The organism is Aquirufa sp. (assembly GCF_964796385.1).
This window is the reverse complement of sequence record NZ_CBAUBA010000005.1, coordinates 57,672-101,377: the sequence shown is the minus strand read 5'-3', so window position 1 is coordinate 101,377 and position 43,706 is coordinate 57,672. Positions and strand designations below refer to the sequence as shown.

Below are 43,706 nucleotides of genomic sequence, written 5' to 3'. Positions count from 1 at the left end.
TGCTCCACGAATAATGTGATAACGCACACCCGGTAAGTCTTTTACACGACCACCACGAATCAATACGATCGAGTGCTCTTGCAAGTTGTGACCCTCACCTGGAATGTAGGCATTCACCTCTTTTTGGTTTGTCAAACGTACACGCGCTACTTTACGCATCGCTGAGTTTGGTTTCTTTGGAGTCGTCGTGTATACACGAGTACAAACCCCTCTTCTTTGTGGACAAGAATCCAAAGCAGGTGACTTAGATTTCCAAGTCATTTGCTCACGTCCCTTGCGCACTAATTGCTGAATAGTTGGCATTTTAGCGTAATTACCTGTTTAAGTATAAAATCATTTAATCCCTCTCATGCGTTTAAACTCAATTAGATGGAGTTATCCCACACTTATGGGGGTGCAAAGTTAACAATTAGTAATAGAAAACAAAACGGGATTGTAGAAAATTATTTCAAAAAACCGCGTATCCCCATTTCTAATCCACGCAATTCGGCCAAACCACGCAGTCGGCCAATCGCCGTGTAGCCTGGATTCGTCTTTTTGGTCGCTTGCAAATCATCCAACATGCGGTGTCCATGATCTGGCCGGAATGGTAGTCGACAATCTTTTCTCCCTTCAGCGATACGTTTGTCCTGCTCCTTGATCAAACCCTTCATCACCCCAAACATATCCACATCCCCATCCAAATGGTCTGCCTCATGAAAATTGCCAAATTCATCACTTCGCGTCGCACGCAAATGAATAAAATTAAAACGATGTCCTAATCGCTCAACCATCCCCACTAAATCGTTGTCTTTTCTGACGCCATAACTTCCTGTGCAAAAACACAAGCCATTGGCATTACTTTCGTACGCATGCAGCAATTGTACCGCATCACTTTCGGTACTCACTACACGTGGCAATCCCAAAATCGGATAGGGTGGATCATCTGGGTGAATCGACAACATCACCCCAGCCTCCTCTGCAGCTGGCGTAATTTCCCGAATGAAATCATAGAGATTCGCGCGCAATTCCTTCTCTCCTACGTTTGCATAGGTATCTAAGGCTTCTTGGAAAGACTTCAATGTAAAGCTTTCTTCAGAACCCGGAAGGCCGGCGATGATATTACGAATTAATTTATCTTGCTGTTCTTGTGTAGCTGACGCTAACCATTTTTCAGCGCGGGTGATTTGCTCCGATGTATAATGTTGCTCTGCTCCGGGGCGCCTTAATAAGAACAATTCGAAGGCACAAAATTCTGCTGCATCAAAACGCAAGCCCGTACTTCCATCCGGGAAACGGAAATCTAAATCGGTCCGAGTCCAATCCAAAATGGGCATGAAATTATAGCAAACGAGGTCTAAACCTGCTTTGCCAACATTCCTGATCGATGTCTTGTAGTTTTCAATATATTGCTGGTAGTTACCTGAACGAGTTTTGATATCCTCATGCACGGGGATACTTTCAATCACAGACCACGTTAATCCCGCGGCTTCAATGATCGCTTTTCGCTCCAAAATATCTTTCAATTCCCAAATCTGTCCATTGGGAATTTGATGCAATGCACTCACAATACCTGTTGCCCCTGCTTGGCGCACATCAAATAATTTAACGGGATCATTCTGTCCAAACCACCGCCATGTTTGTTCTAAAGCCATATTACATTTGTTAGGTTGACAGGGTGCCGCTTCCCGCTGCCGGGGTCGAAGACCCCGGCAGCGGGAAATAAAACTGGCCAACTGCTACGCTGCCGTGGTCTTTGACCACCGGCAGCGTAGAGCTTGACCCTCTCTTCTTTTTTAATATTACGTTTAAAAGCTCATTTTAATTAAAAATTACTTGATAATTAAAATCAAGTTACTGATTATAAAAAAACCTTGCCTGGATACCGGACAAGGTTTCTGTAATCAAGCATTTATATACTTCCAAAACAATCTGCTGGAAGAGGTGCAAAATTAGGTGTTTTTTTACAAACTCAAAAACTATACCCTGTTTTGGTGCGCAGGTCGCAACAAATCAGTAACCGTTTTCACCGGATTAAATGTTTCCAACGGAACCTCCACAAACACCGTATTCCAGTAGGCCATCGCACCATTCCACAAACCTGGCAATTCTTGCGCCTTCAATCCGCGACCATCTTTGGTTTTCTCCGTTATAAATCCAGTAGCCATATCACGAAATGCCAATAAATCTAAGCCACGCGGCGCGCAAACCAAATCTACCGGATTAAAATGCGTCGATCCAGCAAACAGTTCTTTTTGGCCTAGATTATTCATATCTACTTGAGCAGATTCAACCAATTGTAAGGATAAATTTCCCATTTCATCCGGGCACCAAAAAGGACCGCCACCCGGCTCTCCCGTATTCTTTACAACACCACAAACACGCGTAGGCCGAGCTAAAACAGACAAAAGCAAATCAACTTGATCCGCCAAAAACAACTGTTCAAAATCAGGAGATGGCACATAGCCCAAATAAGTCCCCATAAAAACAAGCGCCTCCGAAATTAATTCTTCCGAAGGATTCGCACGCAACTGACTCCCAAACGATTCTGTTTTAGCTAATATGGAGACCAATAATCCACCCAATGCCTTCTTATATAAAATCGTCGAATCTTTGAGCGCATCAGGAACGACATTATCAATATTCTTAATAAAAATCACATCCGCTTGCAAATCATTTAAATTCTCCAATAAAGCCCCATGTCCCGCTGGACGAAATAATAGCGATCCATCCGACTCACGAAACAAGGAATTATCCATATTCACCGCAACCGTATCCGTACTTGGCTTTTGTTCCGAAAAACTCAACTCATATCGAATACCAAAATGTGCCTCCCAAACCGGTATCAAACGGGCCGCCAAGGCCTCAAAACGAGAACGATGTTCCGGGGAAACGGTAAAGTGTAAACGTGCCAACTCCCCATTTGATGCATACAATGCCGCCTCCACTAAGTGCTCCTCAAAAGGCGTTCGCGCACCCGATCCATAGGCATGAAATTCCAATAAACCTTTGGGTAAAACTCCATATTCAAGCCCTTGGGAAGCCAATAAACGTGTTAAAACCTCCGTTTCGCCATCACTCGAGGCAATCAATTTTTCCAAGGCTGAATAAAATGCAAAATTCTGAATTTGCTCAAAAAACAAACGAGATTCCTTATTGGACTCGCCTGACGTCAAATGCTCAAATAATGACTTGAACATACGCGTCGCAGCACCCGATGCTGGTACCATTTTTAACATCGAAAGCGCGGAACTCTCTTGTTCAAACAAACTGACAAAATCAGCTAATTCCACCTCGGAAAAGCGAATTATGCCATCACCCACCGTTGCCGACTTCTCTAAAGCCATCCATGGAAACCCATTTACAAAATATCCAACTTGTTGGCCTATTTCCTCCTCACTGATCCCCCTTACCCTCAATTGGCCTAAATCCTGCTCATTCAACATGCTACATTTATTTATATCGATTATAAAAATAAGCTTTGGCATAAATTCTACCGCATATTTCTTCAGTTTATTTTTAAAATAAAATCAAGCGGTCTCGATACACACTTTTTTTGGTATTTTTGAACGAACAAATGGCAGATATTCAGCACATATTAGCAAACTATTGGGGCCATAGCACCTTTCGACCACTCCAACAGGAGATTATCGAATCCGTACTTAAGCAACAAGATACCCTTGCCCTACTTCCTACCGGTGGAGGAAAATCAATTTGTTTTCAAGTGCCCGCCATGGCACAAGATGGGATTTGCATCGTTATTTCGCCCTTAATTGCCTTAATGCAAGATCAAGTAGATCAATTGACCCAACGAGGCATTCCGGCCGTTGCTGTTTTTTCAGGTATGTCAAATCGGCAAATTGATATCCTACTAGACAATTGCATTTACGGAGCAATCAAGTTTCTATACGTTTCCCCTGAACGCCTTAAAACAGACTTGTTTATAGCCCGTGCCAAACAAATGCAAATCAATCTGCTCGTAATCGATGAAGCACATTGCATCTCACAATGGGGGTACGACTTCCGGCCAGCCTATTTAGAGATTATCAATTTCAAACAATTACTCCCAGAATCTACCCCTTGTATTGCCTTGACGGCCTCGGCTAATCAAGAAGTCCAACAAGACATACTGGATAAATTACACCTCAAAAACCCCAAAGTATTTCAAAAAAGCTTTCACAGGCCCAACTTATCCTACTCCTGTTTATGGGTTGAGGACAAAGAACCCCAACTATTCAAAATGCTAAAGAAAGTGGGCGGCTCTTCCATCGTCTATGCGCGTAACCGACGAAAAACACAGGAAATCGTCGCTTACCTGCAAAAACAAGGGATGAAAGCGGATTACTACCATGCTGGCTTGAGTCCAGACCAACGAACCAGCCGACAAAAAGCATGGATCACGAATCAAATTCAATGCATCGTGGCAACCAATGCCTTTGGGATGGGGATCGATAAATCAGATGTTCGCTTGGTCGTGCATGTGGATCTGCCAGATTCAATAGAGGCCTATTATCAAGAAGCTGGTCGGGCAGGAAGAGATGAGCAAAAAGCCTATGCCGTGGCCATGGTGGAGGAAAATGATCTTATTGAGCTGCAGAAAAACTGGGAAAAATCTTTTCCAAGCGCCGAAGTTCTTCGTAAAACCTACCAAGCAATGAGCAACTTTTTGCAAATCGCAGCCGGTAGTGGCGAACTAAGCACCTATGATTTTGACTGGACTGAAATGGCCCGAAGATTCCAGTTACCAACGTCGGAGACGTTTTATGCGCTAAAAACACTTGAATCTGAAGGTCTATTCCTCATGAGTGATGCTTTTCAAAACCCATCAAAAATCAAGATCCACGTAAACGCGACCGAACTTTATGACTTCCAAATTCGAAATGAAAAATTTGAATCCTTCTTGAAGTTTTTATTGAGGCAGTTTGGCGGGAATTTATACACGCAATTCGTATCTATTTCAGAAGCTTCACTTAGTATCCAACTAAAAGTTCCTGTCGAGGAAATCGAACGCTACTTAAACCTATTGGCCAAATTCGAAATCATCGAATACGAAAAACAAAATGGGTTACCCAAACTCACCTTACTCACACCACGCGCAAACATCGATAATCTGCCTATTTCCTGGTCCGAGTACCTACAAAAAAAAGAGCGCAGTAAATCAAAAATCGATGCCGTTGAATCCTACGTTCGTGATCAAAAAACCTGTCGGACACGTAAGATAAGCGCGTATTTTGGCGAGCAATTACTAATCAATTGTGGCGTGTGCGATATATGTATTCAACGTAAAAAAGAACAAAATGGTCGCGCATACCCAGAAGGGATGGAAGCAGAACAAAAATTAATTCTCAATTACCTGAAAAATGGGCCGATGACCCTAGAGGATTTGACTAACTGCCTCCGCCCACTCACGCGAACAGAGGCAGCTAAAGTCATTCAATTTTGCTTAGAAGCTGGTCAGATTAATTATACCTCAGCAGACACCGTTGGCTTAGCTTCCTCCTGAAAAACGAATTTAACAGGCTTTTTCACCTGCTCAGCTAAAAGTGCAAGAGATAAAACCTCCGTCGCATGTTCCACATAATGGAACCGAAGATCCGAAATGTAATGAGGCTCAATCTCCTCCACATCCTTGCGGTTCTTTACACACATAATGATCTCCTTAATTCCAGCGCGCTTAGCAGCCAATATCTTCTCCTTAATACCACCCACAGGTAATACTTTTCCACGTAACGTAATTTCACCCGTCATGGCCAAATTCGATTTAACACGACGCTGTGTTAATGCCGAAGCAATAGCAGTCAGCATCGTTATTCCTGCCGAAGGACCATCTTTAGGAACCGCACCTGCAGGTACGTGAATGTGTAAATTATATTGATCAAAGATTCGGTAATCAATTTCATAATCATCCGCATGCGCCTTCAAGAAACTTAAGGCGGCAACTGCCGACTCCTTCATTACATCACCTAGCTGGCCCGATAATGTCAACTGACCTTTGCCTTTATTTAGAAGCGTTTCGATAAACAAAATATCACCACCAACAGGCGTCCAAGCTAATCCAGTAACAACACCAGCATACTCATTATTCTCGTATGAATCATTTTCAAATACCTCTTGACCTAACATCCGTACGATATCAGCCGGTACAACTTTGGCAGGATACGATTCTCCAACGGCAATTGATTTTGTGATTTTACGCACAACTCGGCCGATCACTTGCTCCAATTTACGAACACCGGACTCGCGTGTGTACCCCTCAATAATTTTTTGAATAGCCTGATCCGAAAAACTAAAACTAGCTTTCTCTAAACCATGCTCCAGCTTTTGCTTTGGAATCAAATGCTTTTTCGCAATCTGCACCTTCTCCTCTATCGTATATCCACTCACCTCAATGATTTCCATCCGATCACGTAAAGCCGGATGAATCGTATCTAAATTATTCGCAGTTGCAATGAACATCACACGCGACAAATCATATTCAACCTCTAAGTAATTGTCTAAAAAGCTATTGTTTTGTTCCGGATCCAGCACCTCTAAAAGAGCAGATTGGGGATCACCGCGATGATCTCCACCTACCTTGTCAATCTCATCCAAAATAAAAACTGGATTAGAAGATCCCGCCTTTTTAATGTTTTGAATCACTTTTCCTGGCATCGCACCAATGTACGTCTTACGATGTCCACGTATTTCAGATTCATCATGCAAACCACCTAAAGCCATGCGGACATATTTGCGTCCAAGTGCTTTGGCAACTGAACGAACCAAGGAAGTCTTACCCACACCTGGAGGGCCATAAAGGCACAAAATGGGGGCTTTCATATCACCCTTCATTTTCAAAACTGCCAAGTATTCAATAATACGCTCTTTAACTTTTTCTAAGCCAAAATGATCCGCATCCAATACCTTTTTTGCTTTAATCAAATCAAAATTATCTTTCGAATATTCTGACCAAGGCAAGTCTACCAAAAGCTCCACATAATTCATGAGCATGGGGTATTCTGGGGACATGGAATTGGTACGCTGCAATTTGGCAAGTTCCTTATGAAAGAAATCATTGACCTCTTTTGTCCACTTTTTCTTAGCTGCCTTCGCCCGCAATCCATCCAGTTCTTGCTCCGGACTTTCTACACCTAACTCTTCCTGTAATACCTTGATTTGTTGGCGTATGTAATAATCCCGCTGTTGCTGATCAATATCACTTGAAGCCTTGCTCTGAATTTCCCGCTTTAATTCAAGTAACTGAATGTCCGTAAGCATGTGACCCAGTAACCTTGTCGCTTGGCCTATCCCATCTAATGTTTCCAGAAGAGCCTGCTTTTCAATTAACTCAGCATTAATATTAGAGGAGAGGAAATGTACCAAATACGAATTGGACTCAATATTGTCGAGCGCAATTTGAGCTTCACGCGGAATCTCAGGGTTAAGGTTTAAGATCTTAGTTGCATTTTCCTTTAAAGTTGATATCAAGGCTTTGTTTTCCTTGTTTAATTTTTTGGGAAAAGTATCTTCAATATAGGCTACTTTGGCAATTAAATTAGGCTCAGTTTTAATGTAATTTTTTACCTCAAAACGCTTGCGACCTTGGACAATAATAGTCGTATTTCCACCTGGCAAAACAAACATTTTAATGATGTGACCCACCGTTCCAATTTTGTATAAATCATCTGGCTGAGGTTCTTCCTTGGAATTATTTGCTTGCACTAAAACTCCGATGGTCCGATCTCCTTTATAAGCTTTCTTAACTAAACGCACAGATTTTTGTCGGCTTACCGTAATCGGAATCACCATCCCTGGAAACAAAACAATGTTGCGAATGGGAAGTATCGGTAATTCCTCTGACAAAACGCCCATTTTGTCATCCTGCCCCATCCCCTCTGATCCGATCGGAATCAATTCTATATTCTCAAAATCAGACATGTCTGATACGCGCAAATGCTTAAAAAGGTCGTTTGAATTATTCATACACACTATTTATAAATTCCCCGTCGATTTAATTCCCGAAGTGGGACTCTAATTATCAATTTTCATGCCACATGACCATTTGGCAGACATTCACCTATTCAAGCCGTTGAACCCATTCGTTTTTACGGAACAAATAACTTCGTTTTTGGGCATTTCGTACTACTTGTAATAGATTTGTTTGATCAGGGAATGAGTCGGCCAACAAGCTATTTTTAATAAAAACACCGGATAGTTCTTGGTCAGATGGAATTTCGAGATAAACCCAGATCATATCGTCAACTGGCTCCCAGCCAATCCATCGGTAAGGGGTAGTTCTTTTTTGATTAACCTGAATGCCAAAATAATTTCGGACGTATTTCTCTAAAATAGGATCGACTTGCGGGTTTTTTTGAAATGAAAATGGGGATCCGGTAAATTGACTCATACCTAAAGTTAAATCATCTTCAAAAAGCCGAATGCTGATTTCCCATATTTTATCTTTTGCATTATAGATGCAATCACCCACACTAGAATGGAATGGATGCAACGAACGCCCAAAAATGGGCGTCGTCATCATCATCAAAAGAATTAATACAGTTCTCAATATCAGAAAAATGCTTTAAAAATATCATTGCCAAATGTATAAGCCATTAAGGCTAACAAAATTAACATTCCTACTTGTTGGGCCTTTTCTAATACCTTTTCAGATGCTGGTTTCCCCGTAACCATTTCAAACAATAAGAAAATAGCATGGCCTCCGTCTAATGCTGGGATAGGAAGGATATTCATGAAGGCCAAAGCCATGGATAATAAACCTGTCAACATCCAAAAGCGATTCCAATCCCAAACACCGCCAAACATCTGTGCAATTCCAATGGGACCGCTCAACGCCTTCGAAGCAGAAACATCGCCTGTTGCAATTTTCTTAAAACCACGCACATTATCCGAGATGACAGAAAAAGCACGTCCCGTTCCGATACCCATGGCCTCTCCGAAACTATAATCATCGTGTTTCATTTGGAGCAACAACTCAGGTGTAAATCCAATTTGACCAGTTTTAGCGACAACCATCTCTAAGGTATCCGCTTTCCCTTGGCGTAAAATACCTAAGCGAATTGGTTTTCCTGCCTCTTTCGAAATCGCATCCTTTGCTTCATGATAAAAATGAATCGGCGTTTGATTAACGGAGGTAATGTAATCCCCCTCTTTTAATCCCGCTGAAAAAGCCGGCAACATCTCCCCTGCAGATCCACCAAACATGGACGGCTCTTCAGGTGCCGCAACCGCTGCCACTTTAAATGCAGATATTGGCTCAATGAATCCAGCTTTTTTATCACTTAATTTCTCAATAAAATCAGATGGGATTTTAACCTCAAGTGTCTGATCACCCCGCAAGACGGTATAAGAAGAATTATCTCCCAACAACACATCCGATGTACGCAAGTCGGCAAGCGACTTAAAATCCGCACCGTTTACTTTCACGATCCTATCGCCGGTTTGAAGACCAATTTCCTTGCCCAACTCCAGCGCAACAATCCCGTTTTTATTTAATTCATCCTTTGAAATATAATTATTTCCATTTGAATACGTCAAACAAACAAAAATGACCACACCTGTAATGACATTGATAATCACACCGCCCAACATAACAATCAATCGCTGCCAAGCTGGTTTCGCGCGAAATTCCCACGGTTCAGGCTCTTTAGCTAAATTGGCCGCATCCTGAGTTTCGTCTATCATACCAGCAATCGAGACATATCCTCCCAGCGGAAACCAACCGAGACCATATTCGGTATCCCCAACCTTCTTTTTAAACAAAGCAAAATTTAAGACCGTTGGGATTGGAAAAAGAAAATCAAAAAACAGATAAAATTTTTCTACCCGCATTTTGAACCATTTTGCCGTAATAAAATGGCCAAATTCATGTAATGTTACCAAAATCGACAGTCCTAAAATCAACTGCCCTGCCATAATCAAACCTTCCATACCTAGTGCTTTAATTTAGTAACCCACTCCTGGGCCATTATTCGTGTAATTTTATCTGTATTAATGTAATCCTCTAAACTTGGAGAGGGCAAAAAAGTTCCCTGATCCATGCAAGTTGCCAACAAATCTGACATCTGCAAAAATCCAATTTGATCTTTCAGGAAAGCATCAACGGCCACTTCATTGGCAGCATTTAAAACACAGGGCATATTTCCTCCTTTTTCTAACGCTTGAAAGGCAAGTCCTAAATTCCGAAATGTTTCCACATCCGGCTGTTCAAACGTCAAGGAAGCAAAGTCCTTAAAATCAAATCGTGGAAAATCTGCACGCATCCGATTGGGGTAACCCAACGCAAATTGGATGGGTAATTTCATATCGGGTAATCCCAATTGCGCCTTGATCGAGCCATCCTCAAATTGAACCAACGAATGAACTATGGATTGTGGATGTACTACCACATCGATTTGGGAGGCTTGCACATCAAACAACCAAGCAGCTTCTATCACCTCCAAGCCCTTGTTCATGAGACTAGCAGAGTCAATGGTAATCTTCGCCCCCATGGTCCAATTGGGGTGTTTCAATGCTTGCGCACGCGTCACCTGTTCTAAATCTCCACGCTTCTTTCCTCGGAATGGACCACCAGAAGCAGTCAATATTACCTTTTCAATCGGATTATGCGACTCCCCCATCAGACATTGAAAAATGGCTGAATGTTCCGAATCTACGGGCAAAATAGGCACGCCCATTTCACGCGCTAATGGCATAATTAGTGCCCCTGCAACAACCAACGTTTCTTTATTTGCTAAGGCTATTGGCTTACCTGCTTTGATTGCCTTCACGGTAGGAAGTAAACCAACATATCCTACTAAAGCAGTCAAAACAACATCGACATGATCATAGCAAACAACCTCTTCCAATGCTTCTGCTCCTACTAGAACTTCAATATCTGTTCCTGAAAGTGCATTTTTGACGAAGGCATATTTTGCCTCATCACCAATCACCACGTGACTAGGATGAAATTTTTTGGCTTGTTCGACTAATAAATCCACGTTTGATTGCGCTGTTAATACAGAAACCGCAAAGGCATCTGAATGCTGCTGAATAACCGCTAATGCTTGCGTTCCGATAGATCCTGTCGACCCTAAAATGGCGATCCGTTTTATCATAGCATGGCTTTAATTTGTTGAACAAATGTTACCCAAACTTGCGGATAAGTCAGTGTCATGAAAACAATACCATATAGCGCTCCGTATAAATGAGCTGAATGATTTACATAATCGCGTCCTCGCTTATCCATTTCGATCGAATACCAACTGAACAATCCTGCATAGATAAATCCGGGAATACCTAAGAGGCCAAAGAGATAAATCTTCTCGGTAGGAAAGAATAAAATTCCGGCAAAAATGACTGCCGAAACTGCTCCTGAAGCTCCTAGAGAATTAAAATATGGATTTTTTTGCTGCTTGAAATAAGTAGGTAAATCGGCTGCAACGATAGCCGATAAATAAAATGGCACGAACATGGCCACCCCATATCCAGGAAATATCATGTTAAAAATGTACTCTAATTGACCCCCAAAAAAATAAAACGAGAACAGGTTAAAAAACAAATGGGTAAAATCGGCATGGATAAAACCGGAAGTAATAAAACGCCAATATTCATGCTTTTTGGAAATCCGATATGGATTCATGGTCATTGCGCTCATCCAGCTAGACTTTTGCATAGCTAAGACGGAGATCGCCACGGTAATTCCCATGATTAATAAACTAATTGACATTGATTGATCCATAACATAAAAAGCTCCGCAAGGAAGCTTTGACAAGACTACAAAACTACACTAAACTTCCCGATCAACCAACCCGGCCATAAACTTGCTTAAGGCAGATTTTTTATCCGGTTCGATGGCTAGTAACTCAACGGCTTCAAATGCTTGATCAAAATATGCATTGATTTTGGCCTCCGTTTCTTCCCGAATACCTAAATCCGTGTACAGTTGAGTCACCGCGCGCACTTTATCTTGAGGATTTGGATTTGACTTAGTAACCCAATTCGTGAGTTCAGTTAATTGATCTCCTTTGGCAGTTTCAAAAGCGCGTATCAACAAATAGGTTTTTTTATTTGCTAGTATATCTCCACCCACTTGCTTACCAAATTTCTCAGGGTCACCATAAACATCTAGTAAATCATCTTTCAATTGAAAGCCTAATCCTACTGCTTCTCCAATCGCGTACAAGGCCTGGGAAATTGGCCTATCCATTTCTGCCAAAATTGCCCCCATCTCCATGGATAACCCGATTAAAACCGAAGTCTTTAATCGGATCATTTCAATATATTCTTCCACGCTAACTTCTGTTCGCGTCTCGAAATTCATGTCCATTTGTTGGCCCTCACAAACCTCCGCAGCTGTCCGATTAAAACGCGTCAATAAATACTGATAGGCAGTTAAACTTAGATGATCGCATTGATTCAGATATTGATACGCATTGACGAGCATGACATCCCCCGAGAGAATTGCGATGTTGTCATTCCATTTTTCATGGACGGTTGGCTTGCCTCTACGAAGAGGTGCTTTGTCCATAATATCGTCGTGCATCAGGGTGAAATTGTGGAAAATTTCAATGGATAGCGCAGAAGGAACAACTTTTTCCCAATCAGATTTAAATAAGGAATAGCTTAACAAACAAAGAACGGGGCGAATGCGCTTCCCGCCCAATTGCATCAGGTAATGAATTGGATCATACAATTCTTTGGGCTCCTTACCCATTTGTTGGCGACTAATCTCTGCCTCCAAGGCAGGTAAAAATGCGTGTGTCATATTATCTATCTACTTCGCCCATGACTAAATCCATGGAACCGATGATGGCTACTAAATCTGCCAAATAGGCCCCTTTGGCCAAATCTGGAATTACGGAAAGGTGGTGAAATGAACAGGCGCGCACTTTCACTCGGGCGGGAATGTCTGATTTCCCATCGGCCCGAATAAAGAATCCGAGTTCTCCTTTCGGATTTTCAGCCCTTACATAAATATCTTGTGCGGCTGGTCGTATTTTTTTCGGAACAAATTCCTGCGGATTAAACGCTGGTGTACGCTTATATTCGCCAGTTAGCGCTTCCAAACATTGCTCAATAATTCGAATGGATTCAATGCATTCAAGTACGCGCACATGATTTCTATCCCAGCAATCACCCGTTTGACCGTGTAAACCTGCCCCGACAGGAATATCAAATTGCAATTCAGGATAAACGGAATATCCGTCCACACGCCGTAAATCAAATGCCAAACCTGAACCGCGTAACACCGGCCCTGTGCAGCCTGCATTAATGGCTAGATTTAGGGGTAAAACACCTACATTGGCTGTACGCTTAATGAAAATACTATTACCTTCCACGATTTGTTGGACTTCACGAATCGTATTTTTTAACACGGGAATTAACTCCGCAGTACGCACTTCAAAGCCTACGGGCAAATCATAAAACAATCCACCAACCCAAACGTAATTATATAACATTCTGGCACCGGAAAGCCATTCCAATAAGCGTTGGATATGTTCCCGATCCCGCATGAGCCATAAAAATGGTGTGTATGCGCCAATATCTAACCCATAAGTCCCAACAGCGACAAAATGTGAAGCGATGCGATTTAATTCTGCGACTAAAACACGAATGTATTCAATACGTTTGGGTAGCGTCCCTGTGATACATAACATCTTCTCGATACTCATCACGTAGGCGTGTTCTGAGTTCATGGAGGCCATGTAATCGAGACGATCTACATAGGGAATGATCTGATTATACGGAAGTGATTGGGCATGCTTCTCAAAACATCTATGTAAATACCCTAAGTGAGGAACAACGTCAACAATGAGTTCTCCATCGGATATGACTTCTAAACGTAATACGCCGTGGGTTGACGGATGCTGAGGCCCGATCGAAATAATCATCTCCTCGGCTTTCAGGTTGGCCAAATCATATTGATTAGGATCTGAAAGCTGAAAATTATCCGGACGGAAATCGTATTGAATTGAATTCATTAAACAAAAATGAAGAAACTAAAGGAGAAATAAAAGCCTCATTGGTGTATTTGAGAGGCCTATGCCTAAACCCATGAAAATTTATCAGGTTTTTACTATATATTTTCATCAAAGCCTTTGGCGAAAAAAATAATTCTTCTACCTTTGCAGTCCGTTTCGAATAGGGGCGTAACCAAATTACAATTATGGCAAAGAAAGGAAATCGTATTCAAGTAATCTTAGAATGCACGGAGCACAAAGAGTCGGGGCTACCTGGGATGTCACGTTACATCACGACGAAGAATCGTAAAAATACAACTGCTCGTATTGAGTTAAGAAAATATAACTCTGTATTGAAGAAAGTTACTCTACACAAAGAAATTAAATAGGTTTAATACCCAGGAATTATGGCAAAGAAAGTAGTTGCAACACTAAAGAAAGAAGGAGGCGTTAAGTACGCTAAAATCATCAAAGCGGTTAAAAACCCTACGACAGGCGCGTATACCTTCAAAGAAGAAATCATTCTTCAAGATGAAGTAAATGCAGCGTTGAAAAACTAGTTTTTCGTCTGCACATTTTTAGCTAGAATATTTGAAGTCCCTTCATCGGGGACTTTTTTTTATTACCTTCACCTCATAAAATACGCACAAGCGGATGGGATTATTTGATTTTTTCAAGAAGAAGCCGGCTCCTGAGGAGCAAGCGGACCTCGAGCAGGCCTTGGATAAGGGTTTGGAAAAGACCAAGGAAGGCTTGATTTCAAAGATGGGCCGTGCGGTTTTGGGGAAATCCAAAGTTGACGATTCCGTCTTAGATGAGCTAGAAGAAATTCTATTAACATCGGATGTTGGCGTAGCCACCACACTAAAAATCATTGAGCGGATTGAGCGTCGCGTGGAACGCGATAAATTTGTTTCTACAGAGGAATTAGATCAAGTATTACGTGAGGAGGTTGCGGCGTTGTTGGACGAGAACAAATCATACGACATCGAAAATGCTTTTGCAGAACCTACCCAAAAACCCTATGTGATCATGGTGGTGGGTGTTAATGGAGTTGGAAAAACGACCACCATTGGAAAATTAGCCTCGCAGTTTCATCAGAATGGATTAAAGGTTGTTCTAGGAGCTGCTGATACATTTCGTGCAGCAGCGGTGGACCAATTAAAACTTTGGGGCGAGCGCGTGGGTATCCCAGTTATTGATCATGGAATGAATACAGATCCAGCAGCGGTGGCTTATGATGCGGTAAAACAAGCTGTGGATATGCAAGCGGACATCGTCATCATTGATACGGCTGGCAGATTGCATACCAAGGTCAATTTGATGACTGAACTAGGGAAAATCAAACGTGTGATTCAGAAATTTATTCCTGAAGCGCCGCATGAAGTATTACTCGTGCTGGATGGATCTACGGGCCAAAACGCCTTTATTCAGGCGCAAGAATTCACGAAAGTAACCGAAATCACGGCACTCGCAATAACCAAATTAGACGGAACTGCGAAGGGTGGAGTTGTGATTGGAATTTCGGATCAATTCAAAATTCCGGTAAAATACATTGGGGTTGGTGAAAAAGTCTCCGACTTGCAAGTGTTTAATAAGACCGCTTTTGTCGATTCGCTTTTCGCCAAAAAATAATTACTTTTTCTGTTCTTTCGCCCACGTATCTTTTAAAGAAACGGTTCGATTAAATACTAAATGATCGGGACTTGAGTCTTTATCAAGGCAGAAATATCCTTTGCGAATAAACTGAACAGCTTCTTCAATTTTTGCTTGTTTTAAGCTCGGCTCTACATAAACGTGCTTGACCACATTTAGTGATTCAGGATTAATGAATTTAGTAAAATCATCCCCTAATTCACCAGCATCCTCCACGATAAGCAAACGATCAAACAACCGAATTTCTGCTTGGATTGCATGCTGAATCGATACCCAATGAATAGTTCCTTTCACATGAATACCTGATGTATCTTTTCCTGACTTAGACTCGGGAATATAGGTTGCATGAATTTCCTTGACAAAGCCATCGGAGTTCAATTCGAATTGATCACACGTAATAATATAAGCCCCTTTTAGTCGAACTTGTAGGCCAGGCCCCAATCGGAAAAACTTTTTTGGAGGATCTACCATAAAATCATCCCGCTCGATATAGAGTTCTTTGGTAAATGGAACGACACGTTTACCTGTTTCAGGATCTTCTGGATTATTTTCAATCATCAAATCTTCGACTTGACCATCTGGATAGTTTGTAATAATTAATTTCACGGGATCCATGACAGCCATGACGCGGTCAGCCGTTTTATTTAAGTCCTCACGGATACAGAATTCCAATAAGCTAATGTCAATTAGATTATCACGTTTCGCAACACCGATTCGATCGCAGAAATTGCGGATAGAGGCAGCCGTGTAGCCTCGGCGGCGCAATCCTGAAATAGTAGGCATGCGTGGATCGTCCCAACCGCTAACTAATTTCTCATTGACAATTTGTAATAACTTGCGTTTACTCATCACAGTATGTGATAAATTCAAGCGCGCAAATTCGTATTGATGAGTCGGGAAAATTTCTAATTTATTGATAAACCAATCATAAAGTGGACGATGCACATCAAACTCTAGCGTACAAATTGAGTGGGTAATCCCTTCCATCGAGTCACTTTGACCGTGGGCAAAATCGTACATGGGATATATGCACCATTGATTGCCGGTCCGGTGATGAGGAACATGTCGAATTCGATACATTAATGGGTCGCGCATGTGCATGTTTGGATGCGCCATGTCAATTTTGGCCCGCAACACCTTTGCCCCGTCTGGATATTCGCCATTGCGCATAGCTTTAAACAACGCTAAATTTTCATCTACAGAACGGTCGCGAAATGGGCTGTTCGTTCCAGCTGTTGTGGGCGTACCTTTTAGAGCAGCAATTTCTTCTGCAGAGGAGTCGTCCACATAGGCCAACGATTTTTCAATGAGGTTAATGGCAAATTGGTAGATTTGCTCGAAATAATTCGAGGCATATAATTCATTTGCCCATTGAAACCCTAGCCAAGAAACATCGTGTTTGATGGACTCCACATATTCAGTTTCCTCAGTCATTGGATTGGTATCATCGAAACGCAAATTCGTACGACCGCCAAAACGTTGCGCCAGACCAAAATTTAAACAAATACTTTTTGCATGGCCAATATGTAAGTACCCATTAGGCTCAGGTGGGAATCGAGTGAAAATGCCATCAGGATATTTACCAGCTGCTAGATCATCTTGAACAATCTCTTCTAAAAAATTCAACGACTTCGAATGCAACTCTTCCATTTAATCAATGATTGTTAAAACTTAAATACTACTTCAACTATTTTGTATCCCTTGAATTTGGAATCAAGCTTCAAATTTAAACAATATTTCATGAATGCCGACAGTCAATTCTGATAATTCCGTAGATCAAAAAAATGGACAAAAAGTGACCTAACGATAAATTTCTTCTTTTAATCAGAAAAAAATTTTTAACTTGTGACTTGGAAAATTAGAAGTAAAAAAAATCCAAATCATCTACTCAATTATTTCTTACGATAATGACTAAATCTTTTAAAATCAACCTCATTGCAGCCCTTGTTTTATTAACTAGCGCAGTTGCATTTGGACAGCAAGCAAAAATCGACGGTAAAATAGGCTCAATAATTATTGCCGGAGTTGACGGCTATGCGAGTAAATTTGTTGCCACAGGTTGCCCTAGCCCATATACGTATGATTGGCGTTCCGAAAATAAATTCGGCACAACAGAAATGGATGCTCCAGGCGATTGGGATGAGTATTATGCATCAGGTTCAGGTGCCGATGGCAGACTTAATGTTCAAACCGTTGTATTAAATAAATTTGGACGAGATGCCAAAGAACCTTATAATTATTTTGTCCGTTGCAAAAGCCCTAATGGTAGCTATGGTACATATACACGAGTGACAATTGCCGTAATGATTCCTCGTATAAGTGATTACAAGCCAACTATTTCTGTACAGCGATTAGAGTGCTCGGATGCAGATGATACCAATACAGGTACTACGCGTTTGCGCGCGGATGGTTGTTTTGGAGAAACCCGTTGGGTTACGCCAAATGGAACTGTTTGGAATGCAGGAGATGAATTTTTAACACTTAGTGGTAATAATTTTCAAGAAGGGACTTACTCAGCAGAATGTACATTTAATAATGTTGCAGGCCTTGAAGGTTCATATTCCCAAAAAGGGTTTAGATTTGGCTTAAGACGCGCGATTGGTGCTCCAAATGTATCAATCTCGGCAATTGGACCACCAGATGCTTCCACAAAAGAGGTTTGTAAAGGTGAAACGGTTGTTATAAACTCAAGTTATGACATCAATAAATATCGTCCGTATGTCAACGCAGTTTGGTTAATGGAGGAAGCTGAATCTAAAGGTTTATACGGCGCAGCAGCGCGTGGTGCTACTGGTACGGAAACGGAAACTTTAACAGCGAAATTAATTGCCGATAATAGCCGTGGTAAATATTTCATTCGATTGACTCCAAAAGATGCAGAATGCCCTACAAAAACGTCAAACGAAATCATGTTGTGGTATATTAAATTACCTAAACCAGCGATCGTTGGAAATTCTAAATATTGCTTGGATGCAACAACTACTCTAGTAGTTAAAGATTCAGCATTCGTTTTAAATCAAGGTTATTTGTATAATCCGGCTGATGCAGCTAAGAGTAAGCCTACGAGACCAGAGAAATTCAACTGGTTCGTAAATGGTGTGGCGGCTCCTAATTATGGAACGAAACCTACATTTGTGATTGGTAGCAATGTATCAGTATCCGTGAATTATGTTTCAAACTACGGTTGTACGTCAGATCTATCTGATTCAGTAGCGGTAACAAATTATGAGCGTCCGGTTAAGCCAACAATTAAAGCATTAACAGCTACAGGTTTCTGCGAAGACAAACCAATTCAAGCGAAGTTAGAATCATCTGACCTCCCTAATGGCCAATTGACTAAATATTTGTGGAGTAATGCATTGATTACGAAGATTGTTGACATTACAAAAGCTGGTTTCTACACAGTTCGTACGATCGATACTTTAGGATGCTTTTCATTGCCATCAGATACTACAGAGATCAAAGTATTTAAACTTCCTGCTGCACCGACTGTTGCAGTAGAGAATGGTTTATCTCCTATCTTCTGCCAACGGTCAGATGCAGACTTCAATGTATTCAATGCCGTTAACTTAGTTGCCACCACCAATTTTACAACAAACTGGTTCATTAATAAAGGAACAAACACCGTTTCTACAGGTAAGGTATATACAGGTGTTAGAACGAGTGGATCTTATTCCGCCAAAGTAACTGACGGCAATGGCTGTATTTCTCTTTTCTCTAGTGAGATTAAAGTGATTGTTCAAGAAAATCCAGTTTCGCCTACCGCATCCATCGTTAAAGAAGGAGTTTATACCTTGAAGGCATTAAACTTCTTAGCTTCAGACGGTGCAGGAAAAGGTGGAGATTACGAGTGGAAATTTGGTACTACGTTACTTACTCCAAAATCGTTTATCACCAAAGTTAAAACTGCAGGAGACTATACGGTTAGAAGAAGATATGCATACGTTATCGAAGGAACTCCTTTGAATTGCTTCACGAAAACGGTTAGCTATAGTTATGCTGTTGATCCTGAATTCTCAGGTGTTGCAATTTATCCAAATCCCGCAACAGCAGGTAACATAGATATCCAAATCCTTGAGGATTGGTCAAATGCTGATGTAACCATCTTCGACATGGTTGGTCGTTCTGTGTTCTCAGGTAAATTAGAAAACACTCTAGGAACCAATAAATTAAATGTTTCTGGCCTAGCAAACGGAATTTATATTTTGCAAATCAAAGCAGCAGGCGATAAATCGTTTGTTGGCAAGATTATTGTAAGCAAATAAATAAACCCTATTAATCTAAAGCCGCTCTTAGAAAAGAGCGGCTATTTTTATGATGAAAAAATACGTTCTAATTTGCTATATAGGTATAGTAAGCCAAAGCTTTGGCCAATGGATACCCATTGATATACCAACCAAATCGTCGTTTAGAGCCTTAAAGGTATTGGGTGAAGAGATATGGGCTGGCGGTACACAAGGCACATTTGGTCATTCTTCAGATGCTGGAAAGACCTGGAAATTCATACAAATTCCGGGTGCAGAGAAACTTGACTTCCGAGATCTCGTTATTCTTAACAAACGGGAAGTATTACTCATGAGCGCGGGACTATCTGAAGAAGGGAAAGCCAGTATATGGCGTACACAAGATGCAGGCGAGAATTGGAAAATAATATTTGAAAAGAAGGAACCTGGGTATTTCTTTGATTGTATTCAATGGGATTACAACAAAAAAGAAGGCTGGCTATTAGCTGATCCAGTCCAACAAAAATTAACCCTTTTTCATTTTAAAGGCGAAAATTTCACTCCTGTCAATGTAGAAAAAGCCCCCATGCTACAAGCAAATGAAGCATTCTTTGCCGCTAGTGGATCAAGTTTAATTATTCAAAAAGACAATTTACTGCTTGTTGGCGGAGGTGCCCCATTAGCGCGTATTTACCAAAAAAAAGACTTAAACTCTGATTGGAGATTTATTGAAACTTCAGTAAAAACAGGTGAGGCAAAAGGCTACTTTTCCATTGGGACAAAAGACCTAAAAAACTATTGGGCAGTAGGAGGAGATTACCGGAAATTAAATGAAAATAATATCCCTATTTTGACTAGTAAGGACAGGGGTGATAGTTGGCAAGTGTTAACCAACACCCCCAACTTCTACATGGAAAAAGTAATTTGGGCAAAGCCTTATTGGCTAGTAAGCGGACCAAGTCAAAGTGCCGCCTATCATGAGAAAAAGAAACAATGGAAAAACTTAGGCCCTAGCTCCTATCACAATATCATACAAGTAGGAAAAGAAATCTATGGAATCGGAGCGAAAGGCCAATTAGGAAAAATCAGCCTTTCGTCGATTGATGTACTATTTCTTACGGAAAAATAAAGAGATGGGAGTCCCATCTAGTTGGAAATTTTTTCGCATTTGATTTTCCATGTACCGTTCATAACTTTCTTTAATATACTGAGGTAGATTGCAGAAGAAAATGAACGTTGGGTAAGGTGTTGAAACCTGCGTACAATATTTAATCTTAATGTATTTCCCTTTCCAAGCTGGCGGAGGATAGTTTTGAATCACTTCGAGCATTACATCGTTCAACTTTGAAGTTGAAATTTTTTGCGAACGATTTTCATACACCTGAAGCATCATTTCCAAAACTTGGAAGATACGCTTCTTCTCCATCACCGATGTAAATATCACAGGCATATAATTCAATGGAGCCATCCGTTCTTTGATAGCCTTTTCAAGTGCGTTTGCCGTATTGGTATCTTTAGCAACTAAATCCCACTTGTTCACCATCAATACAATGCCTTTCTTAGCTTTATCGGCCATACTGACAATATTCATATCCTGAGCCTCTAAACCCGTTAACGGGTCAATCGTTGTCGCATCAATCAATATGATAGCAATATCACACTCCTCTAATGCCTTAATCGAACGAAGCACGGAATAGTACTCAATATTATCATCAATACGCGCCTTCCGACGAATACCTGCGGTGTCAGTAATGATAAAATCTTTTCCGTATAGCGTGTAGCGGTTTTGAATTGCATCGCGCGTCGTACCAGCTATATCCGTCACAATCGAACGATCACGCCCAAGCAACGCATTTAAAAAGGATGATTTCCCTACATTCGGGCGTCCAAGAATAGCAACACGCGGCACACCAGCTTCAGGATTTTCAATTCCTTCGTCTTTAAAATGTGAGATCATTACATCCAACATATCACCCGTACCACTTCCGCTTTCAGCAGCAATTGGGAAAGGATCTCCTAAACCTAACTCATAAAATTCAGCTGATGCCATGGCTTTTTCATGCGTATCTGCCTTATTTGCAACAAGAATTACGGGTTTTTTTGATCGGCGTAATACTTTGGCAAAATCTTTATCTAAATCAGTTAACCCCGTTTGGCAATCTACGACGAACAATAATACAGCAGATTCTTCAATTGCCAATTCCACTTGTTCACGAATGGCTCCTTCAAAAATATCTTCGGAACCATGAACGTATCCACCGGTATCGATAACGGAAAAGAATTTTCCGGTCCATTGGCCATAACCATAATGTCGATCGCGCGTAACGCCCGACATATTATCCATGATCGCTTTTTTCTGTTCAATTAAACGATTGAACAACGTTGATTTTCCCACATTGGGACGGCCTACAATGGCTACAATATTTGACATTTGTCTTAAAAATTAATCAGGTGAATACCCGAATGATCGCAATTTATCTGCTTTTGCACGCCAATCTGGCTCAACCTTCACAAATTGCTCTAAAAATACTTTCTTACCAAAAAACGTTTCTAAGTCGGCCCGTGCTTGAATCCCAACCTTCTTAATACTTTCCCCTTTATGCCCAATAATAATAGCACGCTGAGAAACACGTTCCACATAAATCTCCGTCGAAATACGTAAAATAGTAGGCTCCTCTTTGAAAGAAGTAACCACGACTTCACAGGAATACGGAATTTCCTTTTTGTAATTCATTAAAATCTTTTCTCTAATAATCTCAGCAGCAAAAAAACGCTCTGGCTTATCTGTCAATTCATCCTTATCAAAAAATGGTGGATGAACCGGTAAATTATCAACAATATGTTTAAAAATCTGATCCAAATGTACCCCTTCCTGAGCTGAAATAGGCAAAATAGCCCGACTCGGGAAAATATCTTGCCAATAATCCAAACATTCCCGAAGGCGCTCTTCAGTTACTAAATCAATTTTGTTAATCAACACCACAATAGGCGTTTCCGTATGATCCTTCCAATTTGTCAGAAACTCAAGGTCTTCATACGTGTCGAAAACATCAGTCACATAAAGTACGACATCAGCATCCTCCAACGAATTCTTTACAAAAGCCATCATGGACTTATGCAATTCATATTTAGGTAGGAGTACACCAGGCGTATCTGAATAGATGATTTGGTATTCATCCTCATTATGTACACCATTAAGCATACCTAAAATACGGTGACGCGTTGTTTGGGCTTTCGAACTCACAATCGAAAGTCGTTCACCAACAAGCGCATTCATCAACGTACTCTTCCCAACATTGGGTTTCCCAATGATACTTATAAAACCTGCTTTATGCTGATGGGCCATATTAAAACAACGATGCCCGATAGGGAAATAATTGATTATTTTAGCAAAGATACTTGTTTTTCCCGTAAAAACCCCGCATATTTGCACTCCAATTACACCGCGGGGTGGAGCAGTTGGTAGCTCGTTGGGCTCATAACCCAAAGGTCGTCAGTTCGAGTCTGGCCCCCGCTACAGAGAAAAAAAGGTCTTCATTCGAAGGCCTTTTTTAGTTTCTTTCTAACCACTGCTAATCCTATGTTTGTTACTTATGCACTTTATTCTGTGAAATTCGATATACTATATATTGGGTTTACCCGAGATTTAATCAGTAGATTCCACTCCCATAATTCATTGGCAAATAGTGGATTTACTGTGAAATATAGACCGTGGAAAGTGATTTATGTAGATTTTTTTGAAACGAAAACAGCGGCTATGCATAGAGAAAAAGAATTAAAATCAAATAGAGGTAGAATGTTTCTACGTGAATTAATCAAATAGCTCGTTGGGCTCATATCCGTCAGCTGACGGACGTCAGTTCGAGTCTGGCCCCCGCTACAGAGAAAAAAGGTCTTCATTCGAAGGCCTTTTTGCATTATATAACGTCAAAAACGGCCACTTGATAAAAAACCAACCGTTAGATAAGTCATTTTGCTGTACATTGCATCAAATCTCTAGGTTTGTATCGATTAAAAGTCTAATTGCTCAAACGTATGAAAATTGACATCAAATTACCAGGTATCGAAAACTGTCCAGTAAACACGATTGTCTACATCGAAGGAAAGGGAAATTATAGTATTATCCACCTAAAGAATCTAAAACAGGTGGTTATGGCAAAAACACTTAAAAAGTTCGAAGCTCAATTGCGAATGAATCAATTTATAAGAATACACAAGTCCTATTTAGTTAATAAGGATAATATTCCTGCATTTGATTCCAAAGGAGCAACAGAAGTTCCTACTGCACTTGGAACTACTTTGCCGATATCGCGTCGGAAACTAGATTTCGTTCGAAGAACGTTCGCATAAAAAAAGGCCTCACATTACATGAGGCCTTCAAAACAAAATATTTCTTAATTAATTTCCAGAAGTTGGCGGCGCCATTAAATTAAAGAATTGATCCAATTTAGGCGTTACGATTATTTCCGTACGACGGTTTTGCTTACGACCTGCGCGGCTATTGTTACCTGATTGAGGCACGAACTCGCCACGACCACCTGCAGTCATTCGCTCCGGATCAACACCGAATTTCGATTGCAATAGACGAACTACTGAAGTAGCACGCTTTGCCGAAAGATCCCAGTTGTCCTTGAATTCAGGAGTAGAAATTGGCACCGCATCCGTGTGGCCCTCTACTAAAATATCCAAATCTTTGTGATCATTTACTACCTTCGCAACCTTCGCAAGAACGGCTTCAGCTTTTGAATTCACATTCGCAGAACCAGAGGCAAACATTAGTTTATCAGAAATTGAGATGTATACGACTCCTTTTTTCACTTCAACTGTTACATCTTCATCATTAATATCAGCCAAAGAACGCTTTAAATTCATAACCAATGATAAGTTTACAGAGTCTTTCTTTTGTATTGATGAATTCAAATCCTTGATGTACTTACCTTGTTCGTTCAATGCATCTAATGACTTGCGAATACTCTCAGCACCTGATTTGTTAATTACAGAAAGATCAGATAAGCGATCCAACAAATTTGTATTTGTTTTCTTCATGTAATCTAATTGCTCTTGAATTGACTTCAAGGCTGCTGTTCTTGATTCTAGATCAGCATCTCTTTTCTTAATCTCCCCTTGAAGACTCGCTGTTAATGACTGGCAATCAGCCAAATCTGATTTAGCACGTGACACGGCTTGATCACTGCTAGTTTGTAATTCTGTTAAACGTGATTGTAATTCAGCCATCTTTTTTTTGCTCGAACACGAAAAGAAAAAGGGCATCATCGCCAAGACTAAGAGTAGTTTTTTCATAAAAAGTTTAAGTTAAGTAACTATAGTAAATGAGACTTCCGCAAAAGTATAAATGAAAAATATATAAATTGTCCTTAAAAGCGAAAAAAATTAAAAAATATATCCATTTTTTACAGTTGCAGCCTGAGCAATCATACGCCTTGATTCAATCAAATTCTTTGGAGCTATTTTCGTAAAACGTTTTAGCCCCATCAATAATACAGTCAACTCATCCCCTTTCGCAAAACCCATAATCACTTCTTTCCCCGAATAATGAATCTTTTCAACGGCCTCGTGAAGGTAAACGAGCGCACATTCATACGCTACCTGATGTTTATCTTGGCCATCGCGTGTAATTAATTTATCCACTCGAGCTAAAGTTGACTCCGCTATATAAACTTCAATCATCATATCAGATACCCCCATCAATATTTCCTGCTCGTTCTCAATAGCCGTAGTGAATTTTTGTAAAGCCGCCCCTGCAACCATCAAAATAGCTTTCTTTAAATTCGTAATCACCTGATATTCTCTTCCAAATATTCCATCGGGCACTGAAGTACTAAAATCAGGTACCCCTAAAATCTCTTTCCCTACCGCCATAGCTGCTGGCATTAATTCAATTTCCCCTTTCATCGCCCGCTTTAAAACTGTTCCTATCGCAAGCAATCGGTTAATTTCATTTGTTCCTTCAAAAATGCGATTTATACGCGAATCTCGATAGGCTCGCTCCATAGGTGCCTCAGCCGAAAATCCCATACCACCGAAAATCTGAACACCTTCATCAACCACATAATCAAGAACCTCAGAAGCATGGACTTTTAAAATAGCACATTCAATAGCAAATTGTTCAACCCCTTTTAACTTAGCTTCAGCATCAGACATACCGGCAGCTTTCAAACTAAGAATCGACTCATCAATGTTTTGCCCCGCCCGATACGAAGCTGATTCTGAAGCATATATTTTCACAATCATCGAAGCCATCTTTGCCTGTATCGCACCAAATACATGTATTGATTGACCAAACTGTTTCCGATCACGCGCATAATTTACTGCTTGATCCACCACTTGCTTAGCACCTCCCAAAACTGCAGCCGCCAGTTTAATCCGACCAATATTTAAAATATTCACCGCAATCTTAAAGCCCCCCTGACGTTCAAACAATAAATTTTCTACCGGTACCTCACAGTCCGTAAAAAAAACCTGACGCGTCGAGCTCCCTTTAATCCCCATTTTATGTTCTTCCGCATTCATCGTAATTCCCGGAAATGTCTTTTCAACCAGAAATGCAGTCAATTTTTTGTCCTCCGCTATCTTCGCAAACACAATAAACAAATCTGCAAACCCACCATTCGTTATCCACATCTTTTGACCATTAACTACATAATGTGTACCAGCTTCATTTAACCTCGCTTTCGTCTTTGCAGCATTCGCATCAGATCCAGAATCAGGCTCTGTCAAGCAATACGCAGCCTTCCACTCCCCAGTTGCTAATTTGGGCAGATACATTTGCTTTTGTGCCTCCGTGCCATAGTATACAATAGGTAATGTTCCTATGCCGGTGTGGGCCGACAACGCTACTGCAAATGAATGTCCGGCTCCGCAAGCTTCTGCCACAAGCATGGATGTATTAAAATCCATCCCAAAGCCACCATATTCCTCAGGAACTGATGTTCCTAATAATCCTAATTCTCCCGCCTTGTCCAATAAGCCAACCATCACAGAAGTATCTGTTGCGTAATCAATTTCATCCAAAATAGGATGAACCTCAGTCTTAATGAAATCAAGACAAGTTTGACCAATCATTTTTTGTTCTTCCGTAAAATCCTCCGGGATGAACACCTCCGATGGCACTACCGGGCGAATCAAAAATTCACCTCCTTTTATGGCGGTTAAACTACTCATGGCTTTATTTTTAATTTTGTTGACACTGACTCAAAAATGGTATTTGACTCTTTCTCCAAGATTTGATTAATCGCACCAATGACCTCAAAAAAATCAGCAATTTTTTGCTCTCCTAAACGCTGATAAACAAGTTCATTAAACAAAATGACTCCCTGTCTTGCCTGATCACGCTTTTGTTTGCCCAAATCAGTTAGGAATATTTTAACCACACGCTTATCCGCATAATTCGCCTCCCGACGAATCCACTTTTTGTCCTCCAAAGTCTTCAACATGCGCGTTAAACTCCTTGACTCTAATCCTAACGCAGGTGCAATCTTAGTCGCAGACGTGCCCTCTTTGTCTATGTGCAACAGCACATAGCCGATAGCCATGGTCATGTCAAATTGTGCGGAAAATGTGTTGTACATGCGCGAAATAGCGTACCAACTAGACTTAATTTGAAAATCGATTGTTTTTTCTGCTTTCATAAATTTTCGCGTATGCGCGCATACCAAAGTAAATTTGAGACAAAAAAAAATAGGATGCAAGCATCCTATTTTCAAAATTTGTTAAATCAACTTATTTAATTCGATTTCCGCGCATACGTTTGCTATTGACCTTCAAACCTGAGAATGAAGATTTCATAATCAACAAACGAACTTTTTTCTTATTGTATAATAGATACTTATTACCATCATATTGCAAACGCGAAAAAGTAGGACTACCTAAATCATCAACTAATTGATAAAAATACTCCCCGCGCTCCCCTAAAACAGGCGCAAAATGTAAGCTTTTCTCAATACCAGCACCAGCTTCGAATGATACCAATAACTGCTCTTGTTGCTCTTTGATTAAAACACCTGGTGTTTGTGGTTCAAGATTTACACGATTTATCGACTTGCCATTGACAATCACTACCTTTCCAGACTTCACATTCGCATCAGATGCATTTAATTCACGTTCCAAAAACAAGGCATTGTCGTTGTAGAACTGGATTTTTTCTAACGGTAATTGGTTTTCTTTGATTAATGTCATCAACGAACCCGTAAGTTGCGTCTTTTCTGAACAAGAAGACAGCATCCCCAAACCAACCAATAAAATCGCAAGACGCTTCATAGATGATTAATTTATGCCTTCGGCAAGGATTAAAACTTTATTGTTTAATACTTCAACGACACCGCCTTCAATTTGAAAAACTTCTTTATCAGCCGTAAGCGCACCTTTTTCAAGTGTACTTACTAAAGCCGCGTGATCATTCAAAATTTGAAAAGAACCATCCACGCCTGGCAAAGTGACAACAGATGCCTCTCCAGCAAAAACTTTACGATCTGGGGTAATTATTTCTACAAACATAGTTCAATTTATTTGGCAGCTTCCGCAATCAATTTTTCTCCTTTAATTACCGCATCCTCGATAGTACCTACCAAGTTGAATGCCGCTTCTGGCAAATAATCATATTCTCCATCTATGATGGCATTAAATCCTGTGATGGTATCATTGATATCAACAAGAACGCCTTTTAAGCCAGTAAATTGTTCCGCCACAAAGAAAGGCTGAGACAAGAACCGCTGAACACGACGCGCGCGTGAAACAACTAATTTATCTTCCTCAGATAATTCGTCCAAGCCTAAGATGGCAATAATGTCTTGTAACTCTTTGTAGCGTTGCAAAATCTCTTTAACACGTTGAGCTGTATTGTAGTGCGAATCACCCAAAACCTCAGCAGATAAAATACGAGATGACGAATCCAATGGATCCACCGCCGGATAAATACCTAATTCAGCAATTTTACGAGACAATACCGTCGTAGCATCTAAGTGGGCAAACGTTGTTGCCGGCGCTGGATCTGTTAAGTCATCGGCAGGTACGTAAACCGCTTGCACAGATGTAATCGAACCACGCTTCGTAGATGTAATACGCTCTTGCATCGCTCCCATCTCCGTTGCCAACGTTGGCTGGTAACCCACGGCAGATGGCATACGACCCAAAAGGGCAGAAACCTCAGAACCTGCTTGCGTAAAACGGAAGATATTATCAATAAAAAACAAAATATCACGTCCTTGACCTTCACCATCACCATCACGGAAGTGCTCCGCAACAGTTAAACCTGACAAAGCCACACGAGCACGTGCTCCAGGAGGCTCATTCATCTGGCCGAACACTAATGTAGCTTGCGACTTCGCTAATTCAGTTTGATCTACTTTTGATAAATCCCACTCTCCTGCTTCCATCGCATGCTTAAATTCTTCACCATATTTAATAACGCCAGACTCAATCATCTCACGTAGTAAGTCATTCCCCTCACGCGTACGCTCACCTACTCCTGCAAACACAGATAAACCCTCGTAAGCCTTCGCAATATTATTAATCAACTCCATAATCAATACGGTCTTGCCTACACCGGCACCACCGAACAAACCAATTTTACCTCCCTTAACGTAAGGAGCTAACAAGTCAATTACTTTAATTCCTGTAAATAATACCTCTGTCGTTGTTGCTAATTCATCAAATTTCGGCGCAGCACGGTGAATCGGCAATCCCTTATCAGACTTAGGCTGAGGAATGCCATCAATAGCATCTCCTACCACATTGAACAAACGACCCTTAATCCCCTCACCAGTAGGCATCATCATTGGAGTTCCTTTGTCAATCACCTCTTGGCCTCGTTGAAGACCTTCCGTACCCTCCATCGCGATCGTTCTTACACGATCTTCGCCTAAATGTTGTTGAACCTCTAAAATTAGATGCTGACCATTTGATTTAGTAACAGAAAGGGCACTTAAAATTGCTGGTAAATGCGACCCTTCTCCCTCGAAACTTACATCGACTACCGGCCCAATAACTTGAGCAACTCTCCCTTTATTAACTGCGTTTGCCATTTGAAAAATAATTATATGAAAATGAGATATCCATTCGAACTGCAAAATTAGTGTGTAAATTCCAATATGCAAAACGGATATTGTATTTTTCTCCTTTTTTTTGACAATATCGGCCCGATTCTTTGAATGAATTAAAGTTTATGTAGAAATTAGATTTTTAAAAATAAGCCAAAATCGTGCAACAAAAAATTCAAACGATAGTTCTTAGCCTTCTAAGCTTCCTTTGCCTCGCTTGCCTCGTATTTTTTTTCTGGCTAAAACCCGAACTTATTCAAGTTAAAGAATTAAGTGAATTAATTCCAGACCAAGGAATTGTCGATCAAAACCAAGCTTTAGAATTAAAAACGACCATCTTATTTGTCCGCCAATCATTTGATTTGGCCATTAATATGCCTACCGTTTGGCCACTACTAATATCTTGCATCCTTTCTGTAGTTGGATTAATTATCCTCGTTTTATATTTCAAAGAAATCACAAAAATTTCATGGGCATTTCTTTTAGCCGGCTTAGTACTCGGCATAGGCATCATTAGCTTGAATTCTCCCAAAATTAATTCCTTAGAATCTTTTCAATTGCTCGCTGAGCTCATAAACCTACTCGGCATTTTAGCTATCCTCGCAATCACTGTCTTATCGTCTGCAGCAATTCCACAATTAATTTTTCAGTTGGGCCACTCCCAAAGCTACTCCCAAAGCCAAAAAAACTGGTTGATTTTAGGGGGATTTTATCTCGTAAATATATTACTGAGTTACGGAAAAACGCACCTTTATTGGGATCTAAGCATATCCATTCCGCCATTACTCTTCGGAATTGCGGCCTGGGTTTTATTTATATGGAACAATAAGATTAATACACTTCTTCGCATGGGCCTTGCAACCTTGGCCATTACCACACTTTTTACTTGGGCGTCGTTGGGGAACGATGCTGGCATCGCGGCAAGCCAACATTGGATCTTGATATGTCAAATAATTATGGCATTTTTATTTCCCTTATTCTTGCTAAGTAATTTTCAATCGCCCATTCAGCAAAATTTACCGGTCCATAAAATTACACACAAGGCGCCAAGAGTCCCAATAAATTTAATTTACATCGGCGTATGTATTCTTGGTCTTGCATGGGTATTTGCCCGAAACGGAAGTGCTTTGCATCAAACAAAAGCAGCAATCGCCAACCAATCAGGCGATATCGCCTGGTTATTCCAAGATAAAAAGCAGGCAGAATTTGACTACCATAAAGCCATGGGGCATAGTAAACTAAACGGTCAGAGCAGCTTTCGATTAGCTAATTTGGCGATCGAATCAAACGATTTTGAAGCTGCGGCTTATTATTTAAGTACGAGCCAATTAAAACATCCGACATATGCTAGTTTTATTGGATTAGCCAACATATTTCAAAAAGAAAATCAGATTTTTCAGGCGCTTTTTACCCTTCAAAAGGGGAATCAACTATTCCCTAACAACCTTCAAATATTGACCCAACTGGCCCACACCTACGAAAGCCTCAACCTCATAGATTCTGCTCAGTATTTTTACCAAAAAGTAGCGTTAGCCTTTCCAAAAAATGCACTGGCGCAAGCTAACCTATTGTATTCCAAGAAAAAGGCATTACTAGATTTGCCAATAGATGACCCGTCAATTCGGACAAATAACCTTGCCATTTCACTCAAAAACGGCACTTTTTCGACCAACACCCCTTCAATTGAAAATCTTGAGCCAACAGGTGATTTACGCGATTGGGCAAACATCTACAACTCCATGCTTTATTTCAAAGGCAAACTAGGAATACTTCCAACCCAGCGATGGATTGCAAAAGGGTACGGAAATACCATCTTCCCTGAGTTGCAACTGCTTGACGCATGGCAAGACTACTACCACAACAAACCACTACGTGCACTTGAAAAACTTAGCCTTCTCGTGGATTCTGACGCAACAGGAAAGTTGGACGCCTATAAAAACATCCTAGAATTCTGGCATAAATCCATGCGCATGCCACACGGTCAAATACAGATCAAAGACTTAAAATCAGCCCTAAATGCGATTGAGGCCTACCCCTTCCAAGCGGATATTCTTCAAGAGGCTATCTTGATTTTAAATGCCAATAAATATGAAAAACAAGCTTATGAGGCCAGCTTGCAAGCAGCACGTTGGAATGAAGACGATGCTATATTTCAATGGATATATGCACTTCAGGCACTAAAAATAGGAGAAATCGATTATGCCAAAGAGGCTATGAATCATGCATTATCTCAGGATCCAAAATTGTTTATGGCACGTAAGCCTATCTTTGACCGTGAATTACAACAAGCCATAGGCCGACAAAAATTCTAAGTGGATTTGGTAGTCAGCCAATTATAGTTTAGTTTTGCAAACTGAATTTAATGCCCAGCGGAGTTAATGGTTCTTTCGCTCGGTATTCACTAAATGAACCAAATTTATGAATCAAAAAATTCGCATTAAGTTGAAATCGTTCGACCACACATTGGTTGACAAATCAGCTGAAAAAATCGTTAAGGCGGTTAAAGCCACAGGTGCTGTCGTTTCAGGCCCGATCCCATTACCTACAAAAATTGAGAAATTTACCGTTTTGCGTTCACCACACGTGAACAAGAAAGCGCGTGAACAATTTCAATTATGTACGTACAAGCGTTTAATTGATATCTTCTCTTCCTCTGCCAAAACAGTAGACGCGTTGATGAAATTAGAATTGCCTTCAGGTGTTGATGTTGAAATCAAAGTTTAACTTTCATTTGACTTCGCACACAAAAAACCTCTTTAGGAAACTGAAGAGGTTTTTTTATTGAAACAGTTGCATGATTTTACGAATGGGTTTAAGGGTTACCGTAAAAAAATACGGCTTTAAATCATTTAATGCCCAAGCTCTTCGATCCTCTCGATTAGCCACCCAGCGGTGTCTCCATGAAGCGGTGCTCGTTCCTCCGTTCCGCATTGTCATCAGCAACTTAGGCAAATAAGTAACCGAAATACGATTTTTATATAATGCCCGCAACATCCACTCGTAGTCGGCAGCACACGTAAAATCAGTTCGGTAATTTCCTAATCGCTCATATACATCACGCCGTACATAAAAAGATAAATGAGGTGGCATCCAACCGTAAAGCCAATTTTTAACTTGATACGCTCCAGCTTTCCAATACCGAACTACGCGCATTGATTCAGGATCAACAAATTGAATATCACCGTAAATAGCATCAGTTTGATTGGAATTAAAACTAGAAACGACGGATGAAATTACATCGTGGCTGGGATAGAAATCATCGGCGCCAATTACACCAACAATCTCACCGGAGATACGCGAAAGTCCTTTATTAAGCGCATCGTATATACCGGAATCTTTTTCAGAAATATATTGAATTCGGCCAGCATAGGATTCTAGAATTTCCACACTTCCGTCGGTCGAACCCCCATCAATGACCCAATATTCAATATTGGAATAATCTTGACCTAATACGCTGTCTATGGTCTGCCGTAAGGTGGCAGCCGATTGATAGGCAACAGTTAAAATGGATACTTTCACGGCGTGGGACAAAGAACAAATTTAAATATTATATTTTTTTTACTTGGGGCTTGACAAAAATATATTTTTACGTACCTTTGCAAACCCAATTCGATTCTAACGATCGGATTTAAATTAATAAAGCAATGAAAAGAACTTTTCAACCCTCAGTACGTAAAAGAAAGAACAAACACGGATTTCGTGAGCGTATGTCTACTGCAAATGGTCGTCGTGTGTTAACAGCACGTCGCGCTAAAGGTCGTCATAAATTGTCTGTTTCTGACGAGAAAAGAGGTAAATAAGCCATAGATTAGAGTAGAGCTGATTTCTGGCTAGCTGTTACTTAAAAAGTATTCTTGCCGTGAAATTCAATTTTCCGAAATCAGAGCGGTTAACGCAACTTAAAATTATTGATTCTTTATTCCAAAAGGATAGTCGAACGGTACGTAGCCGATTTGTCTATCCTTTTCGAGTTTTGTACCAAGTAAATTCCTCAGTATCGAGCCCTAATACGCCTCAAATCGTCATATCGGTACCTAAGCGAAAATTCAAAAAAGCCGTAGATCGAAATCTGATTAAACGTCGGATCCGGGAGGCCTACCGACTTACCAAGCCCTTTTTTGAAGGGGAAGACTTTCAATCGCTTCCTTGCTACATTGGTTTTGTTTATATTGGATCCGCTATTGAGCCTTATGACCTGATCAAAAAACGAATGGAATCCATAGTAAAGGAGTTTAGCACGGCAAAATCATGAGTTTAAAGAAAAAATATTCGCGAATTAGTATCAGCATTATATTCGGTGTGTCGTTAGCCTGCGCTTCTTTTATTGCCTCAAACGATCGTTTATTTGAAATTGCCAAAAATCTAGACATCTATGCTTCGGTCTTCAAGGAGCTCAATAAATATTACGTTGACGAAGTAGATCCTAAGAAAGCGATGCAAACGTCAGTTGATGCCTTACTAAAATCCTTTGACCCGTATACTGTATTCTACCCTGAGGACGAATTAGAAGATTTTTTGTTAATGACCACGGGGAAATACCAAGGAATAGGCATTCAGCTTACTGAAATTAATCAGAAGCATCACATAACCTTCATCGAATCAGCAAGCCCTGCCGAAAAGGCCGGTTTACATATCGGAGACCAATTGGTGGCAGTCAATAATATTCGCATGACTGACAAAACAGAAAAGGATCCTGCACTACTGATGAAAGGTGTTGCAAATTCCCCATTGGTGCTCGAAATTCAAAGACCTGGCGCGCAAAGCACACAAACATTTACCTTGACGCGTACGACCGTACAAATTAAAAACGTTACCTATTATGGAATTATCCAGCCTGGTGTCGGGTATATTCAATTAGATGAATTCAATGCGAGTGCTGCCAAAGAGATGAAAAGTGCGCTTATTTCTTTGAAACAAGAGGGAATGAAATCGCTTATTTTGGACTTACGAAATAACCCTGGGGGCTTGCTTACACAAGCAATCGATATTTGTAATTTATTTCTACCCAAAGGAAGCAAAATTGTTGAAACGCGTGGAAAAATCGAAGAATGGAATAAATCGTACGAAGGCTTAAATGCGAGCTTTGATACTGAAACTCCAATCGTCGTTTTAATCAATAAAAATTCAGCTTCGGCAGCAGAAATCGTAGCAGGTGTCCTTCAAGATTATGATAGGGCTGTGATTATTGGTCAGAAAAGCTATGGCAAAGGACTTGTACAAGTAACGCGTGATTTGCCATTTCATACAAAAATTAAAATCACCACGGCGAAATATTATACACCAAGTGGGCGCTGCATTCAAGCAGTTGAATATAAAAATGGATCAGCTATTATTCATGCAGATTCAATAAACCGCATTTTTCTTACAAAAAATGGGCGCAAAGTTGTTGACGGTGGGGGCATTACTCCCGATCAAGTTTTTCAAAAATCGCTGCAATCCCCATTTATCCTGTCTCTGCTTAAACAATACAAGCTCTATCTTTATGCGCTGAGCTATCGGGTTAAAAACCCTACAATTTCTCCGGCAGCCCAATTTGAATTGACAAATTCCGATCTGGCTAATTTTGAAAATTGGCTAGCCCAAAGTGATTATAAGTTTGAAAATAGTATTCATTCACAAGTTAAATCATTAATGACCTTGACTGAAAAAAATCCTGCTTACGCTTCATTACATCAAACTTTACTCGCAACCAAAGCAAATGAAAAACTAGCGTTGCATCAAGAAATAGAAGCTAATCAAGCTGAGTTAAAGCAGTTACTGAGTCAAGAAATTATCTTACATTATTATTTACAGCTAGGAGTGAATCAATGGTCAACCCTGCACGATCCGGTGATTCAAGCAGGCGTAGCATTAGTACAAAAAGTACATACGTATCAAACCATTTTGACTTCAAAATAAGCAAATGAGTTACATCCTTTCCATCGAAACAACAACTCCTCTCTGTTCTGTGGCACTCCATAAAGAGGGGCAATTATGCTTTTCGTGTGAATCTCAGGAGGATGGGGTGCATGGTAAAAAATTAACCCGGCTTATCGAGAAAACATTGAATCAATCTGGAATTCAATTAAGTCAGTTATCCGCGATTGCAATTTCCAATGGCCCCGGTTCCTACACAGGTTTACGCATAGGATTAGCCACAGCTAAAGGCCTTTGCTTTGGACTAGACATCCCGCTAATTACACTACATACACTAGAAATCTTGGCTGCGGCTTGGGAAGAAAAGAGTAGTAATAAACTATTGCTTCCTATGCTGGATGCGCGACGGATGGAAGTTTACACCACTATTTTAGATCCGAGGGATGGTTCAACTGTCCTGCATACGGCAGCTGTTATTTTGGAGCCGAATACATTTCAGGAAATTGACCGACAAATGATTGCGTTTGGTAATGGCGCGATGAAATGGCGAGAAACATGCCAACATTCAAAAATTGAATTTTCAGAGGCGCATCCATTTCCAGAGGCAAGAAATATGGGAATGCTTGCATTTAAGCAATTTGAAAAAAAGGCATACGCCCATATCGTTACGGTGGAGCCCAACTATTTAAAAGAGTTTATGGGTACGAAACCTAAAGCACACCAAAATTAATATGGAAGAAACTATCATCAATCGTGTCAATCAAAGTGGCTTAATTCAATTAGATTTAGAGACCATGCGCAAGCCAGGTGATCGGTTGTTTTTCGACCTGGCTCCGCTTCTTTTTATGGGCTTAGCGCTTAAAGAGAAAGATTACCGTGATTTTTTATCCGGAAACGATTGGTCTGTTTACAAAGACAAACACATCGCCATCGGTTGTTCTGCAGATGCAATTATCCCAACCTGGGCCTACATGTTGGCCGCAAGCTACCTCAATCCGGTTGCACATACCATTGTATTTGGCTCACTGGCTGATTTAGAAAAAACATTGTATCTAGCTCAAATTGAGGAATTAAATGCGGCTGATTTTCAAGATACACGAATTGTCATTAAAGGATGTTCGAAGGAGGCTGTGCCAACGGATGCCTATGTGGCACTTATGCAAAAATTACAACCTGTAGCTAAGAGTATATTTTTTGGTGAACCATGTAGCACAGTCCCACTTTTCAAAAAACCTGCGCAGCCGAAAAATAATTCCTAGATTTGTCATCGATTCTAATGCTATGTCACAACAATCCCAAGAACAATATCAGTTTATTGCCCAAATACTGAGCAAACATGCGGGGGAATCTGCCCAGATCGATGACTTTCAATTTTTTTATGGGGGAAATTTTAATTTGGCGGTAAGGCTGCGCATTAAAAATACCGAATATTTCATTAAGTGGACGCAAGGAGATTATCAAGGCCTATTTGAGGCGGAAGCTAAAAATCTAGAAACTATTCACGCTACTGGGGCAATCCAAGTACCGCGCGTATTGGGTGTTGGCCAATTGGAAGAAAAAGAATATTTGATGATGGAAGGCATTGAATCGGCTGATAAACAAGCAAATTATTGGCATGATTTTGGAGAAAAATTAGCCCATTTACATCAAAATACATCAGCACAAGGACACGGACTAGCCTATACGAATTTTATAGGCGCAGCTCCCCAGGAAAATTCTTGGACTTTGGACGGAGTAACGTTTTTTATCGAAAATCGCCTTAAAAAGCAAGTTGGCCGTGCCTTATACGATCGAAAAATAACACCTGAAATAGCGGAAAAATTTGAAACACTTTATGAGCGATTACCTAGTTTATTACCTCATGAGGCACCGGCCCTGATCCATGGAGATTTATGGTCGGGAAATGCCATGGTAAATGATCAAGGACTCATCACACTTGTTGATCCCTGTTGTTTTTATGGATTCCGTGAAGCAGAATTGGCATTTACTACGATGTTTGGCGGTTTTGACACAAAATTTTACGATGCGTACCATGCAAATTTCCCAATAGAAAAGGGTTTTCATGAACGCATTCCGTTATACAATTTATATCCGCTTATGGTGCATGTGAATTTGTTTGGAGAAGGCTACCTCCCTGCGGTAAATAAGATTTTAGCTACTTTTTAAAGTAGCTTCCCACGCCTCGACCACATCATCTGGAGAAACAGAACTTGGGAAAAAAGAAACTAATTTCCGGAGAATCTCCTCGATTACTGCATCAGGGCACGAGGCTCCGCAAGTTAACAAAACGACGATTTTTTCTTTTTTTGGAATGTAATCCACCGAATTCACTTCTGCTTTTTTTCGATTGTTAAAATGAATCACCTCTCGATTGGAAACGAGTTGATCTGCAGATTTTATAAAATAAGTGGGTAATTTTTCGGCACATAGGTCAACTAAATGTGCCGTATTTGAAGAATTATACCCCCCTGCAACTAGCGCAAAATCGGCTTCCACTTCAAGTAATCCGTAGGTCGCGCTTTGATTGTCATTTGTGGCATAACATAACGTATCGCGTGTATCAGCAAAATGCTCAGTAACTTGATCTGGACTTAATTGGTAGAACTCGACTAATACGTCGCGTAAATATTCACCTATTTCTTGCGTGTCTGTTGCGAGCATCGTGGTTTGATTAACAACCCCGATTCGAACTAAATCAGTATCGGGGTTAAACCCTACAGAATATTGACCATCAAACATATCGTAAAATTCATCTGCATCACCTTCCTTGCGTATATAATTAGCAAGTAATTTGGCTTGTGATAAATCCTTAATTACTAAAGTAGGCGTAATTGCTTTCGAATGCGAGAAAGTCGCTTTTGTTTCTTCATGGCTTGGTTTACCATGAACGATAACCGTGTAATTATTTTTACCAATTGCGTCCGCCCGATTCCAAACTTTTTCCACAAACGGGCAGGTGGTATCATACGCATACGTATCAATTCCTTGTAATTGTAGTCTTTGTTGTGTTTCTAGTGTAGTCCCAAAAGCTGGAACTATCACAATGTCAGCTGCATTCAACTCAGAAAATGGAACAAGCGGTAACCCCTTGGTGTCCTGCAAAAATCGTACGCCTCTATCAAACAAATCGGCGTTAACCGCTGGATTATGAATCATTTCGGAAAGTAAAAAAATACGTTTATCTGGATTTTCTTCAATAATTCGGTAGGCTGTTTCGACGGCATTTTCTACCCCATAGCAAAATCCAAAATGACGGGAAAGATGAACCTCTATCGGCCCGAAATCTAACTTTGAAGGGCTAAAGTCTCGTTTCAATTTATCACGTTGTCGACGAACCTCTTTAATTCGACCAATAAGATTACTTTTGAAAAGTGAAGGAATCGAAAATGATTTCATGGAAACTCAAATTAAGTAATTAACTAGCATTTAAACTGATTGCAACGCCAACAAGTTTTCAAATTTACCAAATCAGTGTCTCATTGCCTACATTTCATCGGGAACAAATGACCTTAAAATAATTTATTTCTCAAATGCGCAATAAATACCTTTGCCTGTTAAATAACTTGTCGTATTTTTGTTTTCCTAATAAATTTGGTCTAATCATTTAAAAACGTTCATCCCAATGAGCAACTCTACTTCCCGTGAGTATGGATTTAAGCGTTTTGTGAAAACAAGCTGGATTGGAGCGTTTGTGTTATCCTTCATTAAAAATCCTGTGAATTTTCTTTACACTGGACTAGGATTATTCGTTTTAATTATCAGTTTTGAGAATTCATTTAGTGATACCCCAACGCAAAAAGGCTATTTAGTTGGCACAATAGAATTCGGTCACGAAGGCGAACATGTTATTCAATGCGATGCAGTTTCTGCAAGTATTCGATCTGAATCAGGCCAAAAAGTGTTAAGCTTGACGGCTACAAATCAGCAATCAAAAGAGACAATTTATGTGAAGATATTCCAACTTAGAGGTACGGGTACGTATTTTATTCCTGGAGATGGAGAGTCTGGCAATATTGGCAATATCATTCACAATGTGGATGATTTCCGAAATAAAAACAATTTTTACGAAGCTAAAATGCCCGATAGTTCGGGTGTACAGAATGGGGTGGGACGTCTAAACATCACCTATTTGTCTGATACCGAAATTGAGGGCAATCTCGTGCTGATTGGTAACAATCCAAAAGGACAAAAAGCTGTGTTGGAGTCATCCAAATTCAAGGTTTCTATTGTCGTTCCCTAAATTTTCCCATGGAATTTGAACCCGCCATCGTGCACGCTTCATTTGAGGCGGTCCTAGACTTTTTTGAAAATCAGTTTCAGAAAAGGCCAACAGATTTAGAATCCGTTTTATTTTTAATCGGGGTACAAGAGTTGGGGCAAGGGCATGCGCACTTTACCAAGGAACAAAAACAAGATTTAATGCACATTGCGACCTGTAAAGTCCTCAGTTATAGCGGATTTTATGCCTTAGAGGGGCTGGATTCTGAAGGATGGCCCCACTGGAATTTAGTTTCACCTGTGCCAACCCTCAATTTAAAAGAACAAGATCTCTTGCTGAAAGCACATATTGTGCATTACTTTGAATCTGAAATCTTTTAATCGGCATGAAGATAATCAGCTATAATGTTAACGGCATTCGTGCCGCCATCCAAAAAGGCTTTATTTCTTGGCTAGCGGAACAAGCAGCTGATATCATTTGCATTCAAGAATTAAAAGCAGAACGCGAGCAAGTCGACACGCAAGAAATTGAAGCCTTGGGCTATCACATCTATTGGCACTCCGCGCAAAAAAAAGGTTATTCTGGCGTTGCCATATTTTCGAAAATCAAACCAAATCATGTTGAAATTGGATGTGGAATTGAAAAATACGATTCAGAAGGCCGCGTTATCCGAATCGACTTCGAGCATGTTTCTGTGATGAGTGTCTATATGCCCTCGGGCTCGAGTGGGGATGAACGCCAAGCATTCAAGATGGATTGGCTGGCCGACTTCCATGCGTATGTAACTAAATTACGAACTCAAATTCCGCATCTGATCATTTCAGGTGATTATAATATTTGTCACCGCGCAATTGATATCCATAATCCAAAGGGAAATGCCACTAGTTCTGGATTTTTGCCCGAAGAAAGAGAATGGATGGAAAACTTCATTCAAAATGGTTTTGTGGATACTTTTCGTCTGATTCGTTCCGACGAACCACATCAGTATTCGTGGTGGAGCTACCGTGCCGGTGCGCGAGGAAAAAATTTAGGTTGGCGCATCGATTACCACCTTGCCTCAGACAAGTTAAAAGAACGTATTCACAATGCCTATATATTACCAGATGCGATGCACTCTGACCATTGTCCTATTGTTGTTCAACTTAAACCTATCTCCTAATGCACTTCGAAAAACATGTATTTATCTGCGCAAATGACAAAGATGCCCCAAAAAAATGTTGCGGTTCAGGTCATAGCATGGAACTTATTGACAAATTCAAATCAACTTGGGCAGCACAGGGCTTAGATACCAAAATACGTATCCAAAAGGCAGGATGTTTAGATTTTTGCGGAAAAGGGCCCACCTTGGTTGTATACCCAGAAGGCGTATTTTATGGAAATGTTCAGCTTTCGGATGTAGAAGAGATTACTGAATCGCATTTGGTCAATAACACACCTGTAACACGCCTTCAAATCGGATAAGTACCCATGATTTACCGACTATACCCGACGCTCTTAAATTCATTTTCGCTATATCTAAACCAAACGCGCGATGTGAATGGGAAAATTATTGTAGATGAAATCGAGATGATTGAACGGATTAATCGCGTAAAAAAACCAACGACAAAAGCCCAGCAAAAAGGAGTTGATTTTGAAAGAGCTGTAACCTTGGGTGAAAATGAAGATTTGTTTGCGGAAGGAATTATCGACAAAGCGAGGAACCTGATTCCGGATAAATATAAGACCCAATTTTACGTCGAATCCCGCTATAAAAACACTCAAATTTACGGCTATGTGGATGGTGTAGGGGAGCACGTTGCCTTTGATTTAAAAAGCACTTCCTATTATGAACCAGGGAGATTTTTAAAAAATCACCAAAACCTGTATTTATTAGGCCTACAGAAATTTGGCATCGAACAACTGGATTATGTTATCACAGATTTTGCTGATGTCTATGTCGAATCCTATCATCTTAACACCATGGACTTCAATCCATTGTATGAGCAAATCGAAAAGTTTACCGCTTTTTTAGAGGGGAACAAGCGCTTTATTCGAGACAAAAAGATAGTCGACCGCAAGGCCAATGACAACCAACTTTCCCTTTTTGAATAACTAGTGAATCCACTCTAGAAGCTCATGCAATTCCAAAATTTGAATTTTACACGATGAATCCTCATTTCGTTGATTCAAGTGTATCCCAGGAATTCCCGCATACGCAGCACCCTGAATATCAATCACGGAATGATCTCCGACCATCACAGCTTCTCCAGGAGAAATTCCGGCAATTTTTAAAGCATAATCAAAAAAACCGCGAGCCGGTTTTTTATACCCAGCAATGTCTGAGGTAATTATTTCTTGAAAAAAATGCCGCATACCAGCTCCATCGATTTTAACCCATTGAATGTCAGTAAATCCATTCGTTAAAATATAAAGTGGGTATTTTTGAGCCAAGTGCTCAATGACCTCAAATGCGCCAGGAATTAAATTTGTTTTTCGAGGGGTCTTTTGTAAATACGCCTCTGAAAATTCACGTATGGGTCCATCGATTTGCAATTCATCGAAAAACCGGATAAACCGAGTTTCACGAAGTACTTCTTGCGAAATTCTCCCCAATTGATAGTCCTCCCAAAGCGAATCATTGATTTGCTGAAACGTGCTCCACATAAAGGTCTCGTCGGCCAACGGCAGATTGAAGGCGTCAAATAATTCTATTAACACTTCATTTGCATTTCGATCGTGATCCCATAGCGTGTGATCCCAGTCAAAAAATATGGCTTTAGGGGTGAATTTCATCGAACAAAGGTAATAATAAGCTACCTTTATGCCTATTAAAATTCAAAAGCTATGGAGCATCAATTACAACTCAAAAGACCGTTGGCCTTTTTCGACTTAGAAACCACCGGAATAATGGTCAATCGCGACCGAATCGTCGAAATATCCATTGCTAAAGCTAATATCGATGGCTCCGTAGAGGTAAAAACAAGACGTGTTAATCCGGGTATTCCAATTCCATTAGAGGCATCTTTAGTTCATGGAATCTATGATGCCGACGTACTAGATGAGCCAAATTTTAAGCAAGTAGCAAAATCCCTAGCGACATTTTTAGATGGTTGTGATTTAGCAGGCTTCAATTCGAATCGTTTCGATGTGCCCATGTTGGTTGAAGAATTTCTACGCAATGATGTAGATTTTGATATGAAAAATCGAAAATTAGTGGATGCCCAACGAATTTTCCATATGATGGAACCTCGAAATCTAACAGCTGCTTTCCGATTTTATTGTAATAAAGAATTAGTGGGAGCACACGGAGCTGAAGCCGATGTGCTAGCCACATTAGAAGTTTTAAACGCCCAGGTAAAACACTACGCAAACACCAGCCTGAAGGATGCGGACGGGAATGACTATTTCCCAATCCAAAATGATGTCCAAAAATTACATGAATTAAGCGCATCGAATTCGATCGATTTTGCTAATCGTATGGTTTATAATAAAGATCAAATTGCCGTTTTTAATTTTGGCAAACATATTGGTAGACCTATTTTGGAAGTCCTCAAATCAGATCCATCCTATTACGATTGGATGATGAAGGGTGATTTCCCCATGGATACAAAACGGAAATTGACTGAAATAAAATTACAAGGTTTTCAACGTTAGGGACTATAAAATTCAGTTTATTTCGTATTTTTGCCTCGCATAAATGCATTTAAATAACGACTATGCAATCGATTCCAGAAGTATTACGCACAATACCACTAACTCATTACATTCTTGTAAGTTCCGCTTTATTCTGCATTGGAATTTTGGG

Annotated in this window: 45 protein-coding genes and 1 tRNA gene (1 of these 46 only partly in view); 24 read left to right on the top strand and 22 right to left on the bottom strand. The window is 40.4% G+C overall.

Annotated features, from left to right (window positions below):
* The 3 genes from rpsL to AC1W6K_RS03305 all read right to left on the bottom strand — a co-directional run.
* Positions 1–303: 30S ribosomal protein S12 (gene rpsL, locus AC1W6K_RS03315; RefSeq protein WP_481946431.1), on the bottom strand; the 303-nt coding region annotated here is incomplete at its 3' end.
* A gap of 140 nt (positions 304–443) precedes the next feature.
* Positions 444–1,634, bottom strand: a complete 1,191-nt coding sequence (uxuA, locus tag AC1W6K_RS03310) for a mannonate dehydratase (protein WP_481946430.1) — start codon at positions 1,632–1,634, stop codon at positions 444–446.
* Positions 1,635–1,958: 324 nt separating this feature from the next.
* Positions 1,959–3,425 (bottom strand): DUF4301 family protein, encoded by a 1,467-nt coding sequence (locus AC1W6K_RS03305; protein ID WP_481946429.1) that lies wholly within the window; start codon positions 3,423–3,425, stop codon positions 1,959–1,961.
* Positions 3,426–3,556: 131 nt separating this feature from the next.
* Between AC1W6K_RS03305 and AC1W6K_RS03300 the strand changes: the two genes are divergently transcribed.
* Positions 3,557–5,482, top strand: a complete 1,926-nt coding sequence (locus AC1W6K_RS03300; protein WP_481946428.1) for a RecQ family ATP-dependent DNA helicase — start codon at positions 3,557–3,559, stop codon at positions 5,480–5,482.
* Here the strand turns inward: AC1W6K_RS03300 and lon are convergent.
* The 7 genes from lon to AC1W6K_RS03265 form a co-directional block, all read right to left on the bottom strand.
* Complete coding sequence (gene lon / locus AC1W6K_RS03295; RefSeq protein WP_481946427.1) at positions 5,443–7,938, bottom strand: endopeptidase La; 2,496 nt, start codon at positions 7,936–7,938, stop codon at positions 5,443–5,445. The two genes, AC1W6K_RS03300 and lon, sit on opposite strands and share 40 nt — an antisense overlap.
* Before the next feature lie 94 nt (positions 7,939–8,032).
* Complete coding sequence (locus tag AC1W6K_RS03290; RefSeq protein ID WP_481946426.1) at positions 8,033–8,521, bottom strand: DUF6702 family protein; 489 nt, start codon at positions 8,519–8,521, stop codon at positions 8,033–8,035.
* Between the two features lie 2 nt (positions 8,522–8,523).
* Positions 8,524–9,903, bottom strand: a complete 1,380-nt coding sequence (gene rseP, locus AC1W6K_RS03285; RefSeq protein ID WP_481946425.1) for an RIP metalloprotease RseP — start codon at positions 9,901–9,903, stop codon at positions 8,524–8,526.
* 2 nt (positions 9,904–9,905) lie between these two features.
* Entirely contained in the window at positions 9,906–11,069 is a 1,164-nt protein-coding gene (locus AC1W6K_RS03280) for a 1-deoxy-D-xylulose-5-phosphate reductoisomerase (RefSeq protein ID WP_481946424.1), read from the bottom strand.
* Positions 11,066–11,680 carry a rhomboid family intramembrane serine protease gene (locus AC1W6K_RS03275; protein WP_481946423.1) on the bottom strand — a complete coding sequence of 205 codons (615 nt, stop codon included), beginning with the start codon at positions 11,678–11,680 and terminating at the stop codon, positions 11,066–11,068. Before AC1W6K_RS03275 ends, AC1W6K_RS03280 begins: the two co-directional genes overlap by 4 nt.
* 60 nt (positions 11,681–11,740) lie before the next feature.
* Positions 11,741–12,718: a polyprenyl synthetase family protein gene (locus tag AC1W6K_RS03270; protein ID WP_481946422.1), complete on the bottom strand. Its 978-nt coding sequence runs from the start codon at positions 12,716–12,718 to the stop codon at positions 11,741–11,743.
* Between the two features lies 1 nt (position 12,719).
* Positions 12,720–13,934 (bottom strand): NADH-quinone oxidoreductase subunit D, encoded by a 1,215-nt coding sequence (locus tag AC1W6K_RS03265; protein WP_481946421.1) that lies wholly within the window; start codon positions 13,932–13,934, stop codon positions 12,720–12,722.
* Between the two features lie 185 nt (positions 13,935–14,119).
* Here AC1W6K_RS03265 and rpmG point away from each other — a divergent pair, with 185 nt between their 5' ends.
* From rpmG to ftsY, 3 genes are all read left to right on the top strand, one after another.
* On the top strand, positions 14,120–14,302 hold the full coding sequence (gene rpmG, locus AC1W6K_RS03260) for a 50S ribosomal protein L33 (protein WP_395782939.1): 183 nt from the start codon (positions 14,120–14,122) through the stop codon (positions 14,300–14,302).
* 18 nt (positions 14,303–14,320) lie between these two features.
* Positions 14,321–14,473, top strand: a complete 153-nt coding sequence (locus AC1W6K_RS03255) for a DUF4295 domain-containing protein (RefSeq protein WP_109324168.1) — start codon at positions 14,321–14,323, stop codon at positions 14,471–14,473.
* A gap of 94 nt (positions 14,474–14,567) precedes the next feature.
* Positions 14,568–15,548 (top strand): signal recognition particle-docking protein FtsY, encoded by a 981-nt coding sequence (gene ftsY, locus AC1W6K_RS03250; RefSeq protein ID WP_481721702.1) that lies wholly within the window; start codon positions 14,568–14,570, stop codon positions 15,546–15,548.
* Here the strand turns inward: ftsY and AC1W6K_RS03245 are convergent, their stop codons facing one another.
* The gene (locus AC1W6K_RS03245) at positions 15,549–17,219 is read right to left on the bottom strand and encodes a glutamine--tRNA ligase/YqeY domain fusion protein (RefSeq protein ID WP_481946420.1); all 1,671 of its coding nucleotides are present in this window, start codon (positions 17,217–17,219) and stop codon (positions 15,549–15,551) included.
* 257 nt (positions 17,220–17,476) lie between these two features.
* Between AC1W6K_RS03245 and AC1W6K_RS03240 the strand changes: the two genes are divergently transcribed.
* Positions 17,477–19,834, top strand: a complete 2,358-nt coding sequence (locus AC1W6K_RS03240) for a T9SS type A sorting domain-containing protein (protein WP_481946419.1) — start codon at positions 17,477–17,479, stop codon at positions 19,832–19,834.
* A gap of 49 nt (positions 19,835–19,883) precedes the next feature.
* Positions 19,884–20,921, top strand: a complete 1,038-nt coding sequence (locus AC1W6K_RS03235; RefSeq protein WP_481946418.1) for a WD40/YVTN/BNR-like repeat-containing protein — start codon at positions 19,884–19,886, stop codon at positions 20,919–20,921.
* On the opposite strand, the gene der is transcribed toward AC1W6K_RS03235, so the two are convergent.
* The gene (der, locus tag AC1W6K_RS03230) at positions 20,901–22,223 is read right to left on the bottom strand and encodes a ribosome biogenesis GTPase Der (protein WP_395782949.1); all 1,323 of its coding nucleotides are present in this window, start codon (positions 22,221–22,223) and stop codon (positions 20,901–20,903) included. The genes AC1W6K_RS03235 and der overlap by 21 nt on opposite strands.
* A 12-nt stretch (positions 22,224–22,235) precedes the next feature.
* A complete protein-coding gene (gene era, locus AC1W6K_RS03225) occupies positions 22,236–23,138 on the bottom strand; it encodes a GTPase Era (RefSeq protein ID WP_481946417.1) in 903 nt (300 codons plus the stop codon).
* Between the two features lie 98 nt (positions 23,139–23,236).
* Between era and AC1W6K_RS03220 the strand changes: the two genes are divergently transcribed.
* The 3 genes from AC1W6K_RS03220 (at position 23,237) to AC1W6K_RS03210 (ending at position 24,142) form a co-directional block, all read left to right on the top strand.
* A tRNA-Met gene (locus AC1W6K_RS03220) sits at positions 23,237–23,309 on the top strand.
* Between the two features lie 63 nt (positions 23,310–23,372).
* Positions 23,373–23,615 (top strand): GIY-YIG nuclease family protein, encoded by a 243-nt coding sequence (locus AC1W6K_RS03215; protein ID WP_481722112.1) that lies wholly within the window; start codon positions 23,373–23,375, stop codon positions 23,613–23,615.
* A gap of 212 nt (positions 23,616–23,827) precedes the next feature.
* On the top strand, positions 23,828–24,142 hold the full coding sequence (locus AC1W6K_RS03210; protein ID WP_481722114.1) for a LytR/AlgR family response regulator transcription factor: 315 nt from the start codon (positions 23,828–23,830) through the stop codon (positions 24,140–24,142).
* Positions 24,143–24,190: 48 nt separating this feature from the next.
* Here AC1W6K_RS03210 and AC1W6K_RS03205 read toward each other — a convergent pair whose 3' ends face one another.
* The 6 genes from AC1W6K_RS03205 to atpD all read right to left on the bottom strand — a co-directional run bounded on the left by AC1W6K_RS03205 (position 24,191) and on the right by atpD (position 29,832).
* Complete coding sequence (locus tag AC1W6K_RS03205) at positions 24,191–25,093, bottom strand: OmpA family protein (RefSeq protein ID WP_481722116.1); 903 nt, start codon at positions 25,091–25,093, stop codon at positions 24,191–24,193.
* Positions 25,094–25,183: 90 nt separating this feature from the next.
* A complete protein-coding gene (locus AC1W6K_RS03200) occupies positions 25,184–26,974 on the bottom strand; it encodes an acyl-CoA dehydrogenase family protein (RefSeq protein WP_481946416.1) in 1,791 nt (596 codons plus the stop codon).
* Complete coding sequence (locus AC1W6K_RS03195) at positions 26,971–27,441, bottom strand: MarR family winged helix-turn-helix transcriptional regulator (RefSeq protein ID WP_395782959.1); 471 nt, start codon at positions 27,439–27,441, stop codon at positions 26,971–26,973. The genes AC1W6K_RS03200 and AC1W6K_RS03195 overlap by 4 nt, the downstream gene beginning before the upstream one ends.
* A gap of 91 nt (positions 27,442–27,532) precedes the next feature.
* Positions 27,533–28,069 carry a hypothetical protein gene (locus AC1W6K_RS03190; RefSeq protein WP_481946415.1) on the bottom strand — a complete coding sequence of 179 codons (537 nt, stop codon included), beginning with the start codon at positions 28,067–28,069 and terminating at the stop codon, positions 27,533–27,535.
* Positions 28,070–28,075: 6 nt separating this feature from the next.
* On the bottom strand, positions 28,076–28,306 hold the full coding sequence (locus tag AC1W6K_RS03185) for a F0F1 ATP synthase subunit delta/epsilon (protein WP_481946414.1): 231 nt from the start codon (positions 28,304–28,306) through the stop codon (positions 28,076–28,078).
* Between the two features lie 8 nt (positions 28,307–28,314).
* A complete protein-coding gene (gene atpD, locus AC1W6K_RS03180; RefSeq protein WP_395782965.1) occupies positions 28,315–29,832 on the bottom strand; it encodes a F0F1 ATP synthase subunit beta in 1,518 nt (505 codons plus the stop codon).
* A gap of 176 nt (positions 29,833–30,008) precedes the next feature.
* On the opposite strand from atpD, the gene AC1W6K_RS03175 reads away from it, so the two are divergent.
* Together AC1W6K_RS03175 and rpsJ are read left to right on the top strand one after the other, a co-directional pair.
* On the top strand, positions 30,009–32,159 hold the full coding sequence (locus AC1W6K_RS03175) for a tetratricopeptide repeat protein (RefSeq protein WP_481946413.1): 2,151 nt from the start codon (positions 30,009–30,011) through the stop codon (positions 32,157–32,159).
* Between the two features lie 106 nt (positions 32,160–32,265).
* On the top strand, positions 32,266–32,571 hold the full coding sequence (rpsJ, locus tag AC1W6K_RS03170) for a 30S ribosomal protein S10 (RefSeq protein WP_092014386.1): 306 nt from the start codon (positions 32,266–32,268) through the stop codon (positions 32,569–32,571).
* 54 nt (positions 32,572–32,625) lie between these two features.
* Here rpsJ and AC1W6K_RS03165 read toward each other — a convergent pair whose 3' ends face one another.
* Positions 32,626–33,378 (bottom strand): glycosyltransferase family 2 protein, encoded by a 753-nt coding sequence (locus AC1W6K_RS03165; protein ID WP_481721756.1) that lies wholly within the window; start codon positions 33,376–33,378, stop codon positions 32,626–32,628.
* A gap of 113 nt (positions 33,379–33,491) precedes the next feature.
* Here AC1W6K_RS03165 and rpmH point away from each other — a divergent pair, with 113 nt between their 5' ends.
* Genes rpmH through AC1W6K_RS03135 form a run of 6 tightly spaced genes read left to right on the top strand, consistent with a single transcriptional unit; the run spans position 33,492 to position 37,869 of the window.
* Positions 33,492–33,647: a 50S ribosomal protein L34 gene (rpmH, locus tag AC1W6K_RS03160; RefSeq protein ID WP_127802947.1), complete on the top strand. Its 156-nt coding sequence runs from the start codon at positions 33,492–33,494 to the stop codon at positions 33,645–33,647.
* A 59-nt stretch (positions 33,648–33,706) separates the two neighbouring features.
* On the top strand, positions 33,707–34,099 hold the full coding sequence (gene rnpA / locus AC1W6K_RS03155) for a ribonuclease P protein component (RefSeq protein ID WP_481721759.1): 393 nt from the start codon (positions 33,707–33,709) through the stop codon (positions 34,097–34,099).
* A complete protein-coding gene (locus tag AC1W6K_RS03150) occupies positions 34,096–35,745 on the top strand; it encodes a S41 family peptidase (protein WP_481946412.1) in 1,650 nt (549 codons plus the stop codon). The genes rnpA and AC1W6K_RS03150 overlap by 4 nt, the downstream gene beginning before the upstream one ends.
* Before the next feature lie 4 nt (positions 35,746–35,749).
* Complete coding sequence (gene tsaB / locus AC1W6K_RS03145; protein WP_481946411.1) at positions 35,750–36,433, top strand: tRNA (adenosine(37)-N6)-threonylcarbamoyltransferase complex dimerization subunit type 1 TsaB; 684 nt, start codon at positions 35,750–35,752, stop codon at positions 36,431–36,433.
* Between the two features lies 1 nt (position 36,434).
* The gene (locus tag AC1W6K_RS03140) at positions 36,435–36,962 is read left to right on the top strand and encodes a DUF2480 family protein (RefSeq protein ID WP_481721765.1); all 528 of its coding nucleotides are present in this window, start codon (positions 36,435–36,437) and stop codon (positions 36,960–36,962) included.
* Positions 36,963–36,984: 22 nt separating this feature from the next.
* Positions 36,985–37,869, top strand: coding sequence for a fructosamine kinase family protein (locus AC1W6K_RS03135; RefSeq protein ID WP_481721767.1), 885 nt, complete (start codon positions 36,985–36,987; stop codon positions 37,867–37,869).
* Here AC1W6K_RS03135 and AC1W6K_RS03130 read toward each other — a convergent pair.
* Entirely contained in the window at positions 37,855–39,099 is a 1,245-nt protein-coding gene (locus AC1W6K_RS03130; protein ID WP_481721769.1) for a 4-hydroxy-3-methylbut-2-enyl diphosphate reductase, read from the bottom strand. The genes AC1W6K_RS03135 and AC1W6K_RS03130 overlap by 15 nt on opposite strands.
* A gap of 226 nt (positions 39,100–39,325) precedes the next feature.
* Here AC1W6K_RS03130 and AC1W6K_RS03125 point away from each other — a divergent pair, with 226 nt between their 5' ends.
* Genes AC1W6K_RS03125 through AC1W6K_RS03105 form a run of 5 tightly spaced genes read left to right on the top strand, consistent with a single transcriptional unit; the run spans position 39,326 to position 42,013 of the window.
* Positions 39,326–39,943 carry a hypothetical protein gene (locus AC1W6K_RS03125; protein ID WP_481721771.1) on the top strand — a complete coding sequence of 206 codons (618 nt, stop codon included), beginning with the start codon at positions 39,326–39,328 and terminating at the stop codon, positions 39,941–39,943.
* Between the two features lie 8 nt (positions 39,944–39,951).
* A complete protein-coding gene (locus AC1W6K_RS03120) occupies positions 39,952–40,302 on the top strand; it encodes a hypothetical protein (RefSeq protein ID WP_481721773.1) in 351 nt (116 codons plus the stop codon).
* Positions 40,303–40,307: 5 nt separating this feature from the next.
* Entirely contained in the window at positions 40,308–41,081 is a 774-nt protein-coding gene (locus AC1W6K_RS03115; RefSeq protein WP_481946410.1) for an exodeoxyribonuclease III, read from the top strand.
* Positions 41,081–41,383 (top strand): (2Fe-2S) ferredoxin domain-containing protein, encoded by a 303-nt coding sequence (locus AC1W6K_RS03110; protein WP_395782989.1) that lies wholly within the window; start codon positions 41,081–41,083, stop codon positions 41,381–41,383. Before AC1W6K_RS03115 ends, AC1W6K_RS03110 begins: the two co-directional genes overlap by 1 nt.
* A 6-nt stretch (positions 41,384–41,389) precedes the next feature.
* On the top strand, positions 41,390–42,013 hold the full coding sequence (locus AC1W6K_RS03105) for a hypothetical protein (RefSeq protein WP_481721779.1): 624 nt from the start codon (positions 41,390–41,392) through the stop codon (positions 42,011–42,013).
* Here the strand turns inward: AC1W6K_RS03105 and AC1W6K_RS03100 are convergent, their stop codons facing one another.
* Positions 42,014–42,694 carry a YjjG family noncanonical pyrimidine nucleotidase gene (locus AC1W6K_RS03100; RefSeq protein WP_481946409.1) on the bottom strand — a complete coding sequence of 227 codons (681 nt, stop codon included), beginning with the start codon at positions 42,692–42,694 and terminating at the stop codon, positions 42,014–42,016.
* A 51-nt stretch (positions 42,695–42,745) separates the two neighbouring features.
* On the opposite strand from AC1W6K_RS03100, the gene AC1W6K_RS03095 reads away from it, so the two are divergent.
* Positions 42,746–43,555 carry an exonuclease domain-containing protein gene (locus tag AC1W6K_RS03095; RefSeq protein WP_395782995.1) on the top strand — a complete coding sequence of 270 codons (810 nt, stop codon included), beginning with the start codon at positions 42,746–42,748 and terminating at the stop codon, positions 43,553–43,555.
* A gap of 62 nt (positions 43,556–43,617) precedes the next feature.
* Positions 43,618–43,706 carry the start of an NADH-quinone oxidoreductase subunit NuoK gene (gene nuoK, locus AC1W6K_RS03090; protein ID WP_377983055.1) on the top strand. Its footprint extends 241 nt past the window's final position, so 89 of the gene's 330 nt are visible here — the first part of the coding sequence; its start codon is at positions 43,618–43,620; its stop codon lies off the right edge, out of view.

Bases quoted from the DNA above. Each gene is read 5' to 3' on its own strand.
- uxuA (WP_481946430.1), bottom strand. From the start codon at position 1,634: ATGGCTTTAGAACAAACATGGCGGTGGTTTGGACAGAATGATCCCGTT.
- atpD (WP_395782965.1), bottom strand. From the start codon at position 29,832: ATGGCAAACGCAGTTAATAAAGGGAGAGTTGCTCAAGTTATTGGGCCG.
- AC1W6K_RS03105 (WP_481721779.1), top strand. From the start codon at position 41,390: ATGATTTACCGACTATACCCGACGCTCTTAAATTCATTTTCGCTATAT.
- lon (WP_481946427.1), bottom strand. From the start codon at position 7,938: ATGAATAATTCAAACGACCTTTTTAAGCATTTGCGCGTATCAGACATG.
- ftsY (WP_481721702.1), top strand. From the start codon at position 14,568: ATGGGATTATTTGATTTTTTCAAGAAGAAGCCGGCTCCTGAGGAGCAA.
- AC1W6K_RS03215 (WP_481722112.1), top strand. From the start codon at position 23,373: ATGTTTGTTACTTATGCACTTTATTCTGTGAAATTCGATATACTATAT.
- AC1W6K_RS03110 (WP_395782989.1), top strand. From the start codon at position 41,081: ATGCACTTCGAAAAACATGTATTTATCTGCGCAAATGACAAAGATGCC.
- AC1W6K_RS03270 (WP_481946422.1), bottom strand. From the start codon at position 12,718: ATGACACACGCATTTTTACCTGCCTTGGAGGCAGAGATTAGTCGCCAA.
- AC1W6K_RS03140 (WP_481721765.1), top strand. From the start codon at position 36,435: ATGGAAGAAACTATCATCAATCGTGTCAATCAAAGTGGCTTAATTCAA.
- AC1W6K_RS03280 (WP_481946424.1), bottom strand. From the start codon at position 11,069: ATGATAAAACGGATCGCCATTTTAGGGTCGACAGGATCTATCGGAACG.
- AC1W6K_RS03190 (WP_481946415.1), bottom strand. From the start codon at position 28,069: ATGAAGCGTCTTGCGATTTTATTGGTTGGTTTGGGGATGCTGTCTTCT.
- rpsJ (WP_092014386.1), top strand. From the start codon at position 32,266: ATGAATCAAAAAATTCGCATTAAGTTGAAATCGTTCGACCACACATTG.
- AC1W6K_RS03115 (WP_481946410.1), top strand. From the start codon at position 40,308: ATGAAGATAATCAGCTATAATGTTAACGGCATTCGTGCCGCCATCCAA.
- AC1W6K_RS03265 (WP_481946421.1), bottom strand. From the start codon at position 13,934: ATGAATTCAATTCAATACGATTTCCGTCCGGATAATTTTCAGCTTTCA.
- rseP (WP_481946425.1), bottom strand. From the start codon at position 9,903: ATGGAAGGTTTGATTATGGCAGGGCAGTTGATTTTAGGACTGTCGATT.
- AC1W6K_RS03130 (WP_481721769.1), bottom strand. From the start codon at position 39,099: ATGAAATCATTTTCGATTCCTTCACTTTTCAAAAGTAATCTTATTGGT.
- AC1W6K_RS03235 (WP_481946418.1), top strand. From the start codon at position 19,884: ATGATGAAAAAATACGTTCTAATTTGCTATATAGGTATAGTAAGCCAA.
- AC1W6K_RS03255 (WP_109324168.1), top strand. From the start codon at position 14,321: ATGGCAAAGAAAGTAGTTGCAACACTAAAGAAAGAAGGAGGCGTTAAG.
- AC1W6K_RS03245 (WP_481946420.1), bottom strand. From the start codon at position 17,219: ATGGAAGAGTTGCATTCGAAGTCGTTGAATTTTTTAGAAGAGATTGTT.
- AC1W6K_RS03275 (WP_481946423.1), bottom strand. From the start codon at position 11,680: ATGTCAATTAGTTTATTAATCATGGGAATTACCGTGGCGATCTCCGTC.
- AC1W6K_RS03300 (WP_481946428.1), top strand. From the start codon at position 3,557: ATGGCAGATATTCAGCACATATTAGCAAACTATTGGGGCCATAGCACC.
- AC1W6K_RS03125 (WP_481721771.1), top strand. From the start codon at position 39,326: ATGAGCAACTCTACTTCCCGTGAGTATGGATTTAAGCGTTTTGTGAAA.
- AC1W6K_RS03195 (WP_395782959.1), bottom strand. From the start codon at position 27,441: ATGAAAGCAGAAAAAACAATCGATTTTCAAATTAAGTCTAGTTGGTAC.
- AC1W6K_RS03095 (WP_395782995.1), top strand. From the start codon at position 42,746: ATGGAGCATCAATTACAACTCAAAAGACCGTTGGCCTTTTTCGACTTA.
- AC1W6K_RS03185 (WP_481946414.1), bottom strand. From the start codon at position 28,306: ATGTTTGTAGAAATAATTACCCCAGATCGTAAAGTTTTTGCTGGAGAG.
- tsaB (WP_481946411.1), top strand. From the start codon at position 35,750: ATGAGTTACATCCTTTCCATCGAAACAACAACTCCTCTCTGTTCTGTG.
- AC1W6K_RS03200 (WP_481946416.1), bottom strand. From the start codon at position 26,974: ATGAGTAGTTTAACCGCCATAAAAGGAGGTGAATTTTTGATTCGCCCG.
- AC1W6K_RS03150 (WP_481946412.1), top strand. From the start codon at position 34,096: ATGAGTTTAAAGAAAAAATATTCGCGAATTAGTATCAGCATTATATTC.
- der (WP_395782949.1), bottom strand. From the start codon at position 22,223: ATGTCAAATATTGTAGCCATTGTAGGCCGTCCCAATGTGGGAAAATCA.
- AC1W6K_RS03135 (WP_481721767.1), top strand. From the start codon at position 36,985: ATGTCACAACAATCCCAAGAACAATATCAGTTTATTGCCCAAATACTG.
- rpmG (WP_395782939.1), top strand. From the start codon at position 14,120: ATGGCAAAGAAAGGAAATCGTATTCAAGTAATCTTAGAATGCACGGAG.
- AC1W6K_RS03100 (WP_481946409.1), bottom strand. From the start codon at position 42,694: ATGAAATTCACCCCTAAAGCCATATTTTTTGACTGGGATCACACGCTA.
- AC1W6K_RS03120 (WP_481721773.1), top strand. From the start codon at position 39,952: ATGGAATTTGAACCCGCCATCGTGCACGCTTCATTTGAGGCGGTCCTA.
- era (WP_481946417.1), bottom strand. From the start codon at position 23,138: ATGGCCCATCAGCATAAAGCAGGTTTTATAAGTATCATTGGGAAACCC.
- rpmH (WP_127802947.1), top strand. From the start codon at position 33,492: ATGAAAAGAACTTTTCAACCCTCAGTACGTAAAAGAAAGAACAAACAC.
- AC1W6K_RS03240 (WP_481946419.1), top strand. From the start codon at position 17,477: ATGACTAAATCTTTTAAAATCAACCTCATTGCAGCCCTTGTTTTATTA.
- AC1W6K_RS03205 (WP_481722116.1), bottom strand. From the start codon at position 25,093: ATGAAAAAACTACTCTTAGTCTTGGCGATGATGCCCTTTTTCTTTTCG.
- AC1W6K_RS03305 (WP_481946429.1), bottom strand. From the start codon at position 3,425: ATGTTGAATGAGCAGGATTTAGGCCAATTGAGGGTAAGGGGGATCAGT.
- AC1W6K_RS03210 (WP_481722114.1), top strand. From the start codon at position 23,828: ATGAAAATTGACATCAAATTACCAGGTATCGAAAACTGTCCAGTAAAC.